The organism is Paenibacillus sp. FSL A5-0031 (assembly GCF_001956295.1).
In the GTDB taxonomy this organism is placed as follows: domain Bacteria; phylum Bacillota; class Bacilli; order Paenibacillales; family Paenibacillaceae; genus Pristimantibacillus.
The window spans coordinates 348,528-406,036 of record NZ_MRTD01000002.1 but is presented as its reverse complement, the minus strand read 5'-3'; the positions used below and the strand labels follow the sequence as shown (position 1 = coordinate 406,036).

The window sequence follows — 57,509 nt, the reverse complement described above, 5'->3', positions numbered from 1 at the left end:
TCCTGCTCGTTCTCATCGTGTCTTTCTCGGATGAGGAGTCTATCCTGAGAAAAGGCTACAGCTTTATACCGGATCACTTTTCATTAGAAGCCTATAAATCGGTATTCGGCAGTAATGATCAGCTGCTGCAAAGCTATGGGGTTTCCATCGGCGTCACGGTTATTGGTACTTTAGCGGCAGTCGTCATCACAGGAATGGCCGGTTATATGCTTGCCAATCGACAGGTTCGTTACCGCAATCCAATTGCGTTGTTTTTCTTCATCACGATGCTCTTTAACGCAGGCCTTGTGCCTTGGTACATGATGAATGACCTTTTAGGGTTCAAAAACAATCTGCTTGCCCTTATCGTACCGACTTTAATATTCAGTCCTTTTAATTTGTTTCTCGTACGCAATTTCATGCAGGAGCTGCCAGAAGCTCTACTAGAGAGCGCAAGAATCGACGGAGCAAGCGATGCTTATATCGCGTTTCGCATCGTATTTCCATTATCCTTGCCGGTACTGGCAACGATCGCTTTATTTTACGGATTAGGTTATTGGAACAATTGGTTCAACGCGATCATGCTGGTAGACAAAGAAAGCTTGTACCCTTTGCAATATTTATTGTATAAGCTGCAATCCGAGATCAATATGGTGAACCAGATGCAGGGCTTGGTTACTTCCAACATAACGATTCCGACCGAATCATTCAAAATGGCGGTAGCTATCATAACCATTGGTCCTATCGTACTGCTTTACCCGTTCCTGCAGCGTTTTATTATCAAGGGTCTTATCGTTGGAGCAGTCAAAGGATAGATATGTCGCCTTAGGGCCATATATAATTAAAGATTCAGAGAGGGGTTAATCAAGATGAACAACAGGAAGTTGCGCTTTATTCCGGCAAGCTTGGTTATTGTTATGATGCTCGTTCTTATGATGGCTTGCAGTAATGCGGGAGACAAAGCGGGTTCAAATGGCAATGCCAGTGGAAACGAAGGAGATAACTCTGAAGTATTGCCGCTGAAATACGTGATTCCGGGTACAGCCAAACCTCATACCGATGAGGTTGTCCAAAAAGTAAACGAAAAACTGAAGGCTGACGGTGTTAACGTTAAGCTGGAAATAAATTTTATCCCTTGGGATGCTTGGGATCAGAAAACCAACCTAATGCTGAGCACAGGTGACGAGTTTGACATGCTTCATGTTATGGAGAACAGCTCCGTGCCTACAGGCTCTTATGTTGGGCGAGGCGCGCTTCAGCCGCTCGATGAGCTCATTGACAAGTATGGTCCAGAGCTGAAAAAAATCATTCCTGACTACGCATGGGATGCCGCGAAGATCGATGGTAAAATCTATTCCGTCCCGGCTGTATGGCGTTATGAGACCTCAGGCAGCGGTGAGATGGGTACGCTTGGCTTCCGCCAAGACTTGCTCGATAAAGTAGGTATGCCTTTCCCAAAAACGTCGGACGAGCTTATCGCAACGGCTGAGAAGATGCAGCAGGCTTCCGGCAAGAAATTATATATTCAAACGGAAACGGATGTTACGCCAGTATTTTTACATCGTACGTACGATTCATGGCCATTTTTTGTAGATTACCGCGAACAAATCATTAAGGTCGATCAAGCGGGCAATATAAGCTCGTGGCTCGAGAGTGAAGAATTCAAAAAAGATGCAGAGTTTTTCCGCCAACTTTATGAGAAAAAGCTGATTAACCCTGATATTTTGACGTATAAGAAGGAAGAGCGCGACAAAGCCATGACACTGGGCGATTTTATTTACAGCACGAACGGTGCTTTGTACTCTTCGATCGCAATTGCAAGAAATAACCCAGAGGCAAAAGTAGGCGAGGGTTATTTGGCAGAAGAGAAACCGCTGCTTCAATACTTGGCATTCGGAAATACAAATGCAGTTCCAATTACATCGAAGCACCCAGAAGCAGCTATTATGTTCTTGAACTGGCTGTACAGCAATAAGGATAACCATAACCTGTTCCTATATGGGGAAGAAGGCACGCACTACAAAGCGGTAGGCGAGCGTACGGCAGAATTTATTCGTGACGCGAATGATGAATCGTATTATTTTGATTCGTGGATGATCGGCAACATTAACTATATGTTGTTTGATGTGAAAACGCCGGAAGATTATTTGAAAATGCAAACGACAGAGCCATCGAATCCAGTGGAATTCTCACCTGTTCTTGGTTTCCGCCTAAATACGGAGCCGATTGCTGTTGAATATGCGAATGTGCTTTCCGAAGTGAAATCGAAGATCATTCCAATTAAAATGGGCGTGGTATCCTACGATAAATACTTCCCGGCAGCTCTTCAAAGCTTAAAGGCTGCTGGTCTTGATAAGGTCGTCGCTGAATATCAGAAGCAATTTAAAGAATGGCAGGCATTGCAGAAGTAAGGTTAGCTGATGGATATAACAAAAAGAAGGAGGGCTGCTGCCCTCCTTCTTCTTGTTTGTGTATATTAGTAAGCTAGTGCGAACAAACCGTGAATATGCGACAGGTAACGAACGTTACTAGCTTCCTTCATAAGGGAAGCAGGCAAGCCCTTAAGCTGAGTCGCGTTGCCGCCGATTGTGCCTACGCCATCTTTACGGCCAAGGCTGCCCAGTGTTCCGGAGAATACAGGTACAAACTTATCCATAACGCCGCCTTTGATTTGAACCGCTAGGTTGTAGCCTACCGTTTCGCCCATTTGCCAAGCAAGCTGAGCTGTTGGAGGGTAAGGACGTTCGCTGCCTTCTGGGAATACAACTGCACAGTCGCCAGCAAGGAATACATCAGCGTGTGAAGTCGATTGAAGCGTTGGTGTAACAAGTGAACGGCCACGGTCTTCTGCAAGTCCGCTGCTGCCGACAACTGGATTACCTTTAACGCCGCCAGTCCAAATGATTGTGCTGGATTCAATCGTACGTCCGTCTTTAAGCGATACGGAGCTTTTTGTCGCTTCTGTAATCGCTACGCTAGTGATGAAGTTAACACCGCGTTTCTCAAGGCTTGTTACAGCGCGATCGATCAATACTTTCGGGAAGATTGGCAGAACGGCAGGGCCGGCTTCTACGCAATACAGCGAAATATCATTGAAGTCGATGCCTTTGCTGCGGCAAATCTCAGGAAGTCTGTCAGCGAATTCGCCAACAAGCTCAACGCCAGTCAAGCCGCCGCCGCCAACAACGATTGTTGCATCAGCTTTGTTGCCTGATTTTTTGTAAGCGTCAAGACGATCTTCAACATGCTTGCGGATTTTGTTAGCATCAGCAACGGATTTAAGAACAAGGCTGTTCTCTTCCAATCCTGGAATGCCGAAGTAGTTCGTTTCACTTCCAAGTGCTACAACAAGAGTGTCGTACTTTTGCACTTGTCCGCTTTCAAGAACCACTTGCTTCTCGTTAGGTTTAATTTCTTTAACCGAGTCAACGATGATGTTAACTTGTTTGTCGCCTAGAAGCTTGCTAAGTGGAAGAGCGACCGCTTGCTCAGCGATTGTGTCCCCAGCAAGTCTGTGCAGCTCAGTAATGATTTGGTGAGTTGGAAAACGGTTTACGATTGTGATGCTAGCTTCTGCTGCAGTCAAATGTTTGCGTGCTGTTAGAGCAGTAAGAAGACCGCCATAACCGCCACCAAGAATTAGTATTTGCTTCGACATGTTCATCCTCCGTTCGTTCTATACGTATTCGGTGTATTATACTTTATCGTTTTTGCGTTCAGACAAAACACTAAGGAAAGCTTGCGCGAAACGAAGCGTTTTTTGAACTTCCGGATCTTTAAGCATTTTCAACATAGCGAATAGGCCAACAGAAGAGTTAGCCGCTTCTTGTGAGCGCTCGCCAGCTTCAATAGCTGCTGTTGCGATACCTTTTGCTTTCTCTTGAACCGGTTTAACGAATTCACCGATACCTTGAGCGAAATCGTTGATCAACACTTTGTCTGTAGCGATGTTTTGTGCAAAATCATAAGCTTTGGTCATTAGAGTAACCATTTCAGCTAATTTAGGCAGGCTGTCCACGAGTACAGTTAGAGACTCTTGAACCTCCGGCTTCATCAATTGATCAAGTACATCCAACGTTTGTTTTTCTTCGACGAGGCTAGCTGCAACCTCTTGTCCAGCAGATGGTTGTGACATAATAGAATGTCCTCCTTTACGTAAATTTGAAAGTAAGTTGTAGTCTCAATTGTGTCAGCCGCTAAAGTTAAAGATGCATCCTGAAAGATTGTTACACTTTTCACATAGTTATTCGAAAAATGTTTATGCGGACGTAACAGTCTTATTTCTGCGTGAGGCAGAAGGATGTGAATGCGCGTATGACGTAATCGGATTAAACCCTTTGTTTCTATTCTACATCGTTTTCACCAAAAGTTAAAAAGAAATTTATTGCTTTCGGTAAAAAGATTTGGAATATTCCTGACATTCAGGCATATAGCTGCTTTTCGTTGATTAATCATCCAATTTATGGATATTAAATGGAATGATGTACCGTGATTTTAAACGCTTTATCGTTCAACAAGCGTAAATGAAGCGCAATTCAGTTATGATAATAAAAAACAATGATTAAAAACATACCTAAACATACCTAAAGGAGTTCTAATATGCAGCCCTATACGCAAAGAGTTGTATCCATCATTAAGGCGATTCCGGAAGGCACCGTAATGACGTATGGTCAAGTCGCAGAACTGGCTGGCAATCGCAGGGGAGCAAGGCAGGTTGTCCGAGTTCTGCATTCGATGAGCGGCATTTATAATCTTCCCTGGCACAGAGTTGTTAATGCAAAAGGGGAGATATCGATTCAAGAGGAGGAAGCTCGTTACATGCAGATCTTTTATTTAAAAGAGGAAGGTGTTTCAGCGAGCGAGGACGGGCGAATTGATTTGGAAAAATACCGCTACAATCCGGAAAGAGAAGAAGAAAGATGACCTTACCTGGATAAAAATTATGTTTCTTCGCGGTTAAGCGGCTGCGATTAACTTTTTCTAATGAGGCCCCATTTGAAACCCCGTATCCGAACCTTTATTATGGTATAGACCATTCGGAAGGGAGAGAAAGAACATGACAACAGAAATTACACCGGGAAACGTTAGAAACTTCACTGTTTCCACCGAAATTTTTTATAACCAAAGCTTGGATATTTATTCGCAAATGATTTATATTGTACTCAGCTCAAGCACGGCGGATTCCGCATCGCTCACCTTAGACGAGGTTGCAAAAAAAGGCCGTATGACGACAAAACTTGCAATAAAAGCGATGCAAGCCTTAGTTGACGAGCAGCTAATCCCACATAAATTGTTCCGTAAAATGATCGGTGAATTCCAGGATGATCGCTTATCTTGGGCAGCCAAAGGGCTGCTCACGTATTGCAAGGAGCATAAAAACATTACATTGCCTGAGCTCTTAGCACTATCAGATCAATCTGGCGAGGATGAGACCAGCATTCGGAAGGCATTAATGGAGCTGGAGAGAAACGGTTATTTAGAGGAATTTACGGAATTGAACAAATTGATGCACGGATAATCGAATGAGTATGCAAAAAAAGCCTTCAACGTCCTCAGCAAACGGAAGCAGCGTTGTTGGGCAAATATAAGCGAAGTAGAAGTAAATGTAATATTTCTTTCTATTTTGAAAGAAGCAGGACCTCCACAGCGCTGTTGCGCTGTATAGGTCCTGCTTCTTTTTTGTTTCTTGGCGGTCAATTGTACAGCACTATTCTTTCGTTAATTTCTCTAGGATAGCGTCGCCTTTTGTTCCAACCATTACATACGCGAAGCGGGCATTTTGCTCCGTTTCCAGCCCAGTGCCTTCGGGTACAAAATAAGATTCTATGCCGTACTGGATGTTTCTCCAGCCGCTAGTGGAACCGTTAATAATGATTTCCTTGTCAGCTAAAGGCTCACCTTTTTTATATAAACGATCCAAGTTGTATACGCCGCCGGCTCCTTGTTGAAGCACGACCTTAATTCGGCTGTTGCTTGGACGTCTTTCCAGTTCCTGAGCGATGTGATCTGGCGGTGCCGAAATATTGTATTGGAGCGCTACATAATCGCCTTGCAAAATGGACCGTGGATCAAGCGGCACGATGGCCAGCTTAATCGGAGTGCCGCTCGAGAGCAATATTTCGCTTACTGCGGCATGGTAACCGACATAACCGAGCTGCAGCACTACAACGATTGCAATGAGAGCGGGGCTTCTGCGCAGCAATCGGCTGAATGAGTCTGCTTGTTCAGACACTGCTGCACGTGTTCTATAGGCGTAAATATATGTCGCTGCTATGATAATCACGCCAAGCAGAGCGAGTGTAATCGACTTGTGCAATAACGTCCAGAACAAGTCGTAATATTTGAACGCAAGGAAGATGAACCAGAATACGAAGCTTATGGCTGCTTCAAGGGCTTGGCTGCGCCTAACAAATAGAAAGGCTGCGATCGTAACTACAATGAAATTCAATATATTAAATAGCTCATATGAGTAAGGGAAAATGTTATCCATAAAGGTTAGCCAAAATAGAAGCAGCAAAGTAAAGAACCAACCGCATTCTCTAACATGAATCTTGAAGGCGCCTTCTCTGAGCAGATGGTGACTTGCGTAAATGACTGCGTTAAGCGACGTTACGATGAACACGATGAAGGAAGCCGCATTATGAACAGATCCAAATAACTGAAACAGAAGAATAGCGATATTGATATTCAGTAAGGTGTAGATAAAGAAATGCGGTACCCTTCCTTGCCATTTGAACCATCCGACAAGCAGTACCGCTATGAAAAAAATAGACAAGGCTGAAGTATCAATCCAAGCGGTAGAGATAAGTCCAGCTATATATCCAATCGTAAGCACGGTGTAGCGTACAGCCGTATTTAAGCGCGTCAGCAGCAGTGTTGGAATAATAAACAGCATTGACAGGACAAATAAAATGTTTTCGGGCGGGATTTCACCAGCAGCTAATAGTACTAAGCCTACTAAGGAGATACTGCCAATCAAAACACCGATTACGGTAACGATTGTGAATGCGATTTTGCCAACAAGAGTGCTCTTATGTTCTTCTGACGGATGGGAAGCTTGGTCAGCTCGTTCATTGGAGCTTGACTGATGCTTGCCGAGCTTGTTTAAGTAACGGAAGAAAAAGACGTTGGCTGTGAGTAATAAAGCGACAAAGAGGAGTCCGAATATAAAAAATAAGGTGGAATAATGCTCGGACATCAGCTCGAAATATTTAAATACAGCGAAAGCGGAAGCAGCCAGCGCGTTAAGGGTAAGCATCATTTTGTCCTGACGCACTTGGGCGAAATAATAGAATCCGAACGCGATTGCCGCAGCGCTTGCGACGTTCATCCATGCGCCATAATGTTCGTATAGATCGGAACTTGTCAAGACGAGCAATGAAATATGAAAGGCAATAAAGCTAATATATTTAAGCGGCGCTGATGTGAGACGTTTGGCTTCTATTAATGCGAATAGAATAAGATTGATAAGCGCAAATAACCAGCCAATCAGCAAAATTTCTTGGTCGCTATGGACGATAGAATACGCGCTTGGGAAAAAGTATTGCCACAGGGTTAGATGAACGAGTATATAGGCAAGGATATAAAAAGGATTAAAGCGGGTAATGAACGCAAGCAGCAGAGCAGGAATGGACCAAACGAGAAACAGCTCATAGGTGTCCGCATGTGAATTATATATTTGATTTAGAAGGGCAACCGCCACGCCAAACGCGACACAGCCGCCGACTAGAAAAGTAACAGACAAAAAATAGTGATGCCCAAGCATTATTTTCATTTTGGAAAAAACGAAAGCTGCGCCATAGAATAACACCATGATGCCGGCAGACGCGAGAATTTTATCGGCGCGGACCAGGCCGCCCCAGTTCGCAGCGAAGAAATAGATGATGGAAGCAAGCAGAAGTGAAACGCCCATTAGAAATCCAACACGTGCAACATTTAATCGAAGCATAGCACTCACAAGCCTTTCTAGTTGATCTGGCTTTTATTATAATGACCCAATCTAAAGTGAACTAGTACTCACTTTTTGTAGTACTGCCTAGCTTAGAGCGAAGCAAGCTCTTATACGATATAACCCGATTTAGCGGTTGATCTAACAAATAAATTTTGAAAGCTGGGCTGTACAAAGGTTTATGAATCAAATGGGCCGTTATTATGCTATTCTTATGGTTACGAAAGATTTAACTACTAAAGTGCGGAAGAGGTCTATAGATGAGTGAAATAAAGTTTGCGGATTATGCGTTAAGTCAAGAAATCGTTCGAGCGTTGGAGAGCTTGTCCTACGAAACGCCAACGGAGGTGCAGCGCGAGGTTATTCCGGTTGCGCTTGAGCAAAAGGATTTGGTCGTTAAATCACAAACGGGCAGCGGCAAGACGGCAGCCTACGGCATTCCATTATGCGAGCTGGTTGATTGGAACGAAAACAAGCCTCAGGTGCTTGTGCTGACACCAACGAGGGAGCTGGCACTGCAAGTCAACGAGGACATTACAAATATCGGCCGTTTCAAGCGGATCAAATCGATGGCTGTCTACGGTAAAGCGCCTTTCCATATCCAAAGAGCGGAGCTTAAGCAAAGAACGCATATGGTCGTAGGGACGCCTGGACGCGTACATGATCATATTGAGCGTGGAACACTCCCCATCGAACGAATCAAATATCTAGTCATCGACGAAGCGGACGAAATGCTGAACATGGGCTTTATCGAGCAGGTACAAGCTATTATACAGCAGCTTCCTACGGATCGAGTGACGATGCTGTTCTCTGCAACGTTCCCTGAGGATGTAGCTAAGCTAGCGCATAGATATATGAACACTCCTGTACAAGTAGAGATCAAGGCAGAGGGGCTTACGACTGCTACGATTGAGCACTCGGTTATTGAGGTGAAGGAAGCAGATAAGTTTAAGCTGCTCCAAGACGTGATGATCGTCGAAAATCCGGACAGCTGTATTATTTTTTGCCGGACACAGGAGAATGTAGATCAAGTGTTCAGACAAATGGCGGAGCTCGAATATCCGTGCGACCGCATCCATGGCGGCATGGAGCAGGATGAGCGTTTTGAAGTAATGAATGCGTTCCGCAGAGGGCAATTCCGTTATTTGGTTGCAACAGATGTAGCAGCGCGAGGCATTGATATTACGAATATTACGCATGTCATCAACTTCGATATTCCGCTGGAGAAGGAAAGTTATGTTCATCGTACGGGCAGAACGGGACGTGCTGGCAAAACGGGTAAAGCGATCACCTTCGCAGCATCTAAGGATGCAAGGCGCCTAGCTGAAATAGAAGGCTACATCGGATTTAGCATTAACAAAGCGAAGGCGCCATCAGAAGAAGCGGTTGACCTTCGCAGAGAAGATTTTGAACAGAAGCTCAATATCGGTCCCGTTCTCAAAAAAGACAAGCGCGAGCAGCTGAACAAACAGATTATGAAGCTTAACTTTAACGGCGGCAAGAAAAAGAAGCTTAGAGCGGTCGATTTTGTTGGAACCATTGCCAAAATAGAAGGCGTGTCCGCGGAAGATATCGGTATTATTACGATTTTGGATAATGTTACCGATGTTGAAATTTTGAATGGCAAAGGCTCGCTAGTGCTGGAGGTTATGCGAAATACGACAGTGAAGGGCAAGCAGCTGAAGGTTCGCAGAGGGAATAAGTCTTAACTAACAGAGCGGATTCACACTAGGGAAATAAAGCGGAATCCTCCATGAAACAAGATAGGGGGATCATCGTGGAAAGCTTCATCTATCAGAATGTATTGCTGGTCGTGGCAGCTATCGTGCTGATTGCCTTGCTGTCCGTCGTATATGCAAGCTGGCGGAACGGCATATCGCCTATGCCTTCCTCAGCGCCGGTGCGACGCGTTGTAGTTGATGAGATCAGACGGCTGCAAAGCCGCGGCGTTATGGTGGAAGCGGGCTCTGGCTGGGGTACGCTTGCGCTTCAAGTGGGGAGAGCCAGCAGAAACTTACGAATCATCGGAATCGAAAATTCAGTTATCCCCATGTGGATATCTTTTATGGCCGCAAAACTCGAAAATCGAACAAATGTGTCGTTCAAAAGAGGCGACTTGTACACATATTCGTACCGGGATGTGGATATGGTTGTGTGTTACTTGTATCCAGGGGCGATGCGGCGTTTAAGCCCGATTTTTCACGATCAATTAAAGCCGGGCTCGCATGTTATCAGCGTATGCTTTGCGCTGCCAGACTGGGAGCCTGAGCGAACTCTTATTTGCCGCGATATGTATCGGACCAAGGTTTATGTATACAAGGTAAAGTAGACCTCATAGAAGGAGGAGCAATTTATGGAGATGGAATTGAAGGAGCAATTCGGCGGCATCGATATTTATTTATTTGATCAGCTGCTAAAGGGATCACTGACAAAGGATATGCGCATTCTTGATGCAGGCTGCGGCTCAGGGAGAAACCTAACCTATTTGCTCCGCAGCGGCTATGAAGTTTATGCCATAGATCGTTCAGAGGCTGCTATTCAGGAGGTGCATCGGTTAGCTGAATCGATAGCGCCTGTATGGGTGAGGGAGCAGGCACGCGTGGAGGCAGTAGAGCAGATGAGCTTCGCCGATGCGAGCTTTGACTTTATTATTAGCAGCGCAGTTCTGCATTTTGCCGATAATGAGGAGCATTTTGATCAAATGGTTGACGAGCTGTGGCGCGTACTTAAGCCAGGCGGGAAGCTGTTCGCTAGGTTGGCCTCCTCCATTGGTATGGAGTCCCGTATGCAGCCGCTTGGTGAAGGACAATATCTGCTTCCTGACGGAAGCAGACGTTTTCTGGTTACGGAGGAAAAACTGCTTGGAATGACGGCAAAGCTGAACGGGCATTTGTTCGAACCGCTCAAAACCGTTATCGTAGCAGACAAACGCTGCATGACTACTTGGTGTGTAGAAAAGCCAGGCTAATACGCTTGATTACAAATAAAGCCACCAAATACCAGCGCATTCGGGCAGGTGGATGAGCTTGTCCCGCGCTACCCTATCTGCTAATTCATCACTAAAGAAGAATCGTGTTAATTGCTCCGCTTGTTCCACGCTGTCAAAGGCATAATCCGTTCGTATCCATTTGTGCGAGAAACCATAATCCTGCTCAAGTGCAGCGTAATATTTTTTCAAAAAGTCAGGCGGGTTTGGCGTTTCGAAGCCAGTGCCCATCGTTTCAAAAATAATAATGGTTCCGTTACCGCGGAGCACACGTTTCATTTCGCTCATAACCTGCCGTAGGTTCTGCTCCCAGTTCGGTAGATTATCGCTGCCTAAGTAACAAATACTCCAGCCGGAAACGATGAGATCCGCGCTTTGGCTCGCAAGGGGCAGTTCGCGATGATCAGCAACCTGCGTTCTCCAATTCGTACAGCCAGCAGAACGTAATCGTTCTGCCGCTACGTGCAGCATAGGTTCATACGCATCAAGCGCAACAATCGTTTTGGCCTGATCGGCTAGTACGGCAGTCAGTCTGCCGGAGCCGGCACCAAGATCTACAATATCCAATCCTCTAATTGGTCTTATCTCTTCGATCCAATGCTGCACGCTCGGCTGCTTCGCGATTAATTCATGATACCGCGCCGCTTCCTCCTTATAAATCACATCATGGTCTGGCATTGCAATTCCTCCTCAGTAGGGTTCAAAATGATTCCTCCCTAGCTTAAAGGTATACGTAACGGAAAGGTCAATAGCCATGTTGTAAACGATTCACCACGTGGGATCAAGCTACTATTCGGCAGTCTCAAATGTATATTCACTTAGGTTATGGATAACGTCATCATCTATGGCAATATCCAACTGCTTCAACGCGAGTAAAATAGAGCCAACTACCGGCGGGAATTTAGGCTGAACAACGGTGTAGCGCTTGTTGTTTCCTTGCCGAAGCTTCTCGCCCAGCTCGCGAATAAAATAAGGGCTGTTTGCAACGCTGCCTGTGAAGGTAACAGCAACTTCTTCACTATAGAAGGAGGCAGCAATCATTTCGATGCCTACCTTTATTTGATCGATGGCACGGTTGCACACGCGGATAGCGAGAGGGCTTCCACGCTCGGCAGCTTCAGTAACCGCAGGAGCGAACTTCCCAAACTGCTTGTCTCGCGCACGGCGATCATCCGCAAATCCTTTTTTGGCTATATCAGCAAGCTGCTGGGCCGTTGAAACATTCCAATGAACAAGCATGGTTTCGCGAAGCTCACGGTCCGTATCATCACAATTGCCAGCCAGCATCTCATATACAGCATCATAGGCAACAAATCTCGCTGCGCTAGCTGCGTAATGGTGAAAATCATAGTTGCGAATCATTTGTCCGTCGTCCGTCATGCCTACGATAATCGAGCCTGTTCCGGCGATAACGACGATGCCTTGTTCACCCATTAATGCGCCTCTATGAGCCGAGACCGCATCGTTCACATGCCACATCGGGCAGGTAAGCCCCGGAAGCTTTGTTAATGTCTGAATCCATTCGAGGTCAGATGGCGAATCGAAGCCTGCAATACCGGCAACCAGCGCGAGCGCATGATAGGGAGTGCGGCCAGCTTGCTGCAGTGCTTGAGTAATAGCTTCTTGTACATTTTCAGCTGCCTTCTCGTCTTTGTAAATAGAGGCGGAGCCTCGTTCCAAATATGAAAGCACATTTCCTCTATGACTGCACACCATGACGCGGGTATGAGTTCCGCCGCCGTCTATTCCAATTACAACCTGCTCTTCTTGCAAATGCATAGGCAGCTCTCCTATTCGTAGTGGCTTGTGAGGCGTCGAACGAACGCTTGGTCAAACTATCGCATTATTTTACCTCAATTTACCATATAGAGGAAGTGGTGGATTACAAAAAGTGAGAATGGCTTGCTTAAATACGCAGCGATAGCCTCGTTGTTTATATTGCGTTTAAACAGGCAAGGTAAAGTAGGAACTGTAGTGGAGAGAATAGAGAGATACAGGAGTGATACTGATGAAAAATAAAAATAGCAACGTCAAGCGATTCATAGGGCTGATTATGGAGACGAATCCCCCGAAGATGATGCTGTCTATTGCGGTTATTTTGAGCGTCATTACGACGCTTGTTAGCTTGACCATTCCTATATTCACAAAAAATATGGTTAATGGCTTCTCGCTGGGGTCATTGAGCACGGGGCAGATTGTCTGGATGGCGGCTGCTTTTATCGCGCAGGTTGTGTCTGGAGGCGTGTCTGTTTACCTGTTGCATTACAGCGGCAATAAGATCGTCTCGTCTATCCGAGAGCGGTTATGGAGCAAGCTGCTGCGCTTGCCAGTCCCGTATTACGACAACAAATCCTCCGGCGATACGATTAGTCGGCTGACTAATGATACGGCGCTGCTGAAGGGTCTTATTACGGAGCATGTAACTGGTTTTTTCACAGGCATTTTGTCCATTATCGGTGCATTGTCGATTCTTTTCTATATGAACTGGCAGATGACGCTTATCATGTTAACCGTCTTTCCTTTGGCCGCACTCATTATGGTGCCAATTGGGCGGAAAATGTACAGCATATCCAAATCCACGCAGGCGGAGAATGCAAGGTTTACATCCGTTGTAAATCGTGTGGTGTCGGAGATTCGGCTGGTCAAAGCATCCGGCTCCGAGCCTGCTGAATATGAGCAAGGACGCGTCGGCATTCAGAATTTGTTTGGTTTTGGTTTAAAGGAAGCACGCATGCAGGCGCTTATTTCGCCAATCGTCACTTTTATCATCTTATTGCTGCTGGTATGCTTAATCGGCTTTGGCGGTGTTCAAGTATCATCAGGTAAGATGACTGCGGGTGAGTTAGTCGCCTTTATTATGTACCTGTTCCAAATCATGCTGCCGATTACGCAGATCTCACAATTTTTTACGCAATTTCAGAAGGCAATGGGCGCGACGGACAGCATTATTGGTATATTAGAATCCGATGAAGAAGATCAAGATAATGGCAAGGAAGTAACTCAGATGGACCAGACCTTGCAGGTGGAAAATGTATCGTTTGCCTATAAGCCCGATGAGCCAATCCTGCGGGATGTGAGCCTGACGATTGAAGCGGGCAAAGTAACGGCACTGGTCGGCCCGAGCGGCAGCGGCAAAACGACGCTATTCTCGCTGCTGGAGAGGTTCTACGACCCGACATCCGGGGCGATTAGGCTTGGCGGAACGGACATCCGAGACGCGTCTCTGCGTTCATGGCGCAGCCAGATTGGCTACGTTTCGCAGGAGAGCCCGATTATCGCAGGCACGATCAAAGATAATTTATGCTACGGTCTGACGCATGAGGTGACGCAGCAGGAAATCGAGCAGGCTGCACGAATGGCTTATGCAGACGGTTTTATTGAAGCATTGCCTGAGAGCTATGAAACCGAAGTTGGCGAGCGCGGCATTAAGCTGTCGGGTGGTCAGCGTCAGCGGATTGCCATTGCAAGAGCGCTGCTGCGTGATCCGCAAATCCTTATGCTCGACGAAGCGACGTCTAATCTCGACAGCAAGTCAGAAGAAGTGGTGCAGGACGCGCTCAAAAATCTCATGATCGGACGGACGACTGTCGTTATCGCCCATCGCTTGTCGACGGTTGTTGATGCGGATTCGATCGTCTTCCTAGAGAAAGGCGTCATTACCGGGGTAGGAACGCATGATCAATTATATGCTAGCCATACCATGTATCAAGAATTCGCTAATGGACAGCTTCGAGTGAATAAAACGGCTTCTTAAGTAAGCAGAGAAGAGGGTGGAGAAATGGGCTATGTGCTGATTGTAGACGATGATCCGCATATTCGTGAGCTGGTTCGTGTTATTTTGGAGAAAGAGGCATTAAGCGTGCAGGAGGCTCCGGATGGGCAATCGGCGCTTGCTCAAATGGAAGTCTCTCCGGCAGATATGGTCATATTGGATATTATGATGCCGAATATGGACGGCTGGGAGCTGTGCCGTGAGCTGCGGGAGCAGTACGATATTCCGCTGCTCATGCTGACGGCCAAGGGAGAAATGGGCGATAAGGTACGAGGGTTCCACCTCGGAACGGACGATTATTTAGTAAAGCCGTTTGATCCCGCGGAGCTGACTGTCAGAGTTAAAGCGCTATTGAAGCGATACCGAATCGCGGTGTCGCAGCAGGTTTCCGTAGCGGAGATCATGCTCGATCGGCAGACTTATGAAGTAAAGATTCATTCGGATTATACGACGCTTCCTCCGAAGGAATTTGAGCTGCTGTTCAAGCTCGTTAGCCATCTAGGACGTACATTGACACGCAACCAACTGATCGAAGCGATTTGGGGCTATGATTTTGACGGCAACGAACGAACGCTGGATGTACACATCAACCGGCTGCGTGAACGTTTTGTCGCTTGGGAGGTATCGATTAAGATCAGTACGATCCGTGGACTCGGTTATCGGCTGGAGGTACTCCAATGAATCGTAAAATGTCAAAATGGGAAGTTTCACTGCGTGTTGTAGGAGCTACATCGATGGTATTCCTACTGAGCGGAAGTGCCTTCTCCCTGGCCTATTGGTTGACGAAGTGGTTTTACACGAGACATGAGGTCCGCTTTCCTGAATATATAGTGCAGCTGGTGAACTGGGGACTGGGCATTTTATTTATTATTGTGCTTTTCGCTATCGTTAATTTGGTGATACGACCGAAGCAGAGGGAAGTTTGGGTTGAAATGATCGATGCGCTAAAACGAATGGCAAAGGGAGATTTCAATGTGGCCTTGGATCGCGACAAGAAATTTCATGGTCAATTCGGGGACGTTATTCAGTCCATCAACGATATGGCGCATGATCTGAAGCAGGTAGAGCTGCTTCGTCAGGAGTTTATTTCTAACGTATCGCATGAAATTCAATCACCTCTGACCTCGATACGCGGATTTGCGAGCACGCTGCAGCGCGAGGACCTCAGCCCTGAGGAGCAGCGTCATTACTTATCGATTATTGAGCAGGAAACGACACGGTTGTCCAAAATTAGTGACAATCTGCTTAAGCTGACAACGCTCGAATCCGAGCAGCAGCAGCTGGATACGAAGCGATACAGGCTTGATGCGCAGCTTGAGAACATTGTGCTCGCTAGCGAGCCTCAGTGGCTGGACAAAGCACTTGAACTTGAACTGGAGCTGGAGGAAGTAGAAATTTCGGCGAGCGAAGAGATGCTTAGTCAGGTTTGGGTAAACCTCTTTCATAATGCAATTAAATTTACACCTGCCAAAGGGAGCATTAAGATTGTACTGGAGCGCCTAGGCAATGAGGTCAAAGTAAAGATTACAGACACGGGTATTGGCATTTCTTCGGAGGATCAGCTCCGCATCTTTGAACGTTTCTATAAGGGTGACAAGCAGCGGACGAGAACGGCTGATGGCAGCGGATTAGGCTTGTCGATCGTCCATAAAATCGTTGAGCTCCACCACGGCAATATTCGTGTAGACAGCAGGTTGAATGAGGGTTCTTCTTTTGAGGTGACGCTGCCGCTTACTTAGCAGCCAGCTATTCATAGAAAGTGCCTTGAAATGACAACGAGTTCTGTTCTTCCATATATTACACTCGACTGTTTTGTTTCAAAATAGCCATATGAGGTTAATCATAGCTATATCGAATGACAGAGAGGGGCAAAAAAATATGGGTCTATTATGGACATTAATCGTTGGCGGAGTAATTGGTTGGTTAGGTGGTTTGCTTGTTGGGCGCGACGTACCGGGAGGAATTATCGGCAACATCGTAGCTGGCTTCATCGGAGCTTGGTTAGGTACGCTAATTCTTGGCTCGTGGGGACCGACGATGGGCGGATTTGCTCTCATCCCGGCTATCATTGGAGCTGTTGTAGTCGTACTGCTGCTAAGTGCAATCTTGCGGGGAACACGACGCGCGTAGTCTAATCTTTACGTAAACTTGATAAAACCGTTGTTGAAGTAGTAACGTATACTTCAATAGCGGTTTTTCTGCGTGTAGATATTGATACGGCAAGAGGAGAGGTTAAAAGGCATGCTCATATTCGTTAGTATCATTGCGGTAGTCATAGTTGTTTTGTATTTGGTCCTCCAGTATTACCCTGCTTTTGGGGCAGCACAATCGAAGGAGCGGCGGCAGCAGTTAAGCCGTTCGAACCAATATGGCCGTAAAAAATTTATAAATGCGATTCCTACAGCCATGGATACGACAACAAGCGAGAAGCTGAAGCTGCTCGTTCAATTTATGAAAGGCAATAAGATGGCTAGGCCAAGCAAAGCGTTAGTCGTTGAGTCGATGAGTGAAGGATATGGTGCCGGGCAGCATCAGCCTAAGCTTACATGGTTTGGCCATTCTGCAGCTTTGCTTGCAATCGACGGGAAAATACTGCTGCTTGATCCGATGTTCGGCAAAGCGCCGTCCCCGTTCCCGTTTATAGGCGGTAAAAGATTCAGCGATAAGCTGCCGTTTGAGATGGAGCAGCTTCCGATGATCGATGCAGTACTCATTTCACATGATCATTACGATCATTTGGACTATGGCTCGATCGTAAAGCTTAAGGATAAGGTAAGACGCTTTATTGTGCCGCTTGGCGTTGCGCCTCATTTGGTAAGATGGGGAGTAGATCCATCCCTTATAGAGGAGCATGATTGGTGGGATGAGTTTTCTTATGAGGGGATTCAACTGGCTTGTACGCCAGCAAGACATTTCTCGGGTAGAAGTCTAACGGATCGCGATGCAACGCTTTGGTGCTCTTGGGTAATACATGGCCGAGAGGCGCGCATCTTCTTCAGCGGAGATAGCGGCTATGGTCCTCACTTTAAAGAAATTGGCGACAAATACGGACCCTTCGATCTCACATTAATGGAATGTGGACAGTATGATGAGCGCTGGGCAGCTATCCATATGATGCCGGAAGAAACGGTACAGGCGCACTTGGACGTTCGCGGAAAGATTATGATTCCGATACACTGGGGTGCATTCACACTTGCCATGCATGATTGGACCGACCCTGTGGAGCGAGCGGTAAAGGCAGCTAAGGAGATGAAAACACGTATTTCGACTCCGAAAATCGGAGAGACTGTACTGCTTCAAGCGGCTGAGTATCCGTCCTCGGCGTGGTGGCGGTAGCATATATAGCTGAAATGCTTATAAGACATAGCAGGGGCTGTCTTCAAAGGTCTAAACATACCTTTAGAGACAGCCCCTGCTGTTATTATTTGATGCCTGAGATCGCGTAGTTCTCAATAATATGCTTCTGGAAGAAGATAAAGATGATAATGATAGGCACAACCATAAACGTTGATCCAGCCATCTGGAGCGCATAGTTGCCGCCGTATTGTCCTTTGAGCAATGACAGACCAACGGAGAGAGTGTAGAGCTTCTCATCGTTCGCGATAATAAGCGGCCAAAGGAAGCTGTTCCATCCGCCAATAAAGGCTAATATGCCCTGTACCGCAAGTATCGGCTTCGAAATAGGAAGCACGATTTGCATGAACGTCCGGAATTCACTTGCACCGTCAAGACGGGTTGCTTCCAGCAGCTCATCTGGAATGGTAGCCATGAACTGACGGAACAGGAATATACCGAAGGCGCCGACAAGTCCGGGCAATACGATACCGATCATCGTATTCGTCAGATGCATTTCATTTAGGATTAGATAGACCGGAATCATCGTCACCTGACCAGGAATCATCATCGTAGCAAGTACGATATAGAACAAGTTATTACTGCCTTTGAATTTGTATTTCGCGAAGCCGAAACCAGCCATCGCATTCAGGAATAAGCCAATAAAGGAGAAGAAAACGATAATGAGCGTATTTTTCAAATAAACGCCAAAGTTCATATTCTCAAATAAGTTCTTGAAATTTTCCGTCGTGAAGCGTTCAGGCAGTAAGGTAGGCGGGATATTCTGAATCTCGCTCTCTGGTTTGAAGGAAGAAAGGATCATCCATACGAAAGGAAGGATGACCAATACCCCGCCGACCGCGAGGCATATGCCTAGTATCCACTTGAGCGCTTTTTCGCCTTTTGAGGCGCTTGACGCTTTTGCTTGCGAACTCATCCATTACACCTCCGTTTGGATTATAGATCCGTTTCTTTATTTTGAAATCTGAATTGTACGAGCGTAATAATAATGATTGCGATGAACAGGACAAATGATCCTGCTGCCGCGTATCCGAAGTTGCTAAGCTGGAAGCCGTTCCGATAAATAAACAGGGCCACAGATGTTGTGCTGTCCAGTGGACCACCGTCGGTCATAATGAATGGCTCTTCGAAAAATTGCAGCCAACCAATCATGGTAGTGATCGATACAAAGAAGATCGCGAAGCGCAGCATTGGAATCGTGATGTAAGTCAGTTGTTTCCATGTGCTGGCACCGTCGAGCTGAGCCGCCTCGTAATAAGACTTCGGAATACCTTGAAGCGCGGCGATGAAGATGATCATATTGAGGCCGATCCCTCTCCATACCGCCATCAGAATAAGCGATATTTTAGCCATGACTGGATCTTGAAGCCATGGAACCGTAGGCAGATTAATCGAATCAAGAATATAGTTGAGCAGACCGAAAGCCGGATTGTAAAGGAAACCCCATACAACAGCAACGGCAACAACGTTTGTAACTGATGGCATATAATAGACGACGCGGAAAGCTTTAAATGCACGGTTTGCGCCGAAATTAATCATGATCGCAATAGCAAGTGAACATAAGATAACCAGTGGAACACCGATGATCACATAGAACAACGTATTAAGTATGGCTTTTACGAAAATAGGATCAGCCAGCACGTCTACATAGTTTTTGAATCCGACGAATGAAATATTGGACCAGTCAGCAAGGCCTGCCAAGTCCATGTCCGTAAAGCTTATTATTAAGGCTACAAGGATCGGCAATAACGAAAATAAGGTAAGCAAAATAAGCGTTGGAGCGATAAAGAAATACGGTGCCTTACTCTGAGAGATGCCTTTCATAAACGACCCTTCCTTTGCTATGAGCGCCTGGCTTTATCCATTTCTAATGGAACCGGCAGCGGCTCTGTTCCAGAACCGCTGCCGGCGATGGCGATCATTATTTATTCAAAATTTGTTCAGCTTTGGCGTTGAAGCTGTCAAGTTCCTTCTTAATTTCAGACTTGCCGCGGTAAATTCTCTCGAATGTCGATAGCACGTTTTGAGCAATTTCTTCCCATGGCTTAATAAGCGGCATAGGCTCCGAGCTGTTCAACTGCTCACCGATAACTTTTACATTAGGATCTTTAGTCAAAGCTTCGTTTTCCCATGCTTTTTTCGTGGAAGGAAGCGAGTTTGTAAGCTCCAGCCATTTCAGCTGTGTCTCAGGCTTGCTCATGTAAGCAAGGAATTTCAAGGCTTCTTCTTTGTGCGTTGTATGTTGGAAAATAGACAAGTTAGAGCCGCCTAGAGAAGAAAGGTTGTTCTCTTTCTTAGGAAGTACAGCTGTTGCCCATTTGCCTGCAAGCTCAGGTGCTTGGTCATTGATTAGTTTAATCATCCAAGGTCCGCTGATGAACATTGGCGAGATACCCTCACCCTTAAATGCAGGGATAATATCCATACCTAGATCAATCGGTGCAGAGCCGTCTTTGAAGAAGCTGTCCAAATATTCAACGGCTTCCACGAATTCTGGTTGGTTGAATTGTGGTTTGTTGTTCTCGATAAGCTTCGAGCCGTTTTGACGAGCGAACATAAATAGTAGCGATTGTTCTTTAACATCAAGGCTGATGCCGTATTTGTTTTTGCCGCGAGCTTTAAGCTTTGTTGCAGCATCTTTAAGCTCATCCCATGTTTGTGGAGCTTTATCGTAGCCTACTTCTTTCAGTAGATCTGTACGGTAATAAAGCACGCGAGTGTCGATGTACCAAGGCACGCCTACAGTTGCATCTTCGTATTTAGTCGTTGATACCGATCCTGGGTAGAAGTTTGCTTCAGCAAGTTCGGGATATTCAGTTACGTAAGGAGTGATATCCATAAGCGCTTTAGCGGATGCGAACTCAGGAATCCAAGTTGTTCCCATTTGAAGCACGTCTGGACCTTTTTTGGAAGCGACAGCCGTCAACAGCTTGTCATGTGCCGTATCCCAAGGAAGTGCTTGTACATTGACCTTAATGTTAGGGTTCTCAACCATGAATTGCTCTGCAATCTTCGGCAAGGATTTGGCTTCTTCACCCATGCCCCATACGTTGATTGTTACTTTATCGTTTGCTGCTCCTTCATTGCTGTTGTTGCTTCCGCAAGCAGTGAGGGCGCCGATAAGCAGCATAGAGCTAGCTAGTGCAGTTGCCACTGATTTCTTAAACATTAATTATTCCTCCTGTGTGAATGATTGTTATCAGTACTATGCTGTGAATCCGTGCAAGTTATGCACGCAGGCGGCTGTTGTTTGCCGTATATATAAGCCTAAGCTGGGTGTTGATAAGCAGGTAAATGTTGCTTTCCCTGCCGCAGCAAAAACGTTCGCCACAAGTATATAGAAATACTAATTGATGTGGTGAAACGTTTCTATAAACAAAATATATTACCGTTTACAACTTTAGAACCAGACCTGCTTATTGATTCGAAACGTTTCGACATCATTATAGATCAAAGTTTTGACGGGTTCAAGCGTTTTTTTAATTCAGGAAAATAGTCTCATATTAGTAATATAAACGTTTCTATTAAAGATGAAACAGCAATTGACGGCTCTTTTTGAATTGTTTATAATCCAAATTAGGAATCAATAGAAACGTTTCGATTGTTAAAAATATTGGCCATAAGACATAAGCGTGGTAAAGACAGAAGGACCTGTAAACATTAACGATAAGAACGATAAATTTGATTGGCTATTACGAGGAGGAACACGGATATGGAAAAGCAACCTGCGGCTCTTCTAAAGCTCATGACGCTTGAGGAGAAGATCGGGCAGCTGCTGCAGCTGGCGACGCCATTCTTTGAAGGCGCGGATGGACAAATTACCGGACCGATGGCTGAAATGGGCGTAACGGAAGAAACGGTTCGGGGTACAGGCTCCGTACTTGGCTTAACAGGAGCGAGGGAAGTCATTAACATACAGAAGCAGCATTTGGCGAACAATCGCTTAGGCATTCCGCTTCTAGTGATGGCGGATATCGTCCATGGCTACAAAACGATCTTTCCTGTACCGCTGGCAATCGGCTGCTCATGGGATATGGAGCTGGCGGAACAAAGTGCCGAGATCGCTGCTAAGGAAGCTGCTGCGGCAGGTGTGCACGTTACGTTCGCTCCGATGGTCGATCTCGTAAGGGACCCAAGATGGGGCCGAGTCATGGAATCGACAGGCGAGGATCCATATTTGAACAGTGAATTCGCCAGAGCCTTCGTAAGAGGCTTCCAAGGAAAAGACCTTGCAAATGATATTAACCGCGTGGCAGCATGCGTGAAACACTTTGCAGCATATGGAGCTGCAGAAGGTGGACGCGACTATAACACGGTTGATCTGTCTGAGCGTCAGCTTCGCGAGTTTTATTTGCCTGCATATAAAGCGGCGCTGGATGAAGGCTGCGAAATGGTCATGACGGCATTCAATACAGTGGATGGCATTCCAGCTTCAGGAAACAAGTGGCTGATGCGTGATCTTCTTCGCGGCGAATGGGCGTTTGACGGTGTGCTGATCTCCGATTGGGGCGCAGTAAAAGAGCTGATCCCGCACGGTGTTGCAGCGGATGAGTCAGAAGCGGCAATGAAGGCGATCAAAGCCGGCGTCGATATTGAAATGATGACGACCTGTTACACGGATCATTTGCAGCGGCTTGTTGAGGAGAATGAAATCGATGTTGCTTTGATTGACGAAGCTGTACTTCGCATTCTGGAGCTGAAGCAGAAGCTGGGATTGTTCGATCAACCGTATCGTGGTGCGAATGAAGAGCGTGAGTTGGAAATTGTAGGCTCAGCAGCACATCGCAAGGCTGCGCGTGAGCTGGCTCTTAAATCCTGTGTCCTCGTAAAAAATGATGGTGTTCTTCCGCTTGGTCGTGAGCAGAAAATTGCCTTGATTGGTCCTTTCGCGGCAAGTGGCGATATTCTTGGACCTTGGTCTTGGCTTGGCTCCAAGGAAGAGGCGGTACAACTGGCAGCAGGCATCGCAAGCAAAGTAGATGCATCATTGTTGTCTGTGACAGAAGGCTGCGGTATTGAGGACGCAACGGCTGAGCAGTGGCAAGCGGCATATGCTGCAGCTAAAGATGCAGATATCGTGGTGCTTGCTTTAGGTGAGCATTCGGATATGAGCGGAGAAGCGGCTAGCCGGTCGAATATTAGATTGCCGCAGGTACAGCTTGAGCTAATCGCTAAGCTGAAACAGCTAGGCAAGCCGATGGTGACTGTCCTATTCAACGGTCGACCGCTTGATCTGCACGGTGTAATTGATCAATCGGATGCCGTATTAGAGGCGTGGTTCCCAGGTACGGAAGGCGGCGCTGCCATTGCGGAATTATTGTTCGGCGAGTCGGAACCGACTGGAAGACTGTCGATGTCGTTCCCTCATTCCGTAGGCCAAGTGCCGGTTTATTATAACCGGTTCAATACGGGAAGGCCGCAGGGCGCACCTGATGCGCAGGTGAAATACGTATCTCAATACTTGGATGTTCCGAATGAACCGCTGCTGCCGTTTGGTTATGGGCTAGGTTATACAACCTTTACCTACAGCGGAGCGAAGATGGCCATGGATACGATGAGTGCTTCTAAGCCATTGCATGTAAACATCACAGTAACGAACACTGGGGCGCGCGCTGGTGAGGAAACCGTACAGCTGTATGTACGCGACATGGCGGGGGATGTTGTACGTCCACTGCAAGAGCTAAAGGCATTCCGCAAGGTGATGCTGCAGCCAGGAGAGAGCAAAGAGGTCTCGTTTACGCTGGAGGAAAAACAGCTGCGTTATTATCATGCTGATCTGACCTTCACAAGCGACCCTGGTGACTTTGAACTGTACATTGGGCCAAACAGCCGCGATGTAGAAACGCTTAAATTCAAACTAAGCAAATAGAAAGGCAGTGAAAAGAAGATGGAAGCTATAGTGAATGCGTTGAAAGCGATGAATAAATTGCAAATAAAAGCAGGAGAGCTGACGTTTGATTTTTTAAGCAGCGGAGACCTTGCGCAAGCTGTCCATAAAGGAACGATGCTGAATCAAGTGGTGTCGAACAATGTAGATGGCTCGCTTAACAATCTTTACTTGCGCATGCATACCGAAGAAGGGATTTCTTATGAGCCTTTGCTTGGGATTCATTCATCAAGCCGTATGTCAGCAGTGGAAGGACGTCTGCTATGGGAGGGGACTGCATTTGATGGCATCGACTATCGCGTAGTCTTCACATTAACGAACCATGGCATCTGGTTCTGGGATGTAACCGCACAATCGCAAGGAAAAGAAGCGAAGATCGACATCATTTATGGACAAGACATTGGACTCGCGGATATTGGCGCAGTGCGGTCTAACGAAGCTTACATGTCGCAGTACGTTGACCATAAAGCTTTTAAAGATGAGAAGCTGGGTTATGTTCTTTGCTTCCGCCAGAATCAGCCGATGCAAGGATCATTTCCTTACATGCAGCACGGTTCACTAACAGGAGCAGCCAGCTACTCAACGGACGGATTCCAATTCTTTGGCCTTAGCTACAAAGAAACGGACGTGCCGGAAGCGCTTGGCAAGGCTGAACTAGCAAATGAGGTTTACCAATATGAATTCACTTATGCGGCGCTTCAAGCTGAGCCTGTCTTGTTGAAGGATAAAGCTCGCTTTGTATTTTACGGCATGTTCAAGGCTGATCATCCATCAGCTGTGAGTGAAATAGAATTCAGCGCAGAAGTTCAGAAGGCGTGGGAAGAAGTTGAGCGTTCGAATGAGACCGACTTCGCTGCGGCGGCAACACCTGTAGCTAAGTTTGAGGCTGCAAATGCGATTGGAACGCCAGTACGCACGGCATCAATGACGATGGAGGAAGTTAACGCTTATTTCCCTAACCGTCATCAGGAGGAATGGCAAGACGGCAAGCTGCTGTCTTTCTTTACAGAGAGCCATGAGCATGTTGTGCTTAAGGAGAAGGAGCTGCTAGTTGAACGTCCGCATGGCCATATTCTTATGTCTGGCGGCAATGACCGTATGACAGAGGATGTTATGACGACAACTTCCTATATGTACGGTATTTTCAACTCACAATTGCTAGTAGGCAATACGAGCTTCCACAAGCTGTTTACGAATGCGCGCAATGCGCTCAATAATTTAAAGACATCTGGACAACGTATTTATGTCGAGTTGGAAGGTTCATACCGCCTTCTTACTATGCCTTCAATGTTTGAGATCGGCTTTAACTATGCTCGTTGGTTCTACAAAACAGCAGATGACACAATCATCATTACAAATTATACAACGGTTGATTCGCCTGAGGTACGCCTTCACCTTCGTTCGGTAAATGGACAGGCTTACCGCTATTTAGTTACGAATCAAGTATCCATGAATAACAATGAATACGAGCTGCCGTTCCATATGGAGCTGGAGGACGGCGTATTTACTTTCAAGGCTGACCAAGCATCCATCAGCGGTCCGATTTTCCCTAATCTGCAATATCGGATGTTCGTGAGCGGGGCAGACATGACTGCAGGAGATGAAAGCTTGCTTGTTAGCGGTACGGTATCAGGCGCTGCATCGCTTGTGGTGATGCAGCTTGGCCAAAGCACGGAATGGACAATTACGATGCAAGGTCTCTTGCGTGGCGAGGCATTGCCACAGTCAGAGCGGAAGGCAGAGCTTGAAATCGAGCGCTACCGTGAGTTTTTCCGTCATGTGATGAATGGTTTCCGCTTATCCGCTGAGGATACTGAAGCAGCTTCAGCTGAGCTGGATAAAGTGAATGCATTGGCATGGTGGTACACGCACAATATGCTCGTTCACTACTCTGTGCCTCATGGCTTGGAGCAATACGGCGGTGCAGCATGGGGAACGCGCGACGTTTGCCAAGGACCGACTGAGTACTTTATGGCAATGAACAAATACGAGCAGGTTGCTGAAATCTTGAAGACCGTTTATTCCCATCAATACGAGGATGACGGAAATTGGCCACAATGGTTCATGTTCGACAAGTATTTCCACATTCAGCAAGAAGAAAGCCATGGCGATATTATTGTTTGGCCGCTGAAGGTGCTTGGCGACTACTTGGCAGCAACAAAGGACTATAGCATTTTGCAGGAGCGTGTTCCTTATACGGTCCGTCATAAAGGCGAATTCACGACAGAATCTGCGACGCTGCTTGACCACGCGATGAAGGAAATTGCTTATATGAAGAGCCATTTCCTGCACGACACGCATTTATCTTCCTATGGTGACGGAGATTGGGATGATACGCTGCAGCCGGCTAATGCACAGCTTAAGCAATATATGGTCAGCAGTTGGACAGTGGCGCTTACGTATCAGGTAATCGCACAGTTTGGCCGCGTGCTGGAGGAAGTTGATGCGATGCAGGCAGCCGAGCTTAAGGAGCTGGCATCAGCTATTCAAGTGGACTTTAACCAGTATATGCTGCAACAGGATGTCATTCCTGGCTTTGTATACATGGAGGAGCCGGGCGATGCGAAGCTGATGCTTCACCCGACTGACACAACTACAGGCATTCAATACCGCTTGCTTCCAATGACACGCAGTATGATTAGCGAATTGCTTACGGAAGAGCAAGCTGCTGAGCATTACCGTGTTATTAAAGAGCAGCTGTATTGCCCGGATGGCGTAAGGCTGATGAACCGTCCTGCACAATATGCAGGCGGTGTAAGCACTAACTTTAAGCGGGCAGAGCAGGCATCTAATTTCGGCCGGGAAGTCGGCTTGCAATATGTTCATGCTCATATTCGTTATGTAGAAGCTATGGCGAAGCTGGGCAAGACGGATGAAGTATGGCAAGGTCTACTCATGATTAATCCGGTTGGATTGCGTGATGTTGTTCCTAATGCAGAGCTGCGTCAAAGCAACTCTTACTTCAGCAGCTCCGACGGCAAGTTCAACAACCGTTATGAGGCGCAGGAGCGTTTCGGTGAGCTTCGTGAAGGAACTGTACCTGTTAAGGGCGGCTGGAGAATTTATTCGAGCGGTCCCGGAATCTATATGAACCAATTGATTTCGAATGCCCTCGGTATTCGTCAGTCGGAAGGTAATCTGGTTATCGATCCGATTTTGCCAGCTAAGCTGGATGGCATGCAATTCGATTTCATGTGGAACGGCTTGCCGATTACTTTTGTTTATCGCCTTAGCGATGCAGGACAGGTAACGAAGGTCATCATTAACGGTAAGGAAGCGGAAGGCAAGCCTTCAGCTAACCGTTATCGTGTAGGTGGAATACAAATTTCCGAAGAACAATTGAAAGCTAACCTTCATTCGGAATCGAATCGAATCGAAATATTTATGTAAGAAGCAGACTGGCGGTCTCCAAGAACCGCCAGTCTTTGTGATATAGTGAAGGAACAATGAAAGATAGGAGCGAATGCTGTGGTTAGTATTAAGGATATCGCTAAACAAGCGGGGGTCTCGATCTCGACGGTATCTTACGCGCTTAACGGCAGCCCCAAGGTGACGGATGAGACGACAGCAAGAATATTGGCTGTTGCCAAGGAATTAAACTACATCCCGAACGCTGCTGCAAGGTCGCTCAAGACGAGAGAAACAAAAATTATCGGTGTCTTTCTTACCGACTTCAGCGGCGCATTCTACGGCGATCTCTTGCAAGGAACAAAGGAGATTTTATCGGAAAAGGGCTATGATCTGATCGTGTGCAGCGGTAAGCAATCTCATCGGATGCTGCCTGAGCGAATGATCGATGGAGCGATTATACTGGACGAGACGTTTGGCAGCACTGAGCTGCTGAGCTACGCGGAGCGCGGACATAAGCTTGTCGTGCTGGATCGTGAACTGCAGCATTCCAACATCAATCAAGTGCTGCTCGATAACAAAGCAGGGGCGAGACTGGCAGCCGAATATTTGATCGAGCAAGGCCATCGGACACTTTATGCAGTGACTGGCCCTAGCGGCTCTTATGATTCAAGGCAGAGGCTGCAAGCTGTTACGCAAGCGGTGGAACGATCCGCTGGCGTTAAGCTGACTGTAATTGAAGGAGATTTCAATAAATCGGCTGGGGAGCAGGCTGCAGCGACAATTATAGCTGAGAACAGCAGCACGGCTGCGGCAGTGTTTTGCTTCAACGATGAGATGGCTATTGGTATGTTCAATTATTTGGCGGCGCATCATCCTGATATTCAGATCGGTGAACATATTCATATCGTTGGGTTTGATAATATGGAGCTGGCTTCTTACACTCAGCCGCGCTTGTCTACGATTGACTATTCCAAGCGCAAATGGGGGGCTCTTGCTGCTGAACAGCTGATCAAGCTGATCAGCGGCGACGAAGTGGAGCATGAACGGATTTATGTTTCTCTTATTAAAGGGAATTCGGTCAGGTCGGCCAAAGAAAGCTAAATGGAAGCCATTGACGGCGGAACGGTTTGAGGTGAAATCTCAAGCCGTTCTATTTTTTGAGAAGCATGCCTGTTATCGCCTAATCAAAAAGATTCGACATAAGCGTTGACAACTGTTTCAAAATGTTTTATCTTTAAATCAAGATAAATTAATTAAAGATAAAACGGCGCAGAGAGGAGTGATCATCATGGCAAATGAAAAACAAAATGATTCATTAGATCTCTTCATTGCGCTGTCTAGAGCGAGCCAATGGGTAAATGCCCATGCGGATCGTGATATTCGTAAAAACGGCTTGAACCGCACGGAGTTTGGAGTGCTTGAATTGCTCTATCACCGCGGACCGCAGCCATTGCAGCAAATCGGTGAGAAAGTGCTTATGAGCAGCGGCAACATTACTTATGTCGTTGATAAGCTGGAGAAGAAGCAAATGGTACGCCGGAGAGCTTCGACTACGGATAGGCGCCTCATTTATGCAGAACTAACCGATGAAGGCAAACAGTTCGTAGAGGATGTATTTCCTGCTCACGAAGACGCCATCAAGCAAGCGGTAAATGGGCTGACAGCAGAAGAGAAGCAATTGGCGAGCAAGCTGCTTAAGAAGCTAGGAAAGTTTGCTCAGGAGCACTACAAGTAGCGGGTTTAAATAGCTGTAAAGGTGTAATCATGCGCGTGGGCGTTTGTTGCATATCAATGATGGCTGTTATAAGGTAGCAGCGATCATTTATGCACACCATATATCTTAAAATAGAGATTCTTTAAATAGTGGTAAAAGAAGAACTGTGATGCAAGCAGTAGTTTAAACATTAAAAACAAAATGGAGGAGTTTACATTGAGTATTGCTTTGGGATTATTGGTTGTTCGTGTCGTTGTAGGTCTGTTGTTCGTGGGGCATGGTGCACAAAAGCTGTTTGGCTGGTTTGGCGGTTATGGGCCAAAGGGAACAGGCGGCTGGATGGAGTCGATTGGCATTAAGCCAGGGGTTGCTATGGCTGTTGCCGCTGGATTGATGGAACTAATCGGCGGCCTATTATTCGTCGCTGGTCTGCTTACACCTCTTGCTGCGGTATTGATCGTGCTTACTATGCTTGGTGCTATTGTGAAGGTGCATGGTCCTAACGGAATATGGGCTACCGCAAACGGTTATGAATATAATCTTGTTCTCGTAGCCATTGCTATAGGCATCGCATTAACAGGCGCTGGTGAATATTCCATTGATGCGCTTATCGGCTAATCAGAAGTGGAGTTAGTTACATTACTTTTCATATTCCTATAAAATAAGGAGTGTCATTACCATGACAAATCAAACAGCTGGTATTCACCATATAACCGCTTTTGTTAGAAACGCGCAGACGACGGCAGATTTTTATTCAGGCGTATTAGGTCTACGGTTGATTAAGAAGACGATTAACTTTGATGCGCCAGAGGTTTATCATTTATATTTTGGCAATGAGATCGGAAGTCCAGGCACTATTATTACGTTTTTTCCTTGGGAGAATTCACGCAAAGGCAAAATTGGCGGGGGTCAGGTGGGTATAACCACTTATGTAGTTCCCGCAGGTGCATTTGGTTTTTGGAAAGAGCGTCTAGCTAAGCTTAATGTAGATTTTGCTCAAACATCAAGATTTGGAGAGCAGTATTTGCAATTCGAAGATCCTGATGGTTTAAAGCTTGAGATCGTAGCTAGGGAGCAAGGAGCGGACAGTAAATGGACGTTTGGCGGCGTTCCGGCGCAGCAGGCGATTAAGGGTTTTGGCGGTGCCGTATTATATACGACGGCTTCGGCTAAAACCGCGGAGCTCCTTGTTAACGTGATGGGACTGGAGAAAGTCGGGGAAGATGAAGGTTATGCTCGTTTTAAAGCAACAGGCGATCTGGGCAATCTAATTGACATCAATGTAGAGGATATGGAGCATGGACATGGAGGAGCTGGCACCGTTCACCATATTGCTTGGCGGGCAAAAGACGACGCGGAGCACGCGCTATGGAGAAGCCACGTTGAGAGCCATGGCTTTCAGCCTACTAAGGTCGTGGATCGCCAATATTTTAACGCGATCTATTTCCGTGAAGCCGGCGGCATTTTATTCGAGATTGCTACAGATCCACCGGGCTTTGCTCGTGATGAAGAGCCAGAGCATCTCGGTGAAAAGCTGATGCTGCCGGAATGGTATGAGGAGCATCGTACGCAAATTGAGCAATTATTATCACCATTTGAAGTAAGAGTATTGGAGGAGGACAAATGATGAAACATATATTCAAACAAGGAACAGATACAACTGCACCAGTACTGCTGCTCTTGCATGGAACGGGTGGTACCGAGCGGGATTTGCTCCCGCTTGCTGAGCTGGTTTCGCCTGCTTCGTCCGTGCTGAGTGTCAGAGGAAATGTGCTCGAGAATGGTATGCCGCGTTACTTCAGACGTCTTGCTGAAGGCGTATTTGATCTAGAGGACCTTAAATTCCGCACGCAGGAGCTTAATGATTTTCTAGATCAAGCCGCAGCCGAATATGAATTCGACCGCAATAATATCGTGGCGATCGGTTATTCCAATGGGGCTAATATCGCAGGCAGCCTATTGTTCCACTATCAAGGTACGCTTCGCGGAGCGATCTTGCATCACCCGATGGTGCCGATTCGGGATGTTGATCTGCCTGATCTAGCTGGCGTATCTTGTTTCATTGGCGCGGGTTCGAATGATCCGCTTTGCACGCCGCAGGAGACGGAGGAGCTGGACCGTATGCTGCAAGCAGCTGGAGCGCCGGTTACGGTACACTGGGAGACATTTGGGCATCAGCTAACGAGTTCAGAGGTAGCTGCGGCAGCGGCTTGGTTTAACGAAACCTTTATAGGCTAATATAATACCAGTATTTCGCTTTTGAAGGGGTGCCCATCATGTTATCGATTGATCCAACGAGTCAAAGTGTGCAGGACAATTATAAGCTGTTGATTGGCAGCATTGTGCCAAGACCCATTGCTTTTGTCACTACACTCTCAAGCGAAGGCGTGCTGAATGCAGCTCCGTTCAGCTTCTTCAATATCGTTACCGCTAATCCGCCTATGGTTGCGGTATCTGTACAGCGCAAGCCGGGAGGTATCCAGAAGGATACCTCTCGAAATGCCATCGCCCAAGGCGAGTTTGTTGTACATATTTCTGATGAGAGCTATATCGAAGCGATTAATATAACGGCAGCAGCTTTGCCTTCGGAAGAGAGTGAAGTTGCGCTAGCAGGTTTAACGGCAATCGCTAGCGACCTTGTGCGTGTGCCAGGTGTAGCTGAAGCGAGAATCCGTATGGAATGTGTACTCGATCAATCGTTGTCGCTTGGCGGTACAGAGGATTCGCCAGCCTGCGATTTATTAATTGGCAGAGTTGTACGTTTTCATGTGGATGAGGCTTTGTACGAGAATGGGCGTATTAACGCCGAGGCATTAAAACCGGTGAGCCGGCTTGCTGGAAACGATTATGCGAAGCTAGGCGAGCAATTCACAATTGTCCGGCCAACATAAACGTAATGTGCGTTAGAAAAATGCAGCTGCAGCTGCGGACAAGAAAAACGTCCGTGGCTGCCTTGCGAACCAATCGCCCCGCTAACACAGCAAAAGCTGCCGAATATAACAATCGGCAGCTTTTTTGCTTAATCGTAAGCCTTATTTTGATTAGATAATCTCATATGTCGGAAATCGGGTATGAGCCAATAAAATCGAGTATGGCGTCATTAACCAAAACCGGATTTTCTCTAAGCATATGAGGTCTGTGACTGCCACCTTGAACGACGAGATATCGAGATCCTTTAATCAAGGAACTCAACTGCTTTATCTTTGCTTCACCTACAAAGGGATCGTTTTCCCCAGTAATAAGCAAGGATGGACAATGAATGCTGCTTAGCTGCTCGCTAGTAAGCTGAGGATAGAGACGCCAATCGTTCGCAGACTGCCGCATATGCTCCTGCCAATTACCTCGATGAGCTTCAGCATGCCTTTCAATCATTTGATTGATGGTCGCTTGCTGCCCCTGTTCCAAAAGCCACTCTGGCTCAAATTGCTCGACACCCGTTGAATCTGCAAACCCGCTGGTTCCTATCGTAGTTAAAGTAGCCACTCTTTCTGGAAAATGAACGCCACTATACAATCCAACATTAGCTCCTAAGCTGTACCCGATCAAATGTGCTCTAGAAATGCCAAGCGCGTCCATAAAGTCGATCGTGTCCTCTACAAGCTGAGGCGTATTCCATTCGAGACTGCTGCACTTTGTTCGTCCATGACCTCTAAAATCCGGATAATAACAAGTATATTTGCTCTGAAAATCAAGCAATTGGCTGGCGAAGGCTAGAATTCCCCGAGAGTAGCCGCTGTGCAAAAAAATAACGGGCTCACCGTTCCCCATCTTTTCATAAAAAACGTCCAAATCCTTGAATGGAATGTAGGGCATGATCGTGCCACCTCCTAAATTTCATCTCAATTCAACGGCAGCTTTTTAAACGTTAAGCTTAAAGAGCTATTCTATGAATATCTCTTTTTTTGGGAGAATTGGCAAGATGCATTGCAGGTATAAGACTAGTTTCTATATCTAATTTTGCTGAATTGGCTGATTAAAGAGAAATAGGACTAGTTTCTATATCTAATTATGCTGAATTGGTTGTTTAAAGAGAAATAGGGCTAGTTTCTAGTCCTATTTTTGAGAATTCCACGCTCGGGAGCCTAAATAGCGGTATGCGTTGTGATATAAGACTAATTTCTATATCTAATTTTGCTGAACCGGTTGTTTAAAGAGAAATAGGGCTAGTTTCTATATCTAATTTTGCTGAATTGGTCATTTACAGAGAAATAGGACTAGTTTCTAGTCCTATTTTTGAGAATTTCACGCTCGGGAGCCGAAATAGCGGGATGCGTTGAGAAATAAGACTAGTTTCTATATCTAATTATGCTGAATAGGTTGCTTAAAGAGAAATAAGACTAGTTTCTAGTCCTATTTTTGAGAATTCCACGCTCGTCAGCCGAAATAGCGCGATGTGGTGCTGCTATGCTATGGATTGATCGGTATCGATTGCTCCGGCACCTCTCCTGGATTGTCAGCATGAGGGTTCTCCGAGCTCTCGAAAGGAACCAAATAGTATTTCTCAGCTTTCAAATCAATTGGAACGTAGCAGTTATAAGAACCCTCAGCAGATATTTCCGCTGTGTTTGGCAATAGCTCCACCCCGGCTTCACTGACGATTTTAAACGCAATGTGGTTGGATTGCTCGGTCCAGTCATAATATAAAATCGTTGAAATAGGTGATACGACCATGTTTTTCAGATGAATGGATTGTCCGTTTCCAAGTGATATATCCTGATTAAATGCAATCGTCTCACTTGTTGCAGCCAATTGATTCGTTGGAACCTTAATGTCAAAGGACCAAGGATTCTCAATCAGCTTCACTTTTGAGTCGATGCTCCAGTCTAGATTATCGTATCTAATTTGGAAGGCAATCGTTTCACCGATCGGAAGCTCTGAAATTCGCAGCTCATTATAGACCGTATACATGGAATCGTGTACTTTAATGGATTGTCCAGCGGTTCCTGAAGTGAGATTCTGTCCATTCATGAGTACGGTTGGCATCGGATGCATTTTGTAATTGAATTTGACCCCCTCAGCAGGCTCAAACGTGGAGCTGATAAGCAAACGTCCGTTATCAATCAACGCTTCATCTAAGGTCCATTTCCCGTACTTATTTTCAGCAGTGGCACCAATTTCGGTTTTGAACGGAGAGTAGTCCGCGTTCTCATCTGCATTAGTTGCCATCAATCGCTCCATCAACCCTCCGACGAATGGAACATTGGCAAACGTCACAGTCCCCGTGCTGATTGAAATTCCTGCTGCCAAAATAATAGCCGCCGCAACGCCTGCATATTTCTTTCTATTATTGGTTTTACGTTTTCTAATTTTACTCCGTACGCGTCGGTCCCAGCTCTTTTTTTGGAAGCTCGTGAGCTCCTGTTCTTCATACTGGCTTACATCCAGGTTAAGATCATTTAGCTCTTTATAAATCGACATAGTCTCACTCCTTATCCTTGATTATTTTTGAGCAGATAGCTTTTCAATTTCTTGCGTCCCCTGGAAAGCTTGTTGTGCACCCAAGATTCCTTGGCATTATAGTGCTCCGCGATTTCATGGGAAGGTGTTCCCTCTAAGTAATATTTTTCGAAAATATCCCGCTCACGCGCTGATAGTTGGTCAAACAGTTCATCTACTTGGCTTGTGCCTGCCGCTTCGCTTGTTTTGAGCATACGATCATCTATTTCGGAAACCGAAAATTGGTGATTGTGAAGCTTGATTTGTTTTCTTTGATAATCAATGGCTTTATATTTGGCAATCGCTGCAAGCCATTGTTTAAAGCCATTTTTCTCGGGATCGAAGTGCAAAATATGGTTCCATACCGAAAGCAGCACATCATCCAGACATTCCTCGTAATCCTGCTGCTGGCCATTTAAATGGCGTTTAATTATCGCAGCAAGCAGTCCTCCATATTGATGGATAATAAAAGAAATGGCTTTCTCGTTTTTGTTCTTTATGTGTTGTACAACATTGTCCTCTGTCAGTTTCAACCGTTCACCCCTCCTTGCAACAATTATTGGCGCCTACTAGGTAATACGAATAAAATTCCATTAATCTATCACATGAGAAAAAAAGAGCGAGTTTTCCGTTTCCATATCGATAGTAGATCAAGCATAATAGATAGTGTTGCAATATTCTTATTTTGACATTAATGGTCCATACAAGGAGAGAGTGAGATGCACAAAATAATGATTGTAGAAGATGATCCGAAAATCGCGGAGCTTCTGCTGTCTACTATAACGAAGTATGGCTATGAAGGGATACGGGTAAACGATTTTCAGCATGTCATGGATGAGTTCCATCAAGCCAAGCCTGACATGGTTCTTCTTGATGTGAATTTGCCTAGTTATGACGGCTATTACTGGTGCAGGCAAATCCGCAGCGCGTCGATCTGCCCGGTGTTGTTTATATCCGCTCGCGACGGTGAAATGGATCAGATCATGGCTCTTGAAAATGGGGGCGATGATTATATCACGAAGCCGTTTCACTCTGGAATTGTGCTGGCCAAAATCCACAGCCATCTTCGACGTGCCTATGGGGAGTATGCCTCCAGATATGAGGAACGCGTTCTCGAAATCGAAGGGCTCATGCTTTATCCAGAAAGGCTGGAGCTGAAGCTTGAAGCAACAATCATTGCGCTCACGAAAAAAGAATCCGACATTGTAGAAAGCCTCATTGAGCGATATCCACGGGTTGCCAGCCGCGAGGCTCTGCTTGAGAAGCTGTGGGATGATCAGGCTTACGTGGATGAAAATACGCTAAATGTGAACATTACCCGCGTTAGAAGAAAATTTCAGGAGCTTGGCATCGAAGATGCTTTGCTGACGGTGAGAGGTACAGGCTATCGGCTTAACGTCACATGGATGAAGGAAAGTGACAAGTGAAACTGTTTATAAGAGAACACGCTTTGCTCATTGTTGTTCAGCTTTTGCAATTGGGTATCATTTTTTCGATTTATTGGCTCGATGGTTATCACAATTTGGAGACAGCACTTTACGTTGTTTTTCTTGCTTTCTTCATCCTAGGCGGATACCTTGTGTACCACTTTCTTAGTCGGCGACATTATTACCTCCGCCTTAGTCAGCCTCTCGAATCGCTAGATGCGTCATTTCAGAAAATTGGGCAGTCGCCCATCTCGGAGGCGCTCCAGAAACTGTTGCATACCCAGTACCGTCATTATCAGCAGCAATTATACACGGTAAAGAAGCAGCAGGAGGAGCATCTCGTTTTCATGGACCAATGGGTTCACCAAATGAAAACACCTCTTTCGGTCATTGAGCTCACTGTTCAAAATATTGACGAGCCGGAGTTTGCCAGCATACGTGAGGAGCTGGAGAGAATGCGCTCGGGATTGCATACGGTCCTCTATATGGCTCGGCTCCGCGCGTTCGAACAGGATTTCCACGTGAAGCCCGTCGTTCTGTCACAAATTATCAGCGCCGTTGTCCATGACAACAAACGACTTTTTATTCGCAATCAGATTTATCCCGAGGTTCACATCAGTACGCCTGAATTAACGGTCGAAACGGATGAGAAATGGCTGTTTTTTATGCTCTCCCAGCTTGTCATCAATGCGATTAAATATTCTGCGAGCAAAGAGACAGAAGGGAAGAAGGTCGTGATTTCCTGCTATTTGCGCGGGAGCGAAGCTGTTATTGAAGTTATTGATCGTGGGGTAGGCATTCCTGCTGCGGATATGAAGCGGGTATTTGATCCCTTTTTTACCGGGGAAAACGGACGCGGCATGCGCGAATCAACGGGTATGGGGCTCTATCTGACGAAGGAGGCTGCTGATCGTCTTGGACATGGAATGGAGCTAACGTCAGTGGTCGATCAGGGTACGGAGGTACGTATTGTTTTTGCCGCCTATCAGAAGCTTACAAGCGTGTAATAAAAGTGAAAGTCTAATCGATAGTTAGCGGCTGACCGTCCACAGTATACTGATCACACATTAACTGTTTTGCTCTTGAAAGGAGATCTAAGTATGCTGCATGTAAGACAGGTTAGTAAAATATATGAAGGTAAAATGTCCTACCTAGCTTTGACCGACATTAATTTAACGATTGATGACGGAGATTTTGTTGGGATTATGGGTCCCTCTGGAAGCGGGAAAACAACGCTGCTGAACTTAATTGCAACGATTGACGAGCCGACAACGGGAGACATATCCTTTCACGGCAAAACGACCAGCAAGCTGGACAAAAATGAGTTAGCGATATTTCGCCGCCGTGAGCTTGGATTTGTTTTTCAGGATTTCAATCTGCTTCATACCTTGACGGTTGAGGAGAATATTGTGCTGCCGCTGACACTAGATGGCAACAAGGTTAGCGAAATGAAGAAAAAAGTAAAAGCCATAGCTGAGAAGCTAGGCATTACAGAGATTATGAATAAACGCATGTATGAAATATCTGGGGGGCAGGCACAGCGAGCAGCGATAGCAAGGGCTATGATTCACTCCCCCAAGCTGCTGCTGGCAGATGAACCGACAGGAAACCTTGACTCCAAAGCAGCGAAGGATGTCATGGAACTGCTGGAGAAAATTAACCGCGAGCAGAAAGCAACAATGATGCTGGTCACGCATGATGCGGTGGCTGCTAGCTATTGCAATCGCGTTGTTTTCATTAAGGACGGCAGGTTCTATACGGAAATCCATCGGGGTGACAATCGTCAAACCTTCTTCCAAAAAATTATCGATACGCTTTCGCTGTTAGGAGGATATCATCATGACGTTTCGCCAGTTCGCATTCCGTAACGTCACTCGCAACAAACGGCTTTATGCAGGTTATTTCCTCAGCAGTCTATTTACGGTGATGGTTTTCTTTACTTTTTCTATCTTTGCATACCACCCTGTCCTTAGCGGGGAAAATATTCATTCCAGCGCTACGTTTGCGCTTTCTGTATCCAAGTGGATTATTTATGTATTTTCCTTCTTTTTTGTACTGTACTCCATGAGTACATTTCTACAATCGCGCAAAAGAGAATTTGGGCTGATGATCATGCAGGGCATGACCACTGTCCAGCTCCGTCTGATGATTTTTTTGGAAAATATGATTATTGGCCTATTTGCCATTATCGGTGGCATTGGTTTGGGGCTTGTGTTTGCAAAGGCGATTTTGCTTGCAGGGGAAAATGTTCTTACCATCAATGAAAAGCTATCCTTTTATATTCCTTATAAGGCTATTGCCCTCACTCTGGTTTCATTTTTGATTTTATTTATTCTCATCTCTTTTTTTATTTCTACCGTACTGCGCAGCGGGCAGCTGGTTACGCTATTAAAGGCAAACAAGCAAGCGAAAAGTGAGCCGAAGTCATCTTTCCTTCTTTCCATGCTAGTACCAATCCTGATTGGAACAAGCTACTTTCTTAGTTTGCGAGCCGATGGCGCCGAGGCTATTTTTCTGCTTATTCCGGTTACGATCATGGTTTGCATCGGCACTTACCTGCTGTTTACACAGCTTAGCGTCTATATCATTCGGAAGCTAAAGAGTATGGAATCGATTTTTTGGCTCAAAACGAATATGCTGCTTTTTTCCGATCTCGCCTACCGCTTGAAGGACAACGCACGTTCGTTCTTTCTGGTCGCTATCATCTCCACGGTCTCGTTTTGTGCGATAGGCTCGCTTTATGGGTTTCAATCCATCATCGGCGGAGATCATGTTAAGGGAAATCCTTATCTATTCACCTACCAGACAACAATGGATGGTGATAGCAGCGAGCAAAAGCATATGGAGCAGATTGATCGCACACTGAAAGAATCGAACATCGCAAATGAAAAAGCAATGCTTAAGCTTGGTTATTACAAGGCCTCCAATAGCGATAAAATGATTGTAGTGGTTAAGCAATCCGACTATAACCATTTGGCCGAATTAATGAAAATAGATAAGATTAAGCTTGCAGGCGGGAAAGCAGCGGTTGTTGACTTTGGGATGTCACGAGCGGGTAAAGCGATGCTTAACGAGCCATATACGCTGCAGCCTAGTGTTGTGATTGAAGCCAATCGAGCTGTTGTATCGCCAGCGGTACATGGTTTCAGCGGCTATTTCATTGTATCGGATGAACAATTTGCAAAACTCCAGCCTCCAGTACAAGAGAGCCATTATTATGCATGGCATGGACCACAGCGGCAGAATGAAGCCATAAAGGCAGGCGGTAAGCTTACGAATCTCATTCCCTATAGCGATAAATATCAGTTTTACGCGCTTGAATTTCAAAATTCCGTGTTAAGCCAGCGCTTTGGCCCGATACTGTTCATTGGTTTGTTTATCGGAATCGTGTTTTTTGTCTCCGCAGGCAGTTTTCTCTATTTCCGCCTGTACAGCGATTTGGATGATGACAGACAGAAGTTCAAAGCGGTTTCGAAAATGGGCCTAAGCGACAAAGAGCTTGCAAAAATACTAACTCGACAAATTATATTGCTATTCTTTGCTCCAATCGTGGTGGCATTAGTACATGGGGCTGTTGCCCTCATGACACTATCCAATATGTTTAAATACTCGCTGCTCAAGGAATCCATACTCGTGCTTGGTTTATTTTTTATCGTTCAAGTCATTTACTTCTTCATCGTTCGTTTCTTCTATATTAGGCAGGTAAAGATGGCGCTTGCCTAATTGAGCATCATAAAAAAAGAGTGCTTCAGAGGCGATTACACCTCCAAAGCACTCTTCTTTATTTGTCTAATGCTTTAACGAGCAGGTCTGCATAAAACTGTGCTCCATGCTTTTTCAAATGCACGCCATCAGCGGCAAAAAAGTCCTTTTTCCCTTTGCTTGCTGTATACCAGTCTACAATGGTCACGTTCTCCGTCTTTTTCGCTGTGGCAGCGAGCATTTTATTTACGGAATCCTGCCATTTGCGCGGGACACGCGTATTGATGAATATGATTTGACGCTCTGTGCCTAAAGTGCCAAGAAGCTCATTCATCTGTTTTGTCGTAAAGGCACCGTTTGTTCCGAGCTGTATAACAACCGTATTTCCAAGTTGGTCATTTTTTTTCAAATCCTCAATCACGTCAAATGCCTGCCCAAACTGTCTTCCTATTTTTCCATTAACAACGATACCCGGAACCAGCTTCTCTAGGAATGGTTCAGCATCCAATAGGACGGAATCGCCGATTGCCGTCACGCTGTTTTGATCGATAGGGGTGACAGTCGGTTTGTCTGGTACAGGCTTCTGATCTTTGTTTCCCTGTACGGGATTGCTGGTTGGTTTGTCATTAACGTTTGGTACTGGTTTTGGCTTACTACCATCGATGCCGTTAACAACGTTATCAACGTTCGGCTGCTTCGGATCGGTGATGGACGGTTCGGTTTTATCTGTTTCTGTACCCGGAGCCGTATGAGATTGATCAGGTTGCTCCGTCGCTTGCGGAGGCGTTTGTTTTTCTGGTTCAGCTGGCTTCGGCTCAATCACAGTCTCATTTTGTCCAGTCTTGCCTTGTTCACGATCTTTGCCTGGAGCAGCTTCCTCCGAAACATTCGGCTTGGCAGGCGCAACTACAGATGTTTCATTGTTCGTGCTATCGCCGCTGGCTGATTGCAAATTCACACTGCTTGTGCAGGATACGCTTGAGAAAACAATAACAAGCACGGCGAGATAGCTGCTGGCTTTTTTTAGTCCAATCCGCTCTGTCATTTGCTGTTTAAACAGGGAATATATTTTTCCAAGCGCACCATGCCTGATAGGCTCCTCTATAAACCGCCAAGAAAGCTCAGCAAGCACGAAAGTTAGGATTACTTGAATAATTGCTCTTACAGGATGCAGCTCCCCGCTCTCGGCCGTTGGAGTCGTTAACACGATAATTGGATAATGGTATAAATAAATGCCGTAGGAACGGACGCCGATCCATGCAAGCACTTTACTTCCGATTACATTTGCGAATTTACTTGCGGGATGGGCGAGTCCAGCCACGACAACCGCAGTAGCAAGGGAGAACAGCACCATGCCTCCGCGATATAGAAAAGAATCATACTCGTTGGTCTGATTAATCATAACCAAAATGATGACGAAGCCGAATGTGCCTACAGCATCTATAAGCATACGGCTGCGTGCAGACAAGGTCGATGACAGCTTCCAACTCGGCCAAACGATAGCGAGCGCTGCCCCAATGAGAAGGGCAAAGGCTCTGGTGTCCGTCCCATAGTAAACACGGCTTGGATCAACACCCGGCTGGTAAAGCAGGATCATCGCACCGGCTGATACCGCAGCTGCCGCCAGTGTCCACAGCGCAAGTTTGCCCCGTTTTGGAGAGAAGCGGATAACGGCTAACAGCACGAGGGGCCACAATAAATAAAATTGTTCTTCCACTGCAAGCGACCATAAATGGCCGAACGGTGAAGCGGGGCCGAAGCTCTCGAAGTAGGAAACCTCATGGAAAATAAGATACCAGTTGCTTATATAAAGAAGCGCTGACCCGATATCGCCTTTTAGAGACAATAACCGGCCTGTATCACTAATCAACAGCCATAATGAAACGACAGCTATCATGAGGAACATCGCAGGCAGCAATCGCCTAGCTCGGCGAATAAAAAACGTTTTGAGATCTAATTTCTTGGAAGGATGAAGCTGTTTAAGCAAAATGTCCGTGATTAAATATCCAGAGAGGACAAAAAACATAGTAACTCCGAGCAGTCCGCCCGGTACCCATTGCAAGTTTAAGTGATAAGCAATGACGGCAAGAACGGCAATGGCGCGCAAGCCATCCAGTCCCGGCATATAGCGACTACTGTTGCCGATTGGTTTAGGCATGGCGGAATCCTCCTACATGAATTTGAATAGGGAGAATTGCAGCAAGATCGATGAGAATAAGACGGTGGAAAAAGCGATGATTACGAATAATACCGATGGTAAAAATGGTGTTCAGCCCCTCTGGATGATGAATCGTTGTAAATCAATTATATGGCGGCAGCTAAAATAATTCGTAACAGAACAGTTACAAATCGGTATCAAACTGGAAACAAAAAAAACGAAAAGTTACAGAACGAATAAATGCATGTTTCCACCAGTAAAGGGAACCGTAACCACAAGTATTTTTTTGGGAGGTTCCCTAGATGAGAATCGTAAAAGTTTGGATCGCTTCGTTTCTTGCGTTGTTGTTTATGACGAGTGGAGCAGATATTGCAGCGGCGCCGAATGGGGAACAAGAACAACTTCTAAGGGCTGCTTTTGTGCGAAATGGCGAGCTTTGGCTAAAGACAGGTCAAGTGGAGAAGAAGCTTGTAAACGGACCTTTTGTGCGCAATCCCAAGTGGTCATTCGATGGAGAATGGCTTGCATATACGCAGGGAGATGCAGAGCAAGAGCAAGAGCTTTGGGTGCTGCATTTGCCAACAGGCAAGAGCAAGCTCGTCGCTGCAAATGTCGGCAAAAATTTTCAATGGGCGCCGAAGAACAAGCTGCTGGCATATCAGATAAAGGATCAACTGCAATATGTTGATGCGAGCTCGCCGGACAAACCGCTTGGTTCCGCCGCTGCCATTGATAATTTCTCTTGGCTGCCGTATGGCAAAGGTTTTTTTGCTTCTTCACAGTCAGAGCTGCTCCCGGATGGCTGGACGCCGATCCATCTTTATCAAATACCACTTCGTACAATGGACGATCCTCGCACCTATACAACCGTTCATGTGCTGCCAGCACCATCTGACGATTTTTTTGCGGTTGGCACGAGCGAGTTCAAATGGTCCGCTGATGGTCGATGGATCGCATTTCTTGCTAAGCCAACCGCGTCATTATCGGCCGATAGCAACATCCTCTGTGTGATTTCAACGGACGGCGTTGTTTTTCGAACACTTGATGAGATGGTGAATAATCCCCAGTGGTTCTCATGGGCAAAGAGCGGCAGCCGGCTCGCTTACATTGCAGGGATCGGGCGCGAGGCCACCAGTAACAAACAGCTGAAGGTGCTGGAAGTGACATCTGAGAAGGGGGCTGCCTATACACCTAAGCGTTTCGTTGATCAAGCATTTGTTTGGCAGGATTTGCAGCATATTATTGTGTCGAGAGCAGCGGAATCTAAGCCAGATGGCGATCAGCGCCGTGCAGCATTTCCTTACTTAGTGAGGGTGGAGCTGAATAATGGCGTGCAAAAACATATGACAAAGCCCTCCCGAAAGCATGGGGCTTATAACCCGGTAGTTCTTCATTCGAAGCTCTTTTGGGTGAGGGATGATCATACTACAGCAAATGTAATCATGGCGGACATAGATGGACACCATGTAGTGGAATGGATAAAAGGTATCGACCAAGCAGATTCTTATTATGGGCAATGGGACTGGTCTGAGGTGATTGCATTCTTTTGAGTGTTTCATGTGCATCATAACGTATGCCGCAAAGATCAGAATATGCTCAATTGATAACCTATTCTACATGCTATAATATAAGGAGGTAATGGAGACAAGCTGGCTGAGGAACGCTCAGTTCAATTATGAAAATTACTTAAACAAGGGAGTGGAACAATTAATGATTAGTAAAGTCGGTCAAATCATGCTGTATGTAGATAACCAAGATAAGGCAGTGGAATTTTGGACAGAAAAAGTAGGTTTTCAAGTCATTTCTGAAGAAAATAACGGCCAAGGGTTTCGATATATTGAAATTGCTCCTACAAAGGATTCAGAAACAACGATCATTCTACATAATAAGGAATTCGTTGCAAAAATGTCACCAGGATTAAATCTTGGTACACCATCTTTAATGTTTTTTACGGAAAACTTCGAACAGCTGCATGGCGACTTGTCAAATAAAAGTGTCACTGTCGGTGACATTGTAACGATGCCTTCTGGAAGAGTATTCAACTTTGCAGATGATGAAGCAAACTACTTTGCTGTAATGGAGAAAAAGTAATATTCCCCTTCCTTTTCAGTGTATTCAGAAACGAATGCTCTATAAAACAGCGGCAGTCTTTCGAGACTGCCGCTGTTCTTGCAATGACAAGTTAATTCATGCTCTTTATTCGAACAATCCCTTCAGTTGATGCCGCGTCTTCGTACATAAAATATAAAGAATAATCTCCTGTTGTATAACTAAGGCCATATTCATCATACCCGCCATCAGAATTGCCTTCGGAATCTGGTTCTCCCAAAACCATTTTAACCTCTTCTACGGATTCGTTTATTTTTATATCGATTACGCCTATCTTATTTTCGTCCCAAATATAGAAGTAGCAGTTATCATATTTTAAATAATCAGCATTTTCAAACCCAACTTCGTCAGGCTGTCCATAGGCTTGCTCTAGTTCGCTCCTAGAGTGGTTTAAATTTACTTTCAAGCCCTTAAGCTGCCCTTTTTCGGCTGTTTCTAGAAGCTCACTGTCGAGGCTAAATCGACACGCATTCCCTTTACCGGTTTCTATTTGAGGCGTTTCAGGTTCCTCGGCTTTCGCGCAAGCGGAGAGGAGGAGCATCGATAGTAAAAGGCATATTCCAGTGGTTTTGCTTATCATTCTTATCATAGAAACGCCTCCAATAGTTCACTCGATATAACTATAAACGGGCCGAGTAAATGTAATGTTTCAATGTCAAAAAAAGAGTGCTTTCTAGCAGATAAATGGCTGAATGATTCAGCTTAAAAGGCTGAATACAACATGGACGCACTATAATCCATTTGCTATTATTGATAACAGTTATCAATTAGAACGAGGAAGAGGGACTATATCATGCGTTATCCATTTAGCAAATCGGGGCTTTTGATCGCCTTTATTCTAGTATACATGCTCGTGTCAGCATGCAGTAATTCGGGCTCGACAGCAAATGAGAAGCCGGCTCAAACGCCTGCAGAATCGAATGCTCCTGTAGAGACAGAAGCAAGCCAGTCAGCAACTAAAGTGTATAAGGATGCTTTGGGCAGAGAAGTAGAAATACCTGTAAACCCGCAGCGGATCATCACGACACAATATTTGCCGGAAATGATCGCTGTTGGCGTTAAACCGGTTGGGGCTGTGACACATTTGCTCTCTAACTTCGTAGCGATCAAAGATCAAATTGGCGGTATTGAAGATATTGGTGCAGCTAATGCCATGAACATGGAGAAGGCGCTGGAGCTGCAGCCGGATCTTATTATTGCAACAGAGTGGAATGAAGAACAGCTGGATCAGCTGAGTAAGATCGCTCCGACCGTCGTTGTGAAATGGGAAGGCAATGATGCGATCAAGCATTTTAAAGACGTAGCTGATGTTCTAGGGAAAAACGATAAAGCTGAGCAGTGGATCAAAGATTATGAGCAAGAAGCTGCGGAAGCAAGAACGAAATTAGCTTCATTCGTAAAAGAAGGAGAAACCTTCGGCGTTGTTGTTATCGGGGGTTACGAGAAAGGCCAGCTTAGAGTATACGGCACAGGCAATGTAGGTTATACTTTGTTCGATACGCTGCAATTTCCGATGACAGACGTAGTGAAAACCGAATGGGATAAAGGCGATCATGAGCTGGGCATTAATATATCCTTGGAGAAGCTGAATGAATTTGCGTCAGCCGATAGATTGTTTGTCGTTAAGTTCAATAATGATCCTGATTTCTTAAAGAAAGTCGAAGAAAGCAGCCTCTGGAGCATGCTTCCGGCGGTTAAGAACAATAAAGTATATGTTGTGGAAGATGCGCTTTGGTTCTCATATGACGTTATGTCATTTAAAGGGCAGCTTGAAGATGCTGTTCAATTGCTTTCCAAATAGCAGCCACACGTTAATAAATAAGCTGAAGAGTCTTTCAACAACTGTTGAGGGACTTCTTTCATTTTAGGGAGCGGCCTACTAATATGGCGAATGATTCGAAAGATGCTGCTTTACGCTTATCTTGTATGTATGTTTGGGCTGACACGACAAGAATCTCGTGCGAGAGTCTTGCTGAGAAAGTGAAAATAAAAACGAAGAGACATGTGCTGATCGTGTCAGCTGAGGGAACCGGCATTTTGCATGCTGACGGCAAGGAGTATTTGCTCGAATTTGGCAAATGTTTTGTCTTTCAGCCGAATGCGACCATTGAGCTGTTCAATCAATCTGAATTTCAGCTCTTCGCTTTTGTTGCTGAGTTTGATTTGCTGCGTCTGCGTAAACGAAGCGCGCCGCCGGCAGTCGGGCTTGGAGATGGCGAATATCATGTGCAGCCGTTCACACAATTACTGGAGCTTGTACAGCGTTTGTACAAAAAACGAGTACTCTCGAGTGAAGTGGAGGAGTATCGTAATCATTTGCTCTTTCAAGAGGCCATCTATATGGTCTTAAAGGCTGAGCAAAAAGAATATGAGGATGAGACGCTGCGGGCAGTCGAGCGGACGATTGAATATATCCAAGCCTCCTATTCGCTGGATATTACACACGCAAAGCTGGCAGAGATGGCAGGCTTGTCGCTGCGACATTATTCCAGGCTGTTTCAGAAGATGACGGGCAAAAGCCCGATTGATTACTTAATTCAATTTAGGATGGATCGCGCCAAGCATTTGCTGTTAACATCCGGTGAACCCATCAATGAAATTGCCAGCCGAATCGGCTTTCGTGACCCGTTTCATTTTAGCCGCAGCTTTAAACAGCATACCAATGTCTCCCCAAGGCTTTATGTTCATTTAAGAAAGCAGAACATTCGTATCGCATCGCTGCAATTTTTGGGTGAGCTGCTTACTGTTGGTGTCAAACCGGTTGGAGCTCCGGCTCAATTGCTTGAGGGAGGTTATTTTCAAGATCGCATCGGTGGCATTGAAGAGATTGGCCAAACGGTTGTCACCCCTTATATGGACAAGCTTGCCGCATTAAAGCCGGATGCGATCATTACCTTTGACGGCCATCATTACTCTAGCTATGCCAAGATAGCACCTACACTTACGATTTCTTGGTCGCTGCCGATGTTCGAGCGCTTCCGCCAGCTCGCCGAATGGGTAGGAAAGCAGAAAGAAGCCGAGGATTGGATTCATAGCTATCTTGAAAAGGCTGAGGCTTCTAAGTGCATGTTATCGAAAAGTCTAGGACAGGGGCATACGGTTTCCTTCCTATGGGCGCGAGGGCTGCCCCACAGTCTTCAGGTTTATTATGATATGAAGGTGTTTTATCAGGATCTAGGCTTTACTGCGCCAGAGGCTGTGAGAGAGGTTCAGCAGCAGGCAGGGCATCCGTTCAAAGCAGATATCCCCATCGAACAATTATCTAGTTATATAGGTGATTATGTTTTTGTGGTTGTTACGAAGGATTGGGACTCGCAGCAGCAATATGAAAGGCTTGAACAAAGTGAATGGTGGAGAGAGCTTCGTGCCGTCAAGCTAGGTCAAGTGTTCAAGGTGTCTGAGGACTGGCTGAGGGAGGACCCGTTTTCTATGCTCGGACAAATGAGCGGTGTTGTGAAAAGGCTTGGTGAGTGAGGCGAGGTCGTGCTTGCCCAATACAGATAGAGCTCTGTTCATGATGCACTCACACCACCCATTTGAATTTTACTAATTAATCAGACTGCGTAATAGGGGAAATGTTTCATCAAACAAAAAAAGGGATGCTCTTCAGCGAATTTATTCGCTTGAGAGCATCCCTATTTCTTATATCTGAACAAGCAGCAAAATGATAGATGATAAACATAAGCATGTGCTGACCAAGCATAGGAACATGACGACCTGCTTATGATTGAGGCCGGCCCGCAGCAAGCGATAATGCGCTTGGCTGGCATCTGCCTGATAGATCGCTTTGCCTTGCAGCATGCGCTTCACGACAACGAATATATTATCGAAGATCGGTACGCCGAGTGCGAGAATCGGGATAAACAACGACATCACGGTAGCTTGCTTAAACGCGCCGTCTAGTGCAATGACCGCCAAAATAAACCCAAGGAAGGTAGCTCCAGCATCGCCCATAAAGATTTTTGCGGGAGGTTTGTTATATCGCAGGTACGCAATCGTGACGCCTACTAAAATAATAGCCATGATGGCCGAATTGGATTGTCCTTTGGCCAGTGCTACAACGAACAGCGTAACGGCAGAAATTGCCGAAAGCCCGCCAGCGAGCCCGTCCATGCCATCGGAGAAGTTAATGACCGTCGTTACGCCAAAGATCCACAAAATTGTAAGCGTAAACTGCAAAATAACAGGAAGCAGCACATATTCGCCTGAAAGCGGATTGTAAAAACCAGTAAATGCGATGCCAGAAGCGTAAACGAGCACCGCTGCTGATATTTGGACGATAAATTTAGGAAGCGACGGAAAGTCTTTGCCTTTCGTCTTGTACCAATCATCAACTGTGCCGATGAAGAGAAGCAGTACGCCGCCTAAAAATATGGCGCCAGTTTGCAGGGAGAAATCTCTTGTTACGAGCAAATAAGTAAAGAAAAATCCGATGAAAATAACATAACTAGCAGTAAGAGGGATCGGTTCCCTATGAAGTTTTCGCTCAACATCCTTGCGGGGCTTGTCCACAAAATCAAGACGGAAAGCCAGCTTTGCAAACGGAGGAATTAAGAAATAAACGATAGCAAAGGAAACTAACAAAGAGATTGCATATAAAATAATAGTCACCACCGTCATTTAATGAAGGAACAACAGAATTATACAATTCGTGAAGAAAATTGTCGATTGGAGATTACATAAGTGAGAAGATATTAATCTTTAAAAGGGGCTTGAAGCACGTTCTCTATTACACAATCAAGATGCATCCTTCCTGCCCAGATTGAATAAAGATAAGCGATAATTTGTTTAAACGTATCGGCTTGTTAATAGTTCAACTGATAAGGGAGCGATAGATATGAATCTGGATTGTGCCATCATCGGCGGCGGGCCTGCTGGTTTGAATGCAGCGCTCGTGCTGGGCAGATCGCGAAGAGTTGTTATTGTATTTGATCACAATAAGCCTAGAAACGCGGTAACCCATGAGTCGCATGGCTTCATCACGCGAGATGGCATTGAGCCTCGCGAGCTTCGTCGATTAGCCCATGCAGATATTGCCCAGTATCCTTCGGTTACCATTAAGCCTGACAAAGTAACGGAGGTGCAGCGAAGCGAGATGGGCTTCCATCTGATGACAAGCAACGGTGTTATTTATCACGCTCGCACGCTTATTTTGGCAGCAGGTCTGAAGGAATCTTTGCCTGCTATCCCCGGCATACGAGATTTTTATGGAAGAAGCCTGTTCAGCTGCCCATACTGCGATGGCTGGGAGCTGCGTGATCAACCACTCGTTGTCATTTCGGAGGGCTCGAATATTTTCAATTTGGCGAAAACGGTGTTTAACTGGAGTCGTAATGTAGTCGTTTGTACGAATGGAATGAACAGCCTTAGCTCGCAGCAGATCGGTCAACTAGGCCAAAGAGGGATTCAAGTGACGCAGCAAAAAATTAAAGCTCTCCATGGCGAGAATGGCCGCCTTCATCGTATCGTATTTGCGAATAACACCGAGATTGAGCGCACAGGCGGCTTTGTTACGCCATCTTGGGGCCAAGCAGCGCACTTCGGAGAAGCGCTCGGCTGTGCGATGACACAGGCAGGCGGCTTCGTTACGGACGATTACGGCAGAACGAGCATAAGGGGCATATATGCAGCCGGCGATTCTTCTATTATTGTACCTGCACAGCTTGTTGTCGCAGCCGGAGAAGGCAGCAAAGCTGCCATAGGGGTCAATACCGATTTGTCGCATCAGGATTTTGGATTTTAGCAGCTGCAGCGAGCGTGTATAAACACAGCAATATCGTTATACCTATTAAGGTTTTTTTGCTAAAATAAGGATCAGTTAATAGACATCGTTGTTACATCCCTACTCATTATGGGTATTGGTGTTGGACTGAATTAATTAGACGGCTCTAAAAGTATAGAGAGTGTTAATTATCAGCGAGAAAAGGAGGGATCTTATGTTAGAAAAGCTGCATCCAGACGATCATGTTTTAAATCAATTTCCATTTATGCGAGATGAGCTGCAATATAATCTGATTCATTTGATTACGGCATTAGAAGGCGCAACGAGCTTGAAGACGTCTGACGGACGGCTGCTCTTTGCAGGTTCGCCTGGGCATAACGCTTGGTTATGGCTATCGGAGGATATGACGGAAGAGCGCAGAGACATACTTATGCAGGAGCTTATCGCATATTACGAAGGAACGGATTTGCCGGGTATATGCGGAGCTCCGTCTACGGCAGAACCGTTCGCGAAAATGTATGCGGAGGCGAACCAGCTGCAATATCGTGCTTATATGTTGATGACTGCTTATTCATGCCCAAAGGTGATTAAGCCCAAGAAGGTAAAAGGGAAAATGATTCAAGCAACACGCCAGCATGTAGAGCTTGTCGCTGAGTTTTTGGCTGGCTTCTCTGAGGACGCGTATGGGGCGTCGGTTATACCTGCCAGTCAGATGCCCGCTGCAGAGGGAATGGTCATGAGAGGCAATTTATATTTCTGGTCTGTTGATGAGCTGCCAGTAGCGATGGCCAACATCGCTCATCGATCTCCGCGGCACGGACGGATCAATGCGGTTTATACGCCGTCTGTCCTTCGTAGAAACGGCTATGCCAGCGCGGTTGTAGCGGGAATTTGCGAAATTTTGGAGGAAGAGAACAGGGAGCCGATGCTGTATGCGGATAATAAAAACCCTGCTGCCAACAAAGTGTATCAAAATATAGGTTTTGTCCAGAGTGGGCCGATTGCTGAGATTAGATTTATGTAGATGCAAAAGCTTAGAAAGTAGGTACTGATTTGAAGATTGATCGTTTACTTGCGATGACAGTACTGCTGCTTAACCGGGGACGAATAAGCGCCAAGGAGCTGGCGGATCGTTTTGAAGTATCAACAAAAACAATTTACCGCGACATGGATACGTTAAGCCAGTCCGGCATTCCGGTATTGGCTCATCAAGGGACAACAGGCGGGTTCGAGATTATGGAGCAATATACGCTGTCTCGTCACTATTTAACATTAGCAGAAATCTCGTCGCTTATAGCAGCCGTCAAAGGCATAGGTACCGCATTAGATGATGCGACCTATGCTGGTTTGCATGAGAAGGTTAGAGCATTGTTGCACAAATCGGATAAGCTTCAGAACGATCACCTTGGAGATAGCTTGGTTTTTGATTTGAACCCTTGGGGGCAGGGACCAGCAGCGCGCGACAAGGTAAACTTGTTCAAGAAAGCGATTGAAGAGACGCGGAAGGCGGAGCTCAGCTATATTAACATGAACGGCACGGAAACGGAGCGAGTGATTGAGCCGTATGCGCTTATTTTGAAGGGAAACATATGGTATTTGCAGGCTTATTGCACGCTTCGCGAGCAGTTTCGCGTATTCCGTTTATCGCGCATACAGAAGCTGAATCTATTGCTGGAGCAATTTGCACGCCGCGAGACTCCTTCGCTGGACGGTTACGCATGGGATGTAGAATGGTCGAAAAATGCAGATACCATCGTAACGCTTATTTTCCAGCCGCAGGTGCGCCACCGTGTAGGAGATGCTTTTCATCCGGATCAAGTGACTGTATTAGAGGATGGAAGCTTGCGTGTGGAAGGCAAGCATACGATAGATGACTGGTTTTATGGAATGCTGCTAAGCTACGGCGATCAGGTTAAGGTTGAGCAGCCTCAGGCTCTCGTGGAGCAAATCATTTTGCGAGCTCAAAATATTGTTAACCGTTATAAGAACTAAGACAGACAGCTGTCCAGTTTCCTACGGTAAAATAAGATCATACCAAGGAAATGGGGAAACAGCAGATGAATGATACCATTGCAGTAAAACCAGCAGTTACGCTTATAGGTGTAACAACGCGCACGACGAATGCCCAGGAAGCGGGAGCAAACGGACTTTTGTCCGGTCTATGGGATTCTTATTTCACCAGCGGTATCTCAGAACGAGCACAGGTGAATAACGGTCATCTTATCTATGCGCTGTATACGGATTATGAAAGTGATGCTAGTGGAGCCTATACCGTGCTTATTGGGCATGAGCGGGCAGATGCACAAGCCGAGCTGCCGGATGGACTAGAGCAAGCGACGGTTCCAGAGGCTAAATTTATGGTTTTTAAAACGAAGAAGGGTCCCGTTTATGAAGTTGTAGCGCAAGCATGGGGCGAGATTTGGGCGTTTTTCGAGCATTCGTCTATTGAGCGCACTTATGGCGGCGATTACGAGCTTTATGACGGCCGGACATTTGACCCTGCGAATGCGGAAGTCGACATCTACATTGCGATAAAATAAAAAAACGGTTGTCCTATGGGCTGATTCAGCTCAGAGGACAACCGTTTTTTCTATTCTTTGCTTATGCTCAATTACTCTGCTTGATAATCCTGAACGAGAAGCTCCAGAGCGCCCGTTTCGGGGTCGAGGATAAAGCCGTGAACAGGAATGTCTTTTGGGAAGAGAGGATGCTTACGGATCAATTTGACGCTGTGCATGACGCCTTCCTCGGAGCTTTGGAAGCCACGAAGGAATTTATCCATGCGTATGCCTGAATTTTCGAGCGTTTCGATGGCAAGCGGATCGATGCCATGATCTTGGAATTTGCTGACCATACCTTCTGTATTGAGGTTGGTCATACCGCAGCCATGATGGCCAATGACGAGAACCTCGCGAGCGCCAAGCTCGTACACTGCGATGAGGATGCTGCGCATCGCGCTTCCGAACGGCTGAGTCAGAATGGCGCCAGCATTTTTAATAAATTTGGCATCGCCATTTTTTAAATTTAATGCTTTTGGCAGCAGCTCTACAAGTCTAGTGTCCATACAAGTAAGGACTGCAATCTTCTTATCGGGAAATTTGTCAGTCAAATAGGCTTCATATTGCTTTTCCTCAACAAATTTCTTATTAAACTCCATTATTTGCGGAACCATGGACATATAATTGCCTCCTAACCCAAGATCGTTTTTCTATTGTTTATTTTATTATTCATAGAAAATGGGGGCTAGTCAAATGTTTTACTAGTGAATTAATCCGCTCTGCTTTGCTTTTTCCAGCATTTTGGTAGAATAGCGGTTAATCCATTTCTTCAGAGCTAGGCCAATCAGCAGTGCAGCACCAGCAAAAAGGGCAAGAGCGATTAAATCTCTGGCAACGATATCCCATAAGATACCGCCTACCGCTTCGCGCATCATGCTGATCGCGTAGGTGAAGGGCAGGAAGGGGTGAATCGCTTGAAAAAATGGCGGTGTAACTTGAATTGGGAACGTGCCTCCGGATCCAGCAAGCTGAAGCACGAGCAGAACGATGGCCATCGCCTTGCCGACATTGCCAAATACGGATACAAGCGTGTACACAATCAGCATGAACACCGCGCTCAAAATAATGCCAAACAGCACAAACCAGATTTTGTCTGCGACAAACGCTTTAAGCAGCCATATATCGCCGATCGTAACGAGCAGCGACTGTACAATCGCAATCGTAAGGAAGGTCAGGTAACGCCCAAAATAGACGTGATAGCTGCGGTATGCAGTTTCTGCTGTGGAATGAACGTCCACACTAAGCAGTGAAACGAGCAGCAGCGCACCAACCCATAGAGATAGCGTTGTGAAAAATGGGGACATAGCTGAACCGTAATTCGGAATCGGAAATAGGCGATTTTCTTTCAATATAACCGGCTCAGCGAAAAAAGCACCCTCGCGTTCGGCGTCATTTTTGAGCAAATCAACAAGCTCATTTAAATTGCCTTCCTTCTCCAAGTCACGAATCCGCTGTGCGAGCCCTTTGATTTTTTGCTCTGCTGCGGGTAAGTTTTTTTGAATGTTGGCCATTTCCTTGCCGCCCAGTTCTAGTCCCTTAGCGGCGTCGCTTACGATGGATGCAGCACTCGGAATGATCTTGTTTGCTTCCGCTAATACGGACTCTGCGGTTGCGGCAGATTTTTTCGCTTTGTCCGCTGCTTGTTTGATATGCGGCAAAATTTCACTGTCATAACGGCCCAGCACGTCCGTTAAGAACGAAGAGGTTTCCTTGGATAAAGTGCCGAGACGATCAATTAGCGTCTGCGCTGGCTTCTCGCCCTTTTCGACTACCGACCGGATTTGCTTAACAATCGTAAGCTGCTGCTGAAACCTTGTGTTCACCTGTTTTAGTCGATCAATGGTCGACACGAGTACTTTGCTTGGGGCCAAATCATTCAAGCGATCGAGCAGATTCAGCATCCCATCAATGACGATGATGGAGCTTGTCAGGCGCTGCTCTGCCAGCTCCAAGCTCTTTTTTACGACTTCAGGATCTATGTTCGTATCTTGTAATATGCCGACAAGCTCCTCTACCGAGTTGGCCGTTTGCAGCAGCAGCTGCAAATCCTGCTTAATCAGCGGGCCAGCCGTGTCGAGGGCCGATTTGCTTTGGTCAAAAAAAGTACCAAGCTGCTTGGCGAAAGCTTCGCCGTCCTTAGCGAGCTGGGCAGCTTTTGGCAGCTCCGTTTGAACGGTTGCAACGATTTTTTTCGATTTTTCAATATCGGTAACCGCTAGTGCGACGGCGTCATTAATCTGTGGGAACAATGATTCCAACTTGAATACAGTACTGCGAACCTGCTCAATCGCTGGTTTGTTCTCCTCGAGCTCGATGCCTATTTGATTGAATATACGAAAAATCGTTTCGTTAGCGGTTTTGACGAAGCTTGCGCGAACCTGCTCAATGATGCCGCTCGCACCCTTCTGGGCGATTTTTGGCGATACGGCATTGATCTTCTCATTTACCGCGTAATCGAGCTCTGCTTGTTGAAGATTGTTCGATAGCACCGTGGCCATTTTGGCAGAAAAATCGGGCGGAATGGTGATGCTGGCATAATAGTCGCCATGCTTAACGCCTTCAATGGCCTTGTTGCCCTCTACGAACACCCAGCCAATTTTTTTATTTTCCTTCAAGGAGGCTATAATTTCGTCTCCGACTTTAATGGGCGTGCCATGCAGCACAGCGCCTTCATCGTTGTTCACGACGGCTATGGCAAGTGAACTGGTCTGGCCGTATGGGTCCCAAGACGCTTCAATGTTGAACCAAGCATATAAAGATGGCAAAAAAGCGAGTCCGACGATGACGATGGCAGCTGCGCTGTTCCGGAAAATACTGCGAAGATCTTTGGCGTAAATAGCGAATATAGGCCCCATGTTCTCCCACCTTCAACAATGATTTACTTAGTATTGCTGAATAGTCCAAAAACTACACCACAGAATTGTCGCTGATTTCCATGGGAATACAGGTGAGCATAGAAAAAGCAGCATCCAAAGCTTTTTTTGCCTCGGATACTGCTCTTGGTTTGATTATTGTGCCGCTGAGCTTTCATTAAAAATTTCAGCGAGCAGCTCATAGGAGCGAAGGCGCGCCGCTTGATCATAAATTTGGCTAACGACAATCAACTCGTCAGCGCCAGTCTGTTCAATTAAGGCGTTCAGCTTGTCCTTAACCGTTGCTTTGGTGCCGGCAATGGTGAAGCTGAGCTGCTTTTGAACGATCATTTTCTCCTGCTCATTCCATAGGCCATCCATGCTGTCAACTGGCGGGTTCAGCTGTCCCATGCGTCCTCTTATCAGGTTCAGGAAGGCTTGCTCCTGAGAGGTGGCTAGGAATTTAGCGGCTTCATCTGAATCAGCGACAATGACGTTCAAACCAACCATCGCATATGGCTTATCCAGCACCTCCGATGGACGGAAGTTGTCGCGATACAGCTTCAACGCAGGCAGCAGGAAATCCGGTGCAAAATGGCTGGCAAAAGCAAACGGGAGGCCATGGCGACCAGCAAGCTGTGCACTAAAGCCGCTCGAGCCAAGCAGCCAGATCGGAACATTTAGCCCCTCGCCGGGAACAGCACGTGGCAATACGCCGCGTGATTCATCGCTAGGATGGAAATAATGGCGCAGCTCGTTTAGCTGCTCTGGAAAATCCTCGCCGTTACTGCCAAGTCCGCGGCGCAGCGCGCGGGCTGCTACCTGATCAGAGCCAGGCGCTCTTCCAAGCCCAAGGTCGATACGGCCTGGATACATGGATTCGAGCGTACCGAACTGTTCGGCAATGACGAGCGGTGCGTGATTCGGAAGCATAATGCCGCCTGAGCCTACGCGGATTTTTTCAGTTCCAGCAGCTACGTAGCCAATAACAACTGAAGTGGCTGAGCTTGCGATGCCGGGCATATTATGATGCTCGGCCAGCCAGAACCGATTGTAGCCCCATTTGTCAGCGTGCTGGGCTAGCTCAAGTGTGTTGCGGAATGAATGAGCGGGCGAGCTGCCGGTTACGATTGGTGCAAGATCTAATATCGAAAAGGGAATATTGTGTATAGACATCGTTGAATTTACCTCCCATGTGGCGCACAGCGGGATGCCGCTGCACGGATAGTTTAAAACCCCAGCGCCAGCAAGGGCGTGGGGCATTATTCTTAAGTCTATTATTGCGGGTTTGTAGTCCAGATCCCTGCGGCTTTAATAAATACGCGATCAGGCAGCTTCAATGTTGCCAGAACAAGCGCAGCCATATCCTCAGCTTGCATCATGCGATCCTCGTCACCTATTTTCAGGCCAGCGTTTGATGCAAGCTCTGTGTTGACTGTGCTTGGCGTTAGGGCGGTTACACGAATATTGGATTTGCGGACTTCTTGCATAAGCGCCTCAGTCATGCCCATGACTGCAAACTTGGACGCGCAGTAAGCGGAGCCGGTTGCAAAACCGCGTTCGCCAGCCGTAGAAGCGATATTGATGATGCTTCCGCCGCTTTGCTCCAGCATAGTTGGAAGTGCAGCGCGAGTTACATAGTAGGTTCCGAGCACATTCGTTTGGATGATGCGCTCCCACTGCTCGTGATCCATTTCAAGCAATGTGCCGAACGTACCGATTCCTGCATTGTTAATTAGAATATCGATGGAGCCTAAGCTCTCTTTGAGCGATGCAATCGCTTGATCGACATCCGATTTAACAGCGATATCGGCGGTTGCAATAAAGACCTTAATTCCGTAAGTGCTTGTAAGCGAGTCTTTCAACGTTTCCAAGTCGGCGCTTGTTCGAGCAATGATGCCAAGGTTGACGCCTTCCGCAGCTAAAGCGACGGCAATCGCTTTGCCGATGCCTTTTCCTGCACCGGTGATGATAGCTGATCTATTTTTTAATTCCATGATTATCTCTCCTCTATTCATTGTAGATTGCTTGATTCGTATGATGCGGCATAGATATGATATCCTCATAACAAGGAATTTACTACGTTGTGTCTTATTATTGAGCTATATTCTAAGGATTGCAAGTACCAACTTTATATTTGAAAATAGGACAGAATGATGATGGCGCTTTCTCATAATGCCAGTTATCATGCGATTTTCTGGTGAATTAGACAGGCAGCGTAGTAATTGCATATGTAGATTTGTATAATGTTTTGACGAAAGGAGCCGCTCACATTGGGTGATCAGCATTTTAAAGAAACAGTAGAGTTGACCTTGAAAGTTATAGGCGGGAAATGGAAGCCAGTTATTCTTTGTCATTTGACTGCAGGTACGCATCGATTCGGCGAGCTGAAGCGGGAGATGCCGGCCATTACCCAAAAAATGCTTACGCAGCAGCTGCGAGAATTAGAAGATGATGCGATCATTGATCGCAAGGTGTATGTGCAGGTGCCGCCTAAGGTAGAGTACTCTTTAACAGAGTACGGTTTAACGGTGAAGGAGCTGCTGAACGTCAT

52 protein-coding genes (2 of these 52 cut by a window edge) are annotated in these 57,509 nt (G+C 46.2%); 34 read left to right on the top strand and 18 right to left on the bottom strand.

The window, feature by feature from the left end:
• Positions 1-794, top strand: partial view of a carbohydrate ABC transporter permease gene (locus BK120_RS05295; RefSeq protein WP_256710802.1) — the 3' portion only. Its footprint begins 76 nt before the window's first position; 794 of the gene's 870 nt are visible here — the last part of the coding sequence; its start codon lies beyond the left edge, outside the window; its stop codon occupies positions 792-794.
• Positions 795-848: 54 nt separating this feature from the next.
• On the top strand, positions 849-2,390 hold the full coding sequence (locus BK120_RS05290; protein ID WP_083681636.1) for an extracellular solute-binding protein: 1,542 nt from the start codon (positions 849-851) through the stop codon (positions 2,388-2,390).
• A gap of 65 nt (positions 2,391-2,455) precedes the next feature.
• Here BK120_RS05290 and BK120_RS05285 read toward each other — a convergent pair whose 3' ends face one another.
• Entirely contained in the window at positions 2,456-3,637 is a 1,182-nt protein-coding gene (locus BK120_RS05285; protein ID WP_076266432.1) for an NAD(P)/FAD-dependent oxidoreductase, read from the bottom strand.
• 36 nt (positions 3,638-3,673) lie between these two features.
• Positions 3,674-4,114 carry a DUF1641 domain-containing protein gene (locus BK120_RS05280; protein ID WP_054025638.1) on the bottom strand — a complete coding sequence of 147 codons (441 nt, stop codon included), beginning with the start codon at positions 4,112-4,114 and terminating at the stop codon, positions 3,674-3,676.
• Between the two features lie 464 nt (positions 4,115-4,578).
• Between BK120_RS05280 and BK120_RS05275 the strand changes: the two genes are divergently transcribed.
• Both BK120_RS05275 and BK120_RS05270 read left to right on the top strand, forming a co-directional pair.
• Positions 4,579-4,902: an MGMT family protein gene (locus BK120_RS05275; protein ID WP_076266431.1), complete on the top strand. Its 324-nt coding sequence runs from the start codon at positions 4,579-4,581 to the stop codon at positions 4,900-4,902.
• 133 nt (positions 4,903-5,035) lie between these two features.
• On the top strand, positions 5,036-5,497 hold the full coding sequence (locus BK120_RS05270) for a hypothetical protein (protein WP_076266430.1): 462 nt from the start codon (positions 5,036-5,038) through the stop codon (positions 5,495-5,497).
• Positions 5,498-5,686: 189 nt separating this feature from the next.
• On the opposite strand, the gene BK120_RS05265 is transcribed toward BK120_RS05270, so the two are convergent.
• On the bottom strand, positions 5,687-7,927 hold the full coding sequence (locus BK120_RS05265) for a GDYXXLXY domain-containing protein (RefSeq protein ID WP_179089747.1): 2,241 nt from the start codon (positions 7,925-7,927) through the stop codon (positions 5,687-5,689).
• Between the two features lie 260 nt (positions 7,928-8,187).
• Between BK120_RS05265 and BK120_RS05260 the strand changes: the two genes are divergently transcribed.
• From BK120_RS05260 to BK120_RS05250, 3 genes are read left to right on the top strand one after another with little or no spacing between them, the layout of a single operon-like run.
• The gene (locus BK120_RS05260; protein WP_076266428.1) at positions 8,188-9,636 is read left to right on the top strand and encodes a DEAD/DEAH box helicase; all 1,449 of its coding nucleotides are present in this window, start codon (positions 8,188-8,190) and stop codon (positions 9,634-9,636) included.
• 44 nt (positions 9,637-9,680) lie between these two features.
• Positions 9,681-10,256: a class I SAM-dependent methyltransferase gene (locus BK120_RS05255; protein WP_076266427.1), complete on the top strand. Its 576-nt coding sequence runs from the start codon at positions 9,681-9,683 to the stop codon at positions 10,254-10,256.
• Between the two features lie 24 nt (positions 10,257-10,280).
• Positions 10,281-10,895, top strand: a complete 615-nt coding sequence (locus BK120_RS05250; protein WP_076266426.1) for a class I SAM-dependent methyltransferase — start codon at positions 10,281-10,283, stop codon at positions 10,893-10,895.
• A 9-nt stretch (positions 10,896-10,904) separates the two neighbouring features.
• On the opposite strand, the gene BK120_RS05245 is transcribed toward BK120_RS05250, so the two are convergent.
• Both BK120_RS05245 and BK120_RS05240 read right to left on the bottom strand, forming a co-directional pair.
• Positions 10,905-11,591 (bottom strand): class I SAM-dependent methyltransferase, encoded by a 687-nt coding sequence (locus BK120_RS05245; protein ID WP_076266425.1) that lies wholly within the window; start codon positions 11,589-11,591, stop codon positions 10,905-10,907.
• Between the two features lie 111 nt (positions 11,592-11,702).
• A complete protein-coding gene (locus tag BK120_RS05240; protein WP_076266424.1) occupies positions 11,703-12,692 on the bottom strand; it encodes an N-acetylglucosamine kinase in 990 nt (329 codons plus the stop codon).
• A gap of 229 nt (positions 12,693-12,921) precedes the next feature.
• Between BK120_RS05240 and BK120_RS05235 the strand changes: the two genes are divergently transcribed.
• From BK120_RS05235 to BK120_RS05215, 5 genes are all read left to right on the top strand, one after another.
• The gene (locus BK120_RS05235; protein WP_076266423.1) at positions 12,922-14,667 is read left to right on the top strand and encodes an ABC transporter ATP-binding protein; all 1,746 of its coding nucleotides are present in this window, start codon (positions 12,922-12,924) and stop codon (positions 14,665-14,667) included.
• Between the two features lie 24 nt (positions 14,668-14,691).
• The gene (locus tag BK120_RS05230; protein WP_076266422.1) at positions 14,692-15,366 is read left to right on the top strand and encodes a response regulator transcription factor; all 675 of its coding nucleotides are present in this window, start codon (positions 14,692-14,694) and stop codon (positions 15,364-15,366) included.
• Positions 15,363-16,424 (top strand): sensor histidine kinase, encoded by a 1,062-nt coding sequence (locus BK120_RS05225; protein WP_076266421.1) that lies wholly within the window; start codon positions 15,363-15,365, stop codon positions 16,422-16,424. Before BK120_RS05230 ends, BK120_RS05225 begins: the two co-directional genes overlap by 4 nt.
• A 139-nt stretch (positions 16,425-16,563) precedes the next feature.
• Positions 16,564-16,815 carry a GlsB/YeaQ/YmgE family stress response membrane protein gene (locus BK120_RS05220; protein ID WP_076266420.1) on the top strand — a complete coding sequence of 84 codons (252 nt, stop codon included), beginning with the start codon at positions 16,564-16,566 and terminating at the stop codon, positions 16,813-16,815.
• Between the two features lie 276 nt (positions 16,816-17,091).
• On the top strand, positions 17,092-18,021 hold the full coding sequence (locus BK120_RS05215) for an MBL fold metallo-hydrolase (protein WP_076266634.1): 930 nt from the start codon (positions 17,092-17,094) through the stop codon (positions 18,019-18,021).
• A gap of 85 nt (positions 18,022-18,106) precedes the next feature.
• Here the strand turns inward: BK120_RS05215 and BK120_RS05210 are convergent, their stop codons facing one another.
• The 3 genes from BK120_RS05210 to BK120_RS05200 form a co-directional block, all read right to left on the bottom strand.
• The gene (locus BK120_RS05210) at positions 18,107-18,955 is read right to left on the bottom strand and encodes a carbohydrate ABC transporter permease (protein WP_076266419.1); all 849 of its coding nucleotides are present in this window, start codon (positions 18,953-18,955) and stop codon (positions 18,107-18,109) included.
• A 20-nt stretch (positions 18,956-18,975) separates the two neighbouring features.
• A complete protein-coding gene (locus BK120_RS05205; RefSeq protein WP_076266418.1) occupies positions 18,976-19,863 on the bottom strand; it encodes a carbohydrate ABC transporter permease in 888 nt (295 codons plus the stop codon).
• Positions 19,864-19,960: 97 nt separating this feature from the next.
• The gene (locus BK120_RS05200; RefSeq protein ID WP_076266417.1) at positions 19,961-21,208 is read right to left on the bottom strand and encodes a sugar ABC transporter substrate-binding protein; all 1,248 of its coding nucleotides are present in this window, start codon (positions 21,206-21,208) and stop codon (positions 19,961-19,963) included.
• A gap of 543 nt (positions 21,209-21,751) precedes the next feature.
• On the opposite strand from BK120_RS05200, the gene BK120_RS05195 reads away from it, so the two are divergent.
• The 8 genes from BK120_RS05195 to BK120_RS05160 all read left to right on the top strand — a co-directional run bounded on the left by BK120_RS05195 (position 21,752) and on the right by BK120_RS05160 (position 31,882).
• A complete protein-coding gene (locus BK120_RS05195) occupies positions 21,752-23,908 on the top strand; it encodes a glycoside hydrolase family 3 N-terminal domain-containing protein (RefSeq protein WP_076266416.1) in 2,157 nt (718 codons plus the stop codon).
• A gap of 18 nt (positions 23,909-23,926) precedes the next feature.
• Positions 23,927-27,316 (top strand): GH36-type glycosyl hydrolase domain-containing protein, encoded by a 3,390-nt coding sequence (locus tag BK120_RS05190; RefSeq protein ID WP_076266415.1) that lies wholly within the window; start codon positions 23,927-23,929, stop codon positions 27,314-27,316.
• Positions 27,317-27,394: 78 nt separating this feature from the next.
• Positions 27,395-28,378 (top strand): LacI family DNA-binding transcriptional regulator, encoded by a 984-nt coding sequence (locus BK120_RS05185; RefSeq protein ID WP_076266414.1) that lies wholly within the window; start codon positions 27,395-27,397, stop codon positions 28,376-28,378.
• Between the two features lie 187 nt (positions 28,379-28,565).
• A complete protein-coding gene (locus tag BK120_RS05180) occupies positions 28,566-29,012 on the top strand; it encodes a MarR family winged helix-turn-helix transcriptional regulator (RefSeq protein ID WP_076266413.1) in 447 nt (148 codons plus the stop codon).
• Positions 29,013-29,207: 195 nt separating this feature from the next.
• Positions 29,208-29,609, top strand: a complete 402-nt coding sequence (locus BK120_RS05175) for a DoxX family protein (RefSeq protein ID WP_372238955.1) — start codon at positions 29,208-29,210, stop codon at positions 29,607-29,609.
• 61 nt (positions 29,610-29,670) lie between these two features.
• Entirely contained in the window at positions 29,671-30,618 is a 948-nt protein-coding gene (locus tag BK120_RS05170) for a ring-cleaving dioxygenase (RefSeq protein WP_076266411.1), read from the top strand.
• On the top strand, positions 30,618-31,229 hold the full coding sequence (locus BK120_RS05165; protein WP_076266410.1) for an alpha/beta hydrolase: 612 nt from the start codon (positions 30,618-30,620) through the stop codon (positions 31,227-31,229). The genes BK120_RS05170 and BK120_RS05165 overlap by 1 nt, the downstream gene beginning before the upstream one ends.
• Positions 31,230-31,267: 38 nt before the next feature.
• Positions 31,268-31,882, top strand: a complete 615-nt coding sequence (locus BK120_RS05160) for a flavin reductase family protein (RefSeq protein ID WP_076266409.1) — start codon at positions 31,268-31,270, stop codon at positions 31,880-31,882.
• A 160-nt stretch (positions 31,883-32,042) separates the two neighbouring features.
• Here the strand turns inward: BK120_RS05160 and BK120_RS05155 are convergent, their stop codons facing one another.
• From BK120_RS05155 to BK120_RS05145, 3 genes are all read right to left on the bottom strand, one after another.
• Entirely contained in the window at positions 32,043-32,804 is a 762-nt protein-coding gene (locus tag BK120_RS05155; RefSeq protein ID WP_076266408.1) for an alpha/beta fold hydrolase, read from the bottom strand.
• Positions 32,805-33,398: 594 nt separating this feature from the next.
• Positions 33,399-34,409 (bottom strand): DUF4179 domain-containing protein, encoded by a 1,011-nt coding sequence (locus BK120_RS05150; RefSeq protein ID WP_076266407.1) that lies wholly within the window; start codon positions 34,407-34,409, stop codon positions 33,399-33,401.
• Between the two features lie 11 nt (positions 34,410-34,420).
• Positions 34,421-34,960, bottom strand: coding sequence for a sigma-70 family RNA polymerase sigma factor (locus BK120_RS05145; protein WP_076266406.1), 540 nt, complete (start codon positions 34,958-34,960; stop codon positions 34,421-34,423).
• 186 nt (positions 34,961-35,146) lie between these two features.
• Between BK120_RS05145 and BK120_RS05140 the strand changes: the two genes are divergently transcribed.
• The 4 genes from BK120_RS05140 to BK120_RS05125 all read left to right on the top strand — a co-directional run bounded on the left by BK120_RS05140 (position 35,147) and on the right by BK120_RS05125 (position 39,577).
• The gene (locus tag BK120_RS05140; protein ID WP_076266405.1) at positions 35,147-35,854 is read left to right on the top strand and encodes a response regulator transcription factor; all 708 of its coding nucleotides are present in this window, start codon (positions 35,147-35,149) and stop codon (positions 35,852-35,854) included.
• Positions 35,851-36,861 carry a sensor histidine kinase gene (locus BK120_RS05135; RefSeq protein ID WP_076266404.1) on the top strand — a complete coding sequence of 337 codons (1,011 nt, stop codon included), beginning with the start codon at positions 35,851-35,853 and terminating at the stop codon, positions 36,859-36,861. Before BK120_RS05140 ends, BK120_RS05135 begins: the two co-directional genes overlap by 4 nt.
• 93 nt (positions 36,862-36,954) lie before the next feature.
• Positions 36,955-37,722, top strand: coding sequence for an ABC transporter ATP-binding protein (locus BK120_RS05130; RefSeq protein WP_076266403.1), 768 nt, complete (start codon positions 36,955-36,957; stop codon positions 37,720-37,722).
• Positions 37,694-39,577, top strand: coding sequence for an FtsX-like permease family protein (locus BK120_RS05125; protein WP_076266402.1), 1,884 nt, complete (start codon positions 37,694-37,696; stop codon positions 39,575-39,577). Before BK120_RS05130 ends, BK120_RS05125 begins: the two co-directional genes overlap by 29 nt.
• A gap of 58 nt (positions 39,578-39,635) precedes the next feature.
• On the opposite strand, the gene BK120_RS05120 is transcribed toward BK120_RS05125, so the two are convergent.
• Positions 39,636-41,714: an acyltransferase family protein gene (locus tag BK120_RS05120; protein WP_076266401.1), complete on the bottom strand. Its 2,079-nt coding sequence runs from the start codon at positions 41,712-41,714 to the stop codon at positions 39,636-39,638.
• Positions 41,715-41,730: 16 nt separating this feature from the next.
• On the opposite strand from BK120_RS05120, the gene BK120_RS35160 reads away from it, so the two are divergent.
• The 3 genes from BK120_RS35160 (at position 41,731) to BK120_RS05110 (ending at position 43,805) form a co-directional block, all read left to right on the top strand.
• Positions 41,731-41,883 carry a hypothetical protein gene (locus BK120_RS35160; protein WP_179089746.1) on the top strand — a complete coding sequence of 51 codons (153 nt, stop codon included), beginning with the start codon at positions 41,731-41,733 and terminating at the stop codon, positions 41,881-41,883.
• Positions 41,884-42,016: 133 nt separating this feature from the next.
• Positions 42,017-43,264, top strand: coding sequence for a TolB-like translocation protein (locus tag BK120_RS05115; protein ID WP_083681632.1), 1,248 nt, complete (start codon positions 42,017-42,019; stop codon positions 43,262-43,264).
• A 160-nt stretch (positions 43,265-43,424) separates the two neighbouring features.
• A complete protein-coding gene (locus BK120_RS05110) occupies positions 43,425-43,805 on the top strand; it encodes a VOC family protein (RefSeq protein WP_076266632.1) in 381 nt (126 codons plus the stop codon).
• A gap of 91 nt (positions 43,806-43,896) precedes the next feature.
• Here the strand turns inward: BK120_RS05110 and BK120_RS05105 are convergent, their stop codons facing one another.
• Positions 43,897-44,412, bottom strand: coding sequence for a DUF4309 domain-containing protein (locus BK120_RS05105; protein WP_076266400.1), 516 nt, complete (start codon positions 44,410-44,412; stop codon positions 43,897-43,899).
• Positions 44,413-44,616: 204 nt separating this feature from the next.
• Between BK120_RS05105 and BK120_RS05100 the strand changes: the two genes are divergently transcribed.
• The gene (locus BK120_RS05100) at positions 44,617-45,624 is read left to right on the top strand and encodes an ABC transporter substrate-binding protein (protein ID WP_076266399.1); all 1,008 of its coding nucleotides are present in this window, start codon (positions 44,617-44,619) and stop codon (positions 45,622-45,624) included.
• Positions 45,625-45,707: 83 nt separating this feature from the next.
• Positions 45,708-47,297, top strand: a complete 1,590-nt coding sequence (locus BK120_RS05095) for an AraC family transcriptional regulator (protein ID WP_076266398.1) — start codon at positions 45,708-45,710, stop codon at positions 47,295-47,297.
• 168 nt (positions 47,298-47,465) lie between these two features.
• On the opposite strand, the gene BK120_RS05090 is transcribed toward BK120_RS05095, so the two are convergent.
• The gene (locus BK120_RS05090; protein WP_076266397.1) at positions 47,466-48,443 is read right to left on the bottom strand and encodes an MraY family glycosyltransferase; all 978 of its coding nucleotides are present in this window, start codon (positions 48,441-48,443) and stop codon (positions 47,466-47,468) included.
• 217 nt (positions 48,444-48,660) lie between these two features.
• On the opposite strand from BK120_RS05090, the gene BK120_RS05085 reads away from it, so the two are divergent.
• The 4 genes from BK120_RS05085 (at position 48,661) to BK120_RS05070 (ending at position 52,085) form a co-directional block, all read left to right on the top strand.
• The gene (locus tag BK120_RS05085) at positions 48,661-49,566 is read left to right on the top strand and encodes an NAD(P)/FAD-dependent oxidoreductase (protein ID WP_076266396.1); all 906 of its coding nucleotides are present in this window, start codon (positions 48,661-48,663) and stop codon (positions 49,564-49,566) included.
• A 193-nt stretch (positions 49,567-49,759) separates the two neighbouring features.
• Positions 49,760-50,569 (top strand): GNAT family N-acetyltransferase, encoded by an 810-nt coding sequence (locus tag BK120_RS05080; protein ID WP_076266395.1) that lies wholly within the window; start codon positions 49,760-49,762, stop codon positions 50,567-50,569.
• A 29-nt stretch (positions 50,570-50,598) separates the two neighbouring features.
• Entirely contained in the window at positions 50,599-51,537 is a 939-nt protein-coding gene (locus BK120_RS05075; RefSeq protein WP_076266394.1) for a helix-turn-helix transcriptional regulator, read from the top strand.
• 65 nt (positions 51,538-51,602) lie between these two features.
• The gene (locus BK120_RS05070) at positions 51,603-52,085 is read left to right on the top strand and encodes a GyrI-like domain-containing protein (protein ID WP_076266393.1); all 483 of its coding nucleotides are present in this window, start codon (positions 51,603-51,605) and stop codon (positions 52,083-52,085) included.
• A 71-nt stretch (positions 52,086-52,156) separates the two neighbouring features.
• Here the strand turns inward: BK120_RS05070 and BK120_RS05065 are convergent, their stop codons facing one another.
• The 4 genes from BK120_RS05065 to BK120_RS05050 all read right to left on the bottom strand — a co-directional run bounded on the left by BK120_RS05065 (position 52,157) and on the right by BK120_RS05050 (position 56,952).
• A complete protein-coding gene (locus BK120_RS05065) occupies positions 52,157-52,723 on the bottom strand; it encodes a beta-class carbonic anhydrase (RefSeq protein WP_076266392.1) in 567 nt (188 codons plus the stop codon).
• Between the two features lie 81 nt (positions 52,724-52,804).
• Positions 52,805-54,958 carry a YhgE/Pip domain-containing protein gene (locus tag BK120_RS05060; RefSeq protein ID WP_076266391.1) on the bottom strand — a complete coding sequence of 718 codons (2,154 nt, stop codon included), beginning with the start codon at positions 54,956-54,958 and terminating at the stop codon, positions 52,805-52,807.
• Between the two features lie 153 nt (positions 54,959-55,111).
• A complete protein-coding gene (locus BK120_RS05055) occupies positions 55,112-56,131 on the bottom strand; it encodes an LLM class flavin-dependent oxidoreductase (protein WP_076266390.1) in 1,020 nt (339 codons plus the stop codon).
• 101 nt (positions 56,132-56,232) lie between these two features.
• Entirely contained in the window at positions 56,233-56,952 is a 720-nt protein-coding gene (locus BK120_RS05050) for a 3-ketoacyl-ACP reductase (protein WP_076266389.1), read from the bottom strand.
• A gap of 276 nt (positions 56,953-57,228) precedes the next feature.
• Between BK120_RS05050 and BK120_RS05045 the strand changes: the two genes are divergently transcribed.
• Positions 57,229-57,509, top strand: partial view of a winged helix-turn-helix transcriptional regulator gene (locus BK120_RS05045; protein ID WP_076266388.1) — the 5' portion only. Its footprint extends 55 nt past the window's final position; the window shows 281 of its 336 coding nt (coding positions 1-281); its start codon is at positions 57,229-57,231; its stop codon lies beyond the right edge, outside the window.

What these genes read in the sequence shown, in the direction of transcription:
- BK120_RS05105 (WP_076266400.1), bottom strand. Translation starts at nt 44,412, where the DNA reads ATGATAAGAATGATAAGCAAAACCACTGGAATATGCCTTTTACTATCG.
- BK120_RS05205 (WP_076266418.1), bottom strand. Translation starts at nt 19,863, where the DNA reads ATGAAAGGCATCTCTCAGAGTAAGGCACCGTATTTCTTTATCGCTCCA.
- BK120_RS05095 (WP_076266398.1), top strand. Translation starts at nt 45,708, where the DNA reads ATGGCGAATGATTCGAAAGATGCTGCTTTACGCTTATCTTGTATGTAT.
- BK120_RS05155 (WP_076266408.1), bottom strand. Translation starts at nt 32,804, where the DNA reads ATGCCCTACATTCCATTCAAGGATTTGGACGTTTTTTATGAAAAGATG.
- BK120_RS05130 (WP_076266403.1), top strand. Translation starts at nt 36,955, where the DNA reads ATGCTGCATGTAAGACAGGTTAGTAAAATATATGAAGGTAAAATGTCC.
- BK120_RS05120 (WP_076266401.1), bottom strand. Translation starts at nt 41,714, where the DNA reads ATGCCTAAACCAATCGGCAACAGTAGTCGCTATATGCCGGGACTGGAT.
- BK120_RS05270 (WP_076266430.1), top strand. Translation starts at nt 5,036, where the DNA reads ATGACAACAGAAATTACACCGGGAAACGTTAGAAACTTCACTGTTTCC.
- BK120_RS05285 (WP_076266432.1), bottom strand. Translation starts at nt 3,637, where the DNA reads ATGTCGAAGCAAATACTAATTCTTGGTGGCGGTTATGGCGGTCTTCTT.
- BK120_RS05080 (WP_076266395.1), top strand. Translation starts at nt 49,760, where the DNA reads ATGTTAGAAAAGCTGCATCCAGACGATCATGTTTTAAATCAATTTCCA.
- BK120_RS05220 (WP_076266420.1), top strand. Translation starts at nt 16,564, where the DNA reads ATGGGTCTATTATGGACATTAATCGTTGGCGGAGTAATTGGTTGGTTA.
- BK120_RS05115 (WP_083681632.1), top strand. Translation starts at nt 42,017, where the DNA reads ATGAGAATCGTAAAAGTTTGGATCGCTTCGTTTCTTGCGTTGTTGTTT.
- BK120_RS35160 (WP_179089746.1), top strand. Translation starts at nt 41,731, where the DNA reads ATGAATTTGAATAGGGAGAATTGCAGCAAGATCGATGAGAATAAGACG.
- BK120_RS05235 (WP_076266423.1), top strand. Translation starts at nt 12,922, where the DNA reads ATGAAAAATAAAAATAGCAACGTCAAGCGATTCATAGGGCTGATTATG.
- BK120_RS05170 (WP_076266411.1), top strand. Translation starts at nt 29,671, where the DNA reads ATGACAAATCAAACAGCTGGTATTCACCATATAACCGCTTTTGTTAGA.
- BK120_RS05195 (WP_076266416.1), top strand. Translation starts at nt 21,752, where the DNA reads ATGGAAAAGCAACCTGCGGCTCTTCTAAAGCTCATGACGCTTGAGGAG.
- BK120_RS05125 (WP_076266402.1), top strand. Translation starts at nt 37,694, where the DNA reads ATGACGTTTCGCCAGTTCGCATTCCGTAACGTCACTCGCAACAAACGG.
- BK120_RS05275 (WP_076266431.1), top strand. Translation starts at nt 4,579, where the DNA reads ATGCAGCCCTATACGCAAAGAGTTGTATCCATCATTAAGGCGATTCCG.
- BK120_RS05065 (WP_076266392.1), bottom strand. Translation starts at nt 52,723, where the DNA reads ATGTCCATGGTTCCGCAAATAATGGAGTTTAATAAGAAATTTGTTGAG.
- BK120_RS05055 (WP_076266390.1), bottom strand. Translation starts at nt 56,131, where the DNA reads ATGTCTATACACAATATTCCCTTTTCGATATTAGATCTTGCACCAATC.
- BK120_RS05060 (WP_076266391.1), bottom strand. Translation starts at nt 54,958, where the DNA reads ATGGGGCCTATATTCGCTATTTACGCCAAAGATCTTCGCAGTATTTTC.
- BK120_RS05100 (WP_076266399.1), top strand. Translation starts at nt 44,617, where the DNA reads ATGCGTTATCCATTTAGCAAATCGGGGCTTTTGATCGCCTTTATTCTA.
- BK120_RS05180 (WP_076266413.1), top strand. Translation starts at nt 28,566, where the DNA reads ATGGCAAATGAAAAACAAAATGATTCATTAGATCTCTTCATTGCGCTG.
- BK120_RS05210 (WP_076266419.1), bottom strand. Translation starts at nt 18,955, where the DNA reads ATGAGTTCGCAAGCAAAAGCGTCAAGCGCCTCAAAAGGCGAAAAAGCG.
- BK120_RS05050 (WP_076266389.1), bottom strand. Translation starts at nt 56,952, where the DNA reads ATGGAATTAAAAAATAGATCAGCTATCATCACCGGTGCAGGAAAAGGC.
- BK120_RS05255 (WP_076266427.1), top strand. Translation starts at nt 9,681, where the DNA reads ATGAAACAAGATAGGGGGATCATCGTGGAAAGCTTCATCTATCAGAAT.
- BK120_RS05190 (WP_076266415.1), top strand. Translation starts at nt 23,927, where the DNA reads ATGGAAGCTATAGTGAATGCGTTGAAAGCGATGAATAAATTGCAAATA.
- BK120_RS05200 (WP_076266417.1), bottom strand. Translation starts at nt 21,208, where the DNA reads ATGTTTAAGAAATCAGTGGCAACTGCACTAGCTAGCTCTATGCTGCTT.
- BK120_RS05165 (WP_076266410.1), top strand. Translation starts at nt 30,618, where the DNA reads ATGAAACATATATTCAAACAAGGAACAGATACAACTGCACCAGTACTG.
- BK120_RS05260 (WP_076266428.1), top strand. Translation starts at nt 8,188, where the DNA reads ATGAGTGAAATAAAGTTTGCGGATTATGCGTTAAGTCAAGAAATCGTT.
- BK120_RS05230 (WP_076266422.1), top strand. Translation starts at nt 14,692, where the DNA reads ATGGGCTATGTGCTGATTGTAGACGATGATCCGCATATTCGTGAGCTG.
- BK120_RS05140 (WP_076266405.1), top strand. Translation starts at nt 35,147, where the DNA reads ATGCACAAAATAATGATTGTAGAAGATGATCCGAAAATCGCGGAGCTT.
- BK120_RS05110 (WP_076266632.1), top strand. Translation starts at nt 43,425, where the DNA reads ATGATTAGTAAAGTCGGTCAAATCATGCTGTATGTAGATAACCAAGAT.
- BK120_RS05085 (WP_076266396.1), top strand. Translation starts at nt 48,661, where the DNA reads ATGAATCTGGATTGTGCCATCATCGGCGGCGGGCCTGCTGGTTTGAAT.
- BK120_RS05280 (WP_054025638.1), bottom strand. Translation starts at nt 4,114, where the DNA reads ATGTCACAACCATCTGCTGGACAAGAGGTTGCAGCTAGCCTCGTCGAA.
- BK120_RS05290 (WP_083681636.1), top strand. Translation starts at nt 849, where the DNA reads ATGAACAACAGGAAGTTGCGCTTTATTCCGGCAAGCTTGGTTATTGTT.
- BK120_RS05225 (WP_076266421.1), top strand. Translation starts at nt 15,363, where the DNA reads ATGAATCGTAAAATGTCAAAATGGGAAGTTTCACTGCGTGTTGTAGGA.
- BK120_RS05070 (WP_076266393.1), top strand. Translation starts at nt 51,603, where the DNA reads ATGAATGATACCATTGCAGTAAAACCAGCAGTTACGCTTATAGGTGTA.
- BK120_RS05240 (WP_076266424.1), bottom strand. Translation starts at nt 12,692, where the DNA reads ATGCATTTGCAAGAAGAGCAGGTTGTAATTGGAATAGACGGCGGCGGA.
- BK120_RS05265 (WP_179089747.1), bottom strand. Translation starts at nt 7,927, where the DNA reads ATGCTTCGATTAAATGTTGCACGTGTTGGATTTCTAATGGGCGTTTCA.
- BK120_RS05150 (WP_076266407.1), bottom strand. Translation starts at nt 34,409, where the DNA reads ATGTCGATTTATAAAGAGCTAAATGATCTTAACCTGGATGTAAGCCAG.
- BK120_RS05090 (WP_076266397.1), bottom strand. Translation starts at nt 48,443, where the DNA reads ATGACGGTGGTGACTATTATTTTATATGCAATCTCTTTGTTAGTTTCC.
- BK120_RS05250 (WP_076266426.1), top strand. Translation starts at nt 10,281, where the DNA reads ATGGAGATGGAATTGAAGGAGCAATTCGGCGGCATCGATATTTATTTA.
- BK120_RS05215 (WP_076266634.1), top strand. Translation starts at nt 17,092, where the DNA reads ATGGATACGACAACAAGCGAGAAGCTGAAGCTGCTCGTTCAATTTATG.
- BK120_RS05245 (WP_076266425.1), bottom strand. Translation starts at nt 11,591, where the DNA reads ATGCCAGACCATGATGTGATTTATAAGGAGGAAGCGGCGCGGTATCAT.
- BK120_RS05160 (WP_076266409.1), top strand. Translation starts at nt 31,268, where the DNA reads ATGTTATCGATTGATCCAACGAGTCAAAGTGTGCAGGACAATTATAAG.